53 protein-coding genes (1 of these 53 running past the window's edge) are annotated in these 57,671 nt (G+C 39.4%); 23 read left to right on the forward strand and 30 right to left on the reverse strand.

What is annotated here, in order from left to right:
• Positions 1–256: 256 nt before the first annotated feature.
• Positions 257–1,054 carry a substrate-binding periplasmic protein gene (locus tag MTBPR1_RS05600; RefSeq protein WP_069186588.1) on the forward strand — a complete coding sequence of 266 codons (798 nt, stop codon included), beginning with the start codon at positions 257–259 and terminating at the stop codon, positions 1,052–1,054.
• 291 nt (positions 1,055–1,345) lie between these two features.
• Positions 1,346–2,056 carry a substrate-binding periplasmic protein gene (locus MTBPR1_RS05605; protein WP_069186589.1) on the forward strand — a complete coding sequence of 237 codons (711 nt, stop codon included), beginning with the start codon at positions 1,346–1,348 and terminating at the stop codon, positions 2,054–2,056.
• 38 nt (positions 2,057–2,094) lie between these two features.
• On the opposite strand, the gene MTBPR1_RS05610 is transcribed toward MTBPR1_RS05605, so the two are convergent.
• The gene (locus MTBPR1_RS05610) at positions 2,095–4,506 is read right to left on the reverse strand and encodes a transporter substrate-binding domain-containing protein (protein WP_069186590.1); all 2,412 of its coding nucleotides are present in this window, start codon (positions 4,504–4,506) and stop codon (positions 2,095–2,097) included.
• A complete protein-coding gene (locus MTBPR1_RS05615; protein WP_069186591.1) occupies positions 4,507–5,277 on the reverse strand; it encodes a substrate-binding periplasmic protein in 771 nt (256 codons plus the stop codon). It abuts the gene before it with no gap.
• A gap of 245 nt (positions 5,278–5,522) precedes the next feature.
• On the opposite strand from MTBPR1_RS05615, the gene MTBPR1_RS05620 reads away from it, so the two are divergent.
• On the forward strand, positions 5,523–6,308 hold the full coding sequence (locus MTBPR1_RS05620) for a substrate-binding periplasmic protein (protein WP_165602618.1): 786 nt from the start codon (positions 5,523–5,525) through the stop codon (positions 6,306–6,308).
• A gap of 137 nt (positions 6,309–6,445) precedes the next feature.
• On the opposite strand, the gene MTBPR1_RS05625 is transcribed toward MTBPR1_RS05620, so the two are convergent.
• On the reverse strand, positions 6,446–6,718 hold the full coding sequence (locus MTBPR1_RS05625) for a hypothetical protein (RefSeq protein WP_069186593.1): 273 nt from the start codon (positions 6,716–6,718) through the stop codon (positions 6,446–6,448).
• Positions 6,719–7,243: 525 nt separating this feature from the next.
• On the opposite strand from MTBPR1_RS05625, the gene MTBPR1_RS05630 reads away from it, so the two are divergent.
• From MTBPR1_RS05630 to MTBPR1_RS05640, 3 genes are read left to right on the forward strand one after another with little or no spacing between them, the layout of a single operon-like run.
• The gene (locus MTBPR1_RS05630) at positions 7,244–7,486 is read left to right on the forward strand and encodes a MerR family transcriptional regulator (protein ID WP_069186594.1); all 243 of its coding nucleotides are present in this window, start codon (positions 7,244–7,246) and stop codon (positions 7,484–7,486) included.
• A gap of 12 nt (positions 7,487–7,498) precedes the next feature.
• Complete coding sequence (locus tag MTBPR1_RS05635) at positions 7,499–9,604, forward strand: hypothetical protein (RefSeq protein WP_069186595.1); 2,106 nt, start codon at positions 7,499–7,501, stop codon at positions 9,602–9,604.
• A 3-nt stretch (positions 9,605–9,607) separates the two neighbouring features.
• Entirely contained in the window at positions 9,608–10,573 is a 966-nt protein-coding gene (locus MTBPR1_RS05640; RefSeq protein WP_069186596.1) for a hypothetical protein, read from the forward strand.
• A gap of 451 nt (positions 10,574–11,024) precedes the next feature.
• Here MTBPR1_RS05640 and MTBPR1_RS05645 read toward each other — a convergent pair whose 3' ends face one another.
• On the reverse strand, positions 11,025–11,216 hold the full coding sequence (locus MTBPR1_RS05645) for a hypothetical protein (RefSeq protein WP_069186597.1): 192 nt from the start codon (positions 11,214–11,216) through the stop codon (positions 11,025–11,027).
• 555 nt (positions 11,217–11,771) lie between these two features.
• On the opposite strand from MTBPR1_RS05645, the gene MTBPR1_RS18080 reads away from it, so the two are divergent.
• Together MTBPR1_RS18080 and MTBPR1_RS05655 are read left to right on the forward strand one after the other, a co-directional pair.
• Positions 11,772–13,382: a recombinase family protein gene (locus MTBPR1_RS18080; protein ID WP_165602619.1), complete on the forward strand. Its 1,611-nt coding sequence runs from the start codon at positions 11,772–11,774 to the stop codon at positions 13,380–13,382.
• Between the two features lie 157 nt (positions 13,383–13,539).
• Positions 13,540–14,820 carry a tyrosine-type recombinase/integrase gene (locus MTBPR1_RS05655; protein ID WP_069186598.1) on the forward strand — a complete coding sequence of 427 codons (1,281 nt, stop codon included), beginning with the start codon at positions 13,540–13,542 and terminating at the stop codon, positions 14,818–14,820.
• A 1-nt stretch (position 14,821) separates the two neighbouring features.
• On the opposite strand, the gene MTBPR1_RS05660 is transcribed toward MTBPR1_RS05655, so the two are convergent.
• From MTBPR1_RS05660 to MTBPR1_RS05680, 5 genes are read right to left on the reverse strand one after another with little or no spacing between them, the layout of a single operon-like run.
• Positions 14,822–16,108: an adenylate/guanylate cyclase domain-containing protein gene (locus MTBPR1_RS05660; RefSeq protein WP_069186599.1), complete on the reverse strand. Its 1,287-nt coding sequence runs from the start codon at positions 16,106–16,108 to the stop codon at positions 14,822–14,824.
• Positions 16,095–16,622 carry a helix-turn-helix transcriptional regulator gene (locus MTBPR1_RS05665; RefSeq protein ID WP_069186600.1) on the reverse strand — a complete coding sequence of 176 codons (528 nt, stop codon included), beginning with the start codon at positions 16,620–16,622 and terminating at the stop codon, positions 16,095–16,097. Before MTBPR1_RS05665 ends, MTBPR1_RS05660 begins: the two co-directional genes overlap by 14 nt.
• A 47-nt stretch (positions 16,623–16,669) precedes the next feature.
• Positions 16,670–17,143 (reverse strand): diheme cytochrome c, encoded by a 474-nt coding sequence (locus MTBPR1_RS05670; protein ID WP_069186601.1) that lies wholly within the window; start codon positions 17,141–17,143, stop codon positions 16,670–16,672.
• 16 nt (positions 17,144–17,159) lie between these two features.
• Positions 17,160–17,567 (reverse strand): DUF1924 domain-containing protein, encoded by a 408-nt coding sequence (locus MTBPR1_RS05675; RefSeq protein WP_069186602.1) that lies wholly within the window; start codon positions 17,565–17,567, stop codon positions 17,160–17,162.
• On the reverse strand, positions 17,564–18,682 hold the full coding sequence (locus MTBPR1_RS05680; RefSeq protein ID WP_165602620.1) for a cytochrome b/b6 domain-containing protein: 1,119 nt from the start codon (positions 18,680–18,682) through the stop codon (positions 17,564–17,566). Before MTBPR1_RS05680 ends, MTBPR1_RS05675 begins: the two co-directional genes overlap by 4 nt.
• A 486-nt stretch (positions 18,683–19,168) precedes the next feature.
• On the opposite strand from MTBPR1_RS05680, the gene MTBPR1_RS05685 reads away from it, so the two are divergent.
• Entirely contained in the window at positions 19,169–19,555 is a 387-nt protein-coding gene (locus MTBPR1_RS05685; RefSeq protein ID WP_069186604.1) for a hypothetical protein, read from the forward strand.
• Between the two features lie 167 nt (positions 19,556–19,722).
• On the opposite strand, the gene MTBPR1_RS05690 is transcribed toward MTBPR1_RS05685, so the two are convergent.
• A complete protein-coding gene (locus tag MTBPR1_RS05690; protein WP_069186605.1) occupies positions 19,723–19,950 on the reverse strand; it encodes a hypothetical protein in 228 nt (75 codons plus the stop codon).
• A gap of 716 nt (positions 19,951–20,666) precedes the next feature.
• Between MTBPR1_RS05690 and MTBPR1_RS05700 the strand changes: the two genes are divergently transcribed.
• The 4 genes from MTBPR1_RS05700 (at position 20,667) to MTBPR1_RS05715 (ending at position 23,409) form a co-directional block, all read left to right on the forward strand.
• Positions 20,667–20,891 (forward strand): helix-turn-helix transcriptional regulator, encoded by a 225-nt coding sequence (locus MTBPR1_RS05700; RefSeq protein ID WP_083222916.1) that lies wholly within the window; start codon positions 20,667–20,669, stop codon positions 20,889–20,891.
• A gap of 53 nt (positions 20,892–20,944) precedes the next feature.
• Positions 20,945–21,628: a hypothetical protein gene (locus MTBPR1_RS05705; protein ID WP_069186608.1), complete on the forward strand. Its 684-nt coding sequence runs from the start codon at positions 20,945–20,947 to the stop codon at positions 21,626–21,628.
• A 307-nt stretch (positions 21,629–21,935) separates the two neighbouring features.
• On the forward strand, positions 21,936–22,316 hold the full coding sequence (locus tag MTBPR1_RS05710; protein ID WP_069186609.1) for a hypothetical protein: 381 nt from the start codon (positions 21,936–21,938) through the stop codon (positions 22,314–22,316).
• A gap of 301 nt (positions 22,317–22,617) precedes the next feature.
• Positions 22,618–23,409, forward strand: a complete 792-nt coding sequence (locus tag MTBPR1_RS05715; RefSeq protein WP_069186610.1) for a hypothetical protein — start codon at positions 22,618–22,620, stop codon at positions 23,407–23,409.
• Positions 23,410–23,470: 61 nt separating this feature from the next.
• On the opposite strand, the gene MTBPR1_RS05720 is transcribed toward MTBPR1_RS05715, so the two are convergent.
• Together MTBPR1_RS05720 and MTBPR1_RS05725 are read right to left on the reverse strand one after the other, a co-directional pair.
• The gene (locus tag MTBPR1_RS05720; RefSeq protein ID WP_205631211.1) at positions 23,471–24,163 is read right to left on the reverse strand and encodes an endonuclease; all 693 of its coding nucleotides are present in this window, start codon (positions 24,161–24,163) and stop codon (positions 23,471–23,473) included.
• A gap of 639 nt (positions 24,164–24,802) precedes the next feature.
• Complete coding sequence (locus MTBPR1_RS05725) at positions 24,803–26,047, reverse strand: replication initiation protein (protein ID WP_069186612.1); 1,245 nt, start codon at positions 26,045–26,047, stop codon at positions 24,803–24,805.
• Positions 26,048–27,208: 1,161 nt separating this feature from the next.
• Here MTBPR1_RS05725 and MTBPR1_RS05730 point away from each other — a divergent pair.
• The 3 genes from MTBPR1_RS05730 to MTBPR1_RS05740 all read left to right on the forward strand — a co-directional run bounded on the left by MTBPR1_RS05730 (position 27,209) and on the right by MTBPR1_RS05740 (position 28,856).
• A complete protein-coding gene (locus tag MTBPR1_RS05730) occupies positions 27,209–27,664 on the forward strand; it encodes a helix-turn-helix domain-containing protein (RefSeq protein WP_069186613.1) in 456 nt (151 codons plus the stop codon).
• A gap of 145 nt (positions 27,665–27,809) precedes the next feature.
• Entirely contained in the window at positions 27,810–28,376 is a 567-nt protein-coding gene (locus MTBPR1_RS05735) for an HIRAN domain-containing protein (RefSeq protein ID WP_069186614.1), read from the forward strand.
• Between the two features lie 54 nt (positions 28,377–28,430).
• Positions 28,431–28,856: a hypothetical protein gene (locus tag MTBPR1_RS05740; RefSeq protein ID WP_069186615.1), complete on the forward strand. Its 426-nt coding sequence runs from the start codon at positions 28,431–28,433 to the stop codon at positions 28,854–28,856.
• Positions 28,857–28,919: 63 nt separating this feature from the next.
• Here MTBPR1_RS05740 and MTBPR1_RS05745 read toward each other — a convergent pair whose 3' ends face one another.
• The gene (locus tag MTBPR1_RS05745; protein ID WP_069186616.1) at positions 28,920–29,192 is read right to left on the reverse strand and encodes an HU family DNA-binding protein; all 273 of its coding nucleotides are present in this window, start codon (positions 29,190–29,192) and stop codon (positions 28,920–28,922) included.
• A gap of 160 nt (positions 29,193–29,352) precedes the next feature.
• Here MTBPR1_RS05745 and MTBPR1_RS05750 point away from each other — a divergent pair, with 160 nt between their 5' ends.
• Both MTBPR1_RS05750 and MTBPR1_RS05755 read left to right on the forward strand, forming a co-directional pair.
• The gene (locus MTBPR1_RS05750; protein WP_240492866.1) at positions 29,353–29,817 is read left to right on the forward strand and encodes a LexA family protein; all 465 of its coding nucleotides are present in this window, start codon (positions 29,353–29,355) and stop codon (positions 29,815–29,817) included.
• Positions 29,814–31,079 carry a Y-family DNA polymerase gene (locus tag MTBPR1_RS05755; protein ID WP_069186617.1) on the forward strand — a complete coding sequence of 422 codons (1,266 nt, stop codon included), beginning with the start codon at positions 29,814–29,816 and terminating at the stop codon, positions 31,077–31,079. Before MTBPR1_RS05750 ends, MTBPR1_RS05755 begins: the two co-directional genes overlap by 4 nt.
• Before the next feature lie 94 nt (positions 31,080–31,173).
• Here the strand turns inward: MTBPR1_RS05755 and MTBPR1_RS05760 are convergent, their stop codons facing one another.
• The 15 genes from MTBPR1_RS05760 to MTBPR1_RS05830 form a co-directional block, all read right to left on the reverse strand.
• Complete coding sequence (locus MTBPR1_RS05760; RefSeq protein ID WP_069186618.1) at positions 31,174–31,947, reverse strand: hypothetical protein; 774 nt, start codon at positions 31,945–31,947, stop codon at positions 31,174–31,176.
• A gap of 93 nt (positions 31,948–32,040) precedes the next feature.
• Complete coding sequence (locus MTBPR1_RS05765; RefSeq protein ID WP_069186619.1) at positions 32,041–32,481, reverse strand: hypothetical protein; 441 nt, start codon at positions 32,479–32,481, stop codon at positions 32,041–32,043.
• A gap of 248 nt (positions 32,482–32,729) precedes the next feature.
• On the reverse strand, positions 32,730–33,092 hold the full coding sequence (locus MTBPR1_RS05770; protein ID WP_069186620.1) for a hypothetical protein: 363 nt from the start codon (positions 33,090–33,092) through the stop codon (positions 32,730–32,732).
• A 54-nt stretch (positions 33,093–33,146) separates the two neighbouring features.
• Positions 33,147–34,634: a hypothetical protein gene (locus MTBPR1_RS05775; RefSeq protein ID WP_069186621.1), complete on the reverse strand. Its 1,488-nt coding sequence runs from the start codon at positions 34,632–34,634 to the stop codon at positions 33,147–33,149.
• A gap of 154 nt (positions 34,635–34,788) precedes the next feature.
• Complete coding sequence (locus MTBPR1_RS05780; RefSeq protein WP_205631212.1) at positions 34,789–35,697, reverse strand: DNA N-6-adenine-methyltransferase; 909 nt, start codon at positions 35,695–35,697, stop codon at positions 34,789–34,791.
• Between the two features lie 78 nt (positions 35,698–35,775).
• Positions 35,776–38,277: an ADP-ribosylglycohydrolase family protein gene (locus MTBPR1_RS05785; protein ID WP_069186623.1), complete on the reverse strand. Its 2,502-nt coding sequence runs from the start codon at positions 38,275–38,277 to the stop codon at positions 35,776–35,778.
• A 2-nt stretch (positions 38,278–38,279) separates the two neighbouring features.
• Entirely contained in the window at positions 38,280–38,741 is a 462-nt protein-coding gene (locus MTBPR1_RS05790) for a hypothetical protein (RefSeq protein WP_069186624.1), read from the reverse strand.
• On the reverse strand, positions 38,741–39,277 hold the full coding sequence (locus tag MTBPR1_RS05795; protein ID WP_069186625.1) for a hypothetical protein: 537 nt from the start codon (positions 39,275–39,277) through the stop codon (positions 38,741–38,743). The genes MTBPR1_RS05790 and MTBPR1_RS05795 overlap by 1 nt, the downstream gene beginning before the upstream one ends.
• 8 nt (positions 39,278–39,285) lie before the next feature.
• Positions 39,286–39,591, reverse strand: a complete 306-nt coding sequence (locus MTBPR1_RS17940; protein ID WP_126465039.1) for a hypothetical protein — start codon at positions 39,589–39,591, stop codon at positions 39,286–39,288.
• A gap of 135 nt (positions 39,592–39,726) precedes the next feature.
• Positions 39,727–40,149: a hypothetical protein gene (locus MTBPR1_RS05805; RefSeq protein WP_069186627.1), complete on the reverse strand. Its 423-nt coding sequence runs from the start codon at positions 40,147–40,149 to the stop codon at positions 39,727–39,729.
• A 68-nt stretch (positions 40,150–40,217) separates the two neighbouring features.
• Positions 40,218–40,703: a hypothetical protein gene (locus MTBPR1_RS05810; RefSeq protein ID WP_069186628.1), complete on the reverse strand. Its 486-nt coding sequence runs from the start codon at positions 40,701–40,703 to the stop codon at positions 40,218–40,220.
• A complete protein-coding gene (locus MTBPR1_RS17945; protein WP_126465041.1) occupies positions 40,704–41,111 on the reverse strand; it encodes a hypothetical protein in 408 nt (135 codons plus the stop codon).
• Between the two features lie 12 nt (positions 41,112–41,123).
• Entirely contained in the window at positions 41,124–42,008 is an 885-nt protein-coding gene (locus MTBPR1_RS05820; protein ID WP_069186630.1) for a 3'-5' exonuclease, read from the reverse strand.
• Positions 42,005–45,421, reverse strand: a complete 3,417-nt coding sequence (locus tag MTBPR1_RS05825) for a TM0106 family RecB-like putative nuclease (protein WP_069186631.1) — start codon at positions 45,419–45,421, stop codon at positions 42,005–42,007. Before MTBPR1_RS05825 ends, MTBPR1_RS05820 begins: the two co-directional genes overlap by 4 nt.
• Positions 45,422–45,444: 23 nt before the next feature.
• A complete protein-coding gene (locus MTBPR1_RS05830; RefSeq protein ID WP_205631213.1) occupies positions 45,445–46,119 on the reverse strand; it encodes a HEPN domain-containing protein in 675 nt (224 codons plus the stop codon).
• A gap of 216 nt (positions 46,120–46,335) precedes the next feature.
• Here MTBPR1_RS05830 and MTBPR1_RS05835 point away from each other — a divergent pair, with 216 nt between their 5' ends.
• Positions 46,336–46,827: a macro domain-containing protein gene (locus tag MTBPR1_RS05835; protein ID WP_069186632.1), complete on the forward strand. Its 492-nt coding sequence runs from the start codon at positions 46,336–46,338 to the stop codon at positions 46,825–46,827.
• Here the strand turns inward: MTBPR1_RS05835 and MTBPR1_RS05840 are convergent.
• The gene (locus MTBPR1_RS05840) at positions 46,824–47,810 is read right to left on the reverse strand and encodes a helix-turn-helix transcriptional regulator (protein ID WP_069186648.1); all 987 of its coding nucleotides are present in this window, start codon (positions 47,808–47,810) and stop codon (positions 46,824–46,826) included. The genes MTBPR1_RS05835 and MTBPR1_RS05840 overlap by 4 nt on opposite strands.
• A 132-nt stretch (positions 47,811–47,942) precedes the next feature.
• Here MTBPR1_RS05840 and MTBPR1_RS05845 point away from each other — a divergent pair, with 132 nt between their 5' ends.
• Entirely contained in the window at positions 47,943–48,608 is a 666-nt protein-coding gene (locus MTBPR1_RS05845; protein WP_126465043.1) for a hypothetical protein, read from the forward strand.
• A 1-nt stretch (position 48,609) separates the two neighbouring features.
• Here MTBPR1_RS05845 and MTBPR1_RS05850 read toward each other — a convergent pair whose 3' ends face one another.
• Positions 48,610–48,831 (reverse strand): hypothetical protein, encoded by a 222-nt coding sequence (locus MTBPR1_RS05850; protein ID WP_069186634.1) that lies wholly within the window; start codon positions 48,829–48,831, stop codon positions 48,610–48,612.
• A 162-nt stretch (positions 48,832–48,993) separates the two neighbouring features.
• On the opposite strand from MTBPR1_RS05850, the gene MTBPR1_RS05855 reads away from it, so the two are divergent.
• The 3 genes in view from MTBPR1_RS05855 to MTBPR1_RS05865 are tightly spaced (at most 41 nt apart) and all read left to right on the forward strand, a layout consistent with a single transcriptional unit that may run on beyond the window.
• Positions 48,994–54,486: a DUF4011 domain-containing protein gene (locus tag MTBPR1_RS05855; protein WP_069186635.1), complete on the forward strand. Its 5,493-nt coding sequence runs from the start codon at positions 48,994–48,996 to the stop codon at positions 54,484–54,486.
• A 9-nt stretch (positions 54,487–54,495) separates the two neighbouring features.
• Positions 54,496–56,865, forward strand: a complete 2,370-nt coding sequence (gene hsdR / locus MTBPR1_RS05860) for an EcoAI/FtnUII family type I restriction enzme subunit R (protein WP_240492867.1) — start codon at positions 54,496–54,498, stop codon at positions 56,863–56,865.
• A 41-nt stretch (positions 56,866–56,906) separates the two neighbouring features.
• Positions 56,907–57,671, forward strand: partial view of a type I restriction-modification system subunit M gene (locus tag MTBPR1_RS05865; protein WP_069186637.1) — the 5' portion only. It continues 687 nt past the right edge of the window; only the first 765 of its 1,452 coding nucleotides appear in the window; the start codon lies at positions 56,907–56,909; its stop codon lies beyond the right edge, outside the window.

The raw sequence follows: 57,671 nt of genomic DNA on the forward strand, positions 1-57,671 counted from the left end.
ACCGATGGAGTTCCTTCATGCGCCATAAACATCAACCCATAAACAAACACATACAATCGTCCTGGCATACGCCACAGACGGAACCTTAAAAGTCATGTAGAATTAAGTATTGGACGTGAAAAAGCTTCAATATACGAGTTTTTCAACAGCCTCAGCCTCAGCCAGAAACGGAAATATCTATCATTTTTCTCTCGAACTACTAAAATACTACAAACTGTGTGATGAATGAATGTAGAGCAGCAAAAAAGATTGAGGCATGAGTATATTAATGAAAAATAAAAAGTTGCTTAGCTTAGTAATATATCTAGCGTGTATTTTGCCTCTTTGCGTCACACATGCGATTGCCGCAAATAAACCTTCCATCGTGATTTGTGGCACGACATGGGGAAAGTTATCAGGGCCAAGCCTTCCAAATAAGGGATTTGTTGCAGATTTGGTTTTACGTGTTTTTCAACATGCCGGATATGAAGCTAAATACGAAATTGTCCCTTGGGCAAGATGTATAGCAGGGGTTAAAGAACTGAAGTATGACCTTGTTGCTTCAGCTTGGCATGGGGACGAAATAGATGAGGAGTACAATTATTTAAATGATATATTAATTGATTCCATTAACTTCATTGTTCCCGAAGGTTCTACAATAAAAAGTGGAAATATTGAAAGTTTTTATGGCCTACATGTGGGTATGGTTAGAGAAACCACTGGAATTGTAGAAGCGTTTTCTAAAGAAGATAGAAATAACCTCAATATAAGCTATACTGCGAACCTTAGCAGTCTTCCTAAAATGCTAATTGGTAAAAGGTTTGATGCTATTGTTGGAGACCCTGTTAATCTTAACGAAGTTATGAAAGAACAAGGGCTTAATGTTCATCACAAGCTTATTACACTGCAACCACCATTGAAGACCAATATTCAAGCTCCTATTATTTCAAAGAAGCATCCAAATAAAGATCAGATTATTTCAGATTTTAATAATTCTTTTCGTATATTGGTGTCTGAGGGAATGTATGATGATTTGATCACATTGCATGATTATCAAGCCAATTATCCTAAATAGCATTACGTTTGAAAAACCTTTTCAGGAATTTATTTCCGTTATGGCTAGGCTGTATCAAATATCTTCTGATATGACGATTAATAAGAATAAGTAGCTAATATCCGATAGCTTACCAATTATTGGCGGTTTTACGATTGTTGCGAAATTATGCGTCGATTTTAAACAATAAAACTTGGAGAGTTTTCAACACGAACTCATGTAGTGGGAGCATTGTCTATTACGCAATCATACTACTGGTATCAACCTACTGACACGAGTAGTATTTATAAAAACAGGTGGACAAGCTACATTATGATTAGAATATCTCTGACATTTCTTTTTATTCTTCTTTCATGCAGCGTTGCACGAGCAAATGAGACAATTACGCTTTCAACTCACCTTGCACCAAATAGTCTCGTTTACAAAACAACCAAAGCCATCTTGACTGAAGCTTTTCGTCGTGTTGGCAAAGATTTGATATTGCGTGCAACACCAGGTGAAAGACCTATTATTGAAGCTGAGAATGGAAAAACAGACGGTGACGCTCACCGTATCTTTGATATCATAAAAATTAAAAAGTTGAAAAATTTGGTTCGCGTACCTGAGGTTCAACAAGTTATTAGCGACTATGCATGGTCAAAAACTGTTAATAATTTGGATGACGGGTGGGAAGGGTTAGATAAATATAGAGTTGGAGTTCATTCAGGCTCAATTCTGATTTCAGAAAAGGCAACACAATATGCTAAATCTGTTACAAAAGTCGGAAAGCATGACCTCTTATTCGAAATGCTGAAATTAGATCGATTTGACATTTTAATTACGACACCTTCAGCTGCTGAAGTTCTTAAAACAAACCAATTTAAAAATAGTGGAATTCGTAAAATCGGAAAACCGCTTACGTCGCTTCCGATTTATACTTATCTACATAAAAGACATAAAGACTTAGTCTCAAAACTGGCCCAAGCACTTCGATCAATGAAAGCCGATGGAAGTTACGATAAAATTCTAAGCAAATTTGACTAATTGCTCGATTTCATATCAAAAAACAATTGCCTAATAAATCACTGTTGAACTTTCAAACGCAGGCCTAACATTGAAACGTCATCTCGGCGGATTTCATTACCTTGATATTCTTTTAAAGCAGCAAGAATGTGTTGTTTTTGCTCCTCCATCGAAATATCACAATGTTTTGAAATTTCTTGCTTTAATCTCTTTTTACCAAGCATACGACGTTTTTCACCACCTACTTGATCTACAATTCCATCAGAGACTAAATAGAAACAATCGTGTTCCGAGACAGGAATAGAGATATTTGCAAATTCTTGGTCATGAGGAATTTCCTTATATCCAATTCCTTTTTTATCGCCTTTAATTTCTTCAATATTATTTCCATTGAATTTAAACAATGAGAACCTGGCACCAGAGAATATCAGGTCTGTTTTATCTTGGATGAAACAAGCACCAAGCTCTAGTCCATCATCCGATTTAGCGCTACCTGTATCTTGCCCAAGCGACATTTGGACAATTTGGTGCATTCTTTGGATAAGACCTCCCACATCACCGGATGCTACATCTTCCTGTGCGCGATCTAATGCTCCGGTTGCAATCAAAGACATAAAAGCACCGGGTACACCGTGTCCTGTACAATCTGCCAATATTATGAGGAAACCTTTTCCCCAACTTCTGGCCCAATAGACATCTCCACCAACACGGTCACGTGGTTCCCAGATAATAAAATAGTCATCCAAATGAGTTTTGAAGAATTCTTCTTGAGGCAATATTGAACGTTGGATATTGGCTGCATAATCGATACTGCTTGATATTACGCCATAGGCATCTGAAAGTTCCTTAGTGCGGTCTTCCACCATTTGTTCAAGGTTTTCCTGATAGCGCTGTAACCCTTCCGCACTTTCTTTCTCTTTCGCCTGCATTTCGTTATAGGCTTTTACGACTTGGCCAAGTTCGTCCTTGCTTTCCCATTGAACGGGATCTTTTGAGCTGTCTTTTTTCGTTTTTTCAATGGCATGGCGTAAATGCCATAAGGGGCGACCAATTACCACTTGAACAGCAAACATCGTTGTTGCGATTAGCCCTGAAATTAATACTAAAATAATAATGCTATTGGTTTGAATGTGTTCCCAAACATTCTCCCAAATCTGCTCATCATGTACTGAAACAATAAGCATACCAATCTTTTCACTCTTTCCATTCGTAGAGAAAGTCAGGTCACGTTCCATTTTAAAATCAGCAGAAGTCACTTGTTTTGTGGTCTCGCCAACCTCACCCAACAACTTTCCTGTAATGTCATAAACTGCAGCACTTTGAAATTCAGGTATCAGTAGCAATTCTCCAAGTAAACGCTGAACTTCGTCAATGTTATATTCCCAAATAGGTGTTTTAAATGCTGAACTTTGGATATTAGAGATACTCTTAAGCGAGTTGATAAGTAACTCTCGTTCTTTTTTATAATAAATTACTTCCATCACAGTAAAAATCGCGACCACAGCAAAACTGACCATTGGGATATAAATAGTCAGTAATTTGGAGGTTATGGTTTTAAAAGCTTTCGTTTTATCCGCATCGTGTATTTCTTTTTCACTGATTTGTTGCACTTTCAATCGGCTCATATAGAGAGCTGCAAAGCCAACAATAATAATTAACAGTGCTGTCCCCCAAATTAAGTAATTGTATTTTTCGGTCTGTTTATGTGCTGAAAACCATTTGGCATATATCTTATGAAACTCTGATGTCTTGGCAAAGTCAGAAGACGTTTTCTCTAATCTGGATAATAAGTCGGGCAGCCCCTTTCTTACAGCTATCCCCCTGTGAATTGTTTTCATAGGTGGCTCAAGGGCTCTGATTTTAGTATTTAACCCAAGCTGAGTAGCGAGCTTCCAAGTAACTGGCGCAGGATAAGCAACAGCATCTACGCGTCCACTTAGTAGCCCAAGTATAGCATCTTGCAGAGTGGGGAAAATTTTAGTGTCTAAATCATCTTGAACGGAAATTAGTCGAGCCCCAATATTTGTATGAACGCCACCCACAATATGACCTGAAAGATCAGTCGGATTAACAAAGGTCGAACCTTTTTTTACGAAGAGCTTTATTTCAAATTTTTCAATCGGCGATGTGAATCGAGAATATTCTTTTCTTTTAGAAGAGATCCCTAGATTGGGAATAAGGTCAGCACTACCATCCTTAAGAGCTTCATGAACTTCAGGCCACGAAGAATATACTTTGTAGGTTATCTTGATTTTTTCTTTCTTAGCAATTGCATTAAGCACATCAATTGCAAACCCAGTTGGTTGACCTGAAGAGGTTAAGGAATAGTGAGGAGGGAAATTTGCTGGCATTGCAGCAATATACTCATCCTTTGCAAAGGATGAGTTAGAAGCAACTATTGTAATTAAGAAAACAAATAAAGAGTATATGTGGAAGTATAAGAGACTCTTTATGCTAATGAGAACATGCATTTACTGTGTCCCATCATATTTTTTGAGTATTTTTTGAACAACTCCATTTGATTTAATTCTATCAAATGCATCTGTAATATGTTGATATGGGATTTCTGACTGCTTTGAGACAACACATTGTATTGGGACAGAGTTTTTACTGGTGAAAACCGTCGTGATTTTATCTTCATAGCCAAAGGCTTTTACTAGGTAGTTCAATTTCATCCGGCCATCGACAACGGCATCAATAGTACCACTATTCAACTTCTCTAAATTTGCAATAAGATTTGAAGCATCTCTTCTCTTTGCTAACCCATTTTTTATAATAGGGTCGATTGAATGCGGATAATTGAAGCCACTAATAGTTCCAATTTTAAGGCCCTTTAAGCTATTGATGCTTGATACATGTACAGCATCTGCCTTTCGCATTATGATGATTTCGTGATCATCATATAATGGAACGGTCCATTTTACTCCTTCTAATTCCCCTAACCATTTGGGTGATGTTAAACAAAGAACATCAACAGTACCCTTGGTGATCGCATCAACAGAACGCTTTCTTGGGATATGACTGAAGTGGCTCTTTGCATTTAGTTCTTTTGCTACAGAAGTTGCAATATCTTTAAGGAGTCCTGTTACCAGGTAATCTTCAAAATGAAATACAAATGGCGGCGGCATATGTTTGCCAGAGCCAAATGTAAGGATTGGTTTTTCATCTGCCAATGTAATGTTTGGGGCGAGTGCAAACACTATAAGGATAAGGGATATGACCATTGATTTTAACAGTTTCATTTAAACCTCCCTTAAATCACCAGTGTCAGGAATTATGCTAATCTTCCAACTGTCCCAAGTCTACAATTACCTATAGTAATTATAAGTCTCTCTCTAAAAGGCCTATAAATATATGATGGCAGTCACAATGGAACACCGTGTCACTCTTTGACTCTCTTTTGATGATGACCTACTCTAAGGAGACTTATAATATAGGCCTCTTTCAATCTCCTTTTTCCTCGGACCTTAAAAGGATAGCCGTCAATATGATGAGAACTTTCGCAACACTCATTGTTTTCATGACTTGCTTTCTTTCACACACAAACTCTGCCTTCAGTGAAGACAAACTATTTATAATGACGGAGGAGTTTCCGCCATTTAACTACACTGTTGATGGGAAACTTGAGGGTATCGCAGTTGAGATCGTTTCCGCGATTCAGGCTCGATTAGGCTTGCCGAAGACCATAAAGGTCTACCCTTGGGCAAGAGGCTACAATTATCTGCAAAAAAAGAAGAACGCAGTGTTGTTTACTACGGCGAGAAACAAACGTAGAGAAAGTGAATTTAAGTGGGTCGGGCCTATAGCAGAATCGAGAATTGGGCTCCACAGCCTCACTAGAAAGGACTTTAATATCCCGTCGATGGAAGATGCACGACGCTATTCAATCAGCGTGGAACGTAATTCCAATCCTATGGATATTTTGGTCGGGATGAATTTTACGAATTTAAATCCCTCGTCTGATCCAATAAAGAACTTGAAAAAGTTGTTAGGCGAAAGGAATGACTTATGGTTTACGAACACTGCTGTTGCTTCGAGAACTCTAAAACAAGTTGGTAAAAAAGAATCTGAAATCAGTCTGGTGTATGAGTTTAAAACCACGCATCAGTTTATCGCTTTCAACAAGAACGTGCCCGATTCCATGATTGCCCGTTGGCAAGATGTGTATGAAGAAATGGTTCGAGATGGCTTGGTGTGGCAGATGTTTAAGAAACACTCATTGACATCACTATATCCCAGAGCCTTGGAGAAACTTTATCCTAGGTCTCCTTGATTGCCGCATTGGGTCAGCAACAGCCCAAATGGTCTGTTTCCTGTGTTAGTCCGCTTTACCTTTAATAGCTGCTCCTGATATCTTGTTATCAGAATCTATCTCGAAAATGATGTAGTGTCAGATTTGCTCTATATTCGTTAACGCTTACGAATTCTTCTCAAGATAGAAATGTCTTTCATTTGTATCGCCAAAATACAAATACTTAGAAATGAAGCCCATTTCTTTTGCTTTGCCAGTAAGTCAATCTTACGAGCTAGGTCGTTTTCGGCTTGAATTTTCCCTTCCAGATCATCAACTCTTTTTCCAATCAACAAAACTTCCGCCCGAACTTGGGATAAAAAGCTCTCCGTTAGAGATTGCATGTCCTGATCAGTTCCATTTCTAGCGATAAATTCTTCAAACGTTTCCATATCCACTCCATAGGTTTATGCCTTTCTTTAGTTGTATTTATTCACTTGACACTTTGATAAAGGCGGTCCTATGGCGAAGATAATTTCTACCAAAGATCCTACAGCGCTCAGTCACCACTCTATTTAAAGATGAATGATATTAAATTATACATTTTAAAAATTGAATAATCGCATAAAGCAACATTTTGAAAAAATTCTCCAACCAGGAAGAATTTTAAATGCGGGCCGGGTATATTGAAGATCTATTGTAAGCATGGGCGCACATGCTCACATACTCGAATCATAGAAATAGCGGCAGTGTTTTTGCCGGCTTACTTATATATTAAGCTGCTGGGGTTTTCAGCGGGATGGTTAGTTGCGCCTTATTTTCATGGGTTCTTAACCACAACACTGAGCCAAAAATCCATATTCTGCAAAAATCACGTTTTTCGCGATTTTAGATGCAAAAAAGTGCATCAAAACGTCATTTCTACGATTTGGGGAATATAAATAACTTTATCAAATTCAAACAAAAAGGAGACTAAAATGTCAAATCTAGAAATCTTAGACGAAGCGGCTGCAGGAATTTACATCGGGGGTAAAGAATCACCGATCTCAGCACGCACAATGCAACGTTGGCGACTTGCCAATGTTGGCCCCAAATTTATTACAGTCGGCGAAGGTCGCCTTATTCGATATCGCCAATCCGACTTGGTTGAATATCTTAATAACTGTACTAGCACCTCGGGTGAAGAGAGCGATCCCGAGATGCTAGAAAAAGAAGTATGAGGTAGGTGATATATGAGTAAAAATTACGTAACCCTTCTTAAAACAGAGCAAAGGGCAAATAAGCTTATCAAAAAGACTGACTCCGGCGACGTATCTAAAGAAGCAGGGTCACCAATCACAACTGCTAGTGGGGTGACCATCAACGTACCTGACTGCGATTCAATGGCAAAGGTTTTAAAGCACGTCGCAAATGATCCAAATGCTGTGATCGTCCCTAGCGGCTATTTTCCCCAAACTGAACCAGATAGCGATGAACCATTAGCAGAAGGTCGCACGTTCAGAGTTTCTTCCAAAAAATATATTGCAAAACACACAGGCTTAGATCAAGACGATACCGACAGTTTGTTGGGCTGGCATGAGATCAATGGTGAGCCGCACATTGCACGTGTCAAAAACAACATGCAGCCTACCATTTGGATGCTGTTTGATCGCGATGAAGTTAAGGGCATGCCCAAACATCTGGCTTCCATGTCAGATCAAGAATGGCTTGATGCTATGTCGTCTATGATCCCTGAACTTGATGAAGTCTCAATGGTGAAAGTTCCAAGTTCAACAGGTCGCGTTTTAATTGATGGCGAACCTATGTCAGCCACTGGAAGGCACTACTACGTTCCTATTGATGACGGGAATGACCTTGAAAGGTTTGGAAAAACCTTGCTTCAACAATCTTTCTTAAACGATTTAGGCTTTATGCGACCTCTATATTCTAAAGAAAGACCTGAAGAGGTTGTTAACAAGCGCCCTTGGTCTATTTTCGATGTGTCAACATTCTCCCATGAAAGAGTTGTGTACGAGGGTGCTCCAACTATGGAAGGACATGGACTTTCTCTGAGTGAACCGAATATTGAAGTTATTTATAAACAATCCAAGAAACTTGACACTCATTCCCTTCCAAGCCTTAAAAAAGAAGAAATTGATAGAGTTAAGTCTCAGACCGGTTGTCAGATTAATGTTGGAAAACGTTCAGAAAAATTTTTGGATCAATACGGCAAAGTAACTTCCAGAACTATTCCAACTTTTACTGTCATCAATGACATCATGCTCAAACTTGGAACACTGATCAAAACAGAGCTTGGAGATATGACCCTTGAAGATTTTTGGAAAAGTTCGCACCAGAAAGTCCGTTGCCAAGCAACTTTTCGAGAATCATCATCCATGAATGGCTTCCTTTCTCTGCATGAAGATTTCACTCCATTTCTTTATGATAATGGTTCAAATGTGAAATACGTTCTAGACCCAAATGACCTTAAGGTACATATGCCTCAAGCTTGGATTTCACGCCTTTCAAATAAAACCACCAATGAAATCGATGCCAGTTGGACTGATAAGTTAAAATTCATGAACTATTATGGCCGCCAAGCAGTATTGGAATGGGTTCACCTCAGGACACCGCATGGTCTTTCACCTTTGAAAAAGAGACTTAAAGCCGAGGAACAAACTTGGGAAAATGAGAAAATTCAAGCTGCAAATGACAATATGAAGCTTGATGCAGAAGAAGATGGTCGGAGCGCCATTTACTTTAATCCGATCAGAATTCCCGAAATTATCAAACAAGCCGAAGACGTTATTTTTCAGGATACGGACCATGAAATGGTGTTTTCCCATTCACAAAGGCTCGTTACCATTAACGGGAAACGACCTACAACAATCGGAGAAAAGCACAAGGAAAACAATTCTCCGGATAGCGAGAACGCTTTAGGCTATAGGATCGTACCGTATGGACCGCATAAATTCGACTTACGTTTGAATAAGTCCTGCGCATTCTTTAAGCAAACCAAAGGCGGTTCGTTAGAAGAAATTCCGGTTCCAAATAAAGTTACTCAAACGATGCTTGAAGTAAGCCATGAGAGAGCACCTGCACTCACTGGCATCATTGATCATCCCGCCCTTAAAAATGATGGAAGCATCCTCAAAGGGAACGGTTATGACCCCGAGACTGGTCTGTACACAGCAATTCCCGATGATTTAGTGCCTTCTCTTCCTGAAAAAATCACTCAAGAAATGGCATCTAACTCATACAAATGGCTTTGCGAAACGGTATTTGACGAGTTTCCTTTTGCCACTGATTTGGATAAAGCCGGAGCAGTTGCGATGCTCTTGACTGCTGTTCAAAGGTGATTAATGATTGGAGCTGAAGGTGCTCCCATGTTTGCAACATCTTCGCCTGTTCAATCCTCTGGAAAAACCACATTAATTCAGTTGGTTTCTTACCTTGTACAAGGTTCTGGCTTAGCCGTAAATCAATGGCCCAAGAATGATGAGGAAATGGGTAAAAAATTGCTCAGTATTTTAACTGGCGGTGAAGCGATTGTTTTATTTGATAACCTCCCCGAAGCGGTGCGTATTGAAAGCAATAAACTAGCAAGTGCCTGTACAGCTCCGAAATACAGAGATCGTAAACTTGGAGAGAACATTGAAATTGAAGTTCCAACTAATGTTTTATGGTGTTTTTCAGGCAACAATATTCAACCTGTCGGGGACTTCAATACACGAATGATGAATATCTATTTAGACCCAAATTGTGAAGACCCTGACCGTCGATCGTTTTCAAGAAGTGATTTAGAAGGTTGGTGTTCTACAAACAGAGCAAAATTTTTCTATCATTCACTCATGATTTTAATGGGACACAAGCAACTAGATAACGAAATCTCATGCCAGACCACCCGCTTTAAGGAATGGGATAGCCAGATTAGAAAGCCTATGCTTTGGGCTGGTGCTCCTGATACTGCTGAACTGTTAGACCGAAATAAGGCTGAAGACCCTCTAAAAGCTGGTAGAGCAGAGCTTCTCGAAAAATGGTTTAACACATATGGGAAACAAGCCGTTCCGCTTAAGACTGTTCTAACTGATTGTAAACAGTATAATTCACAAGCTCAAACTGAAGGATTGCAAACCGCTATTTCTGATTTGGTGCCCCATGATCAATTAACTTCGCGTTCATTTGCATCTTTATTGCAGAAGTTCGTTAACCAATGGATCGGAGACTATCGACTTCAAATCGAGCGTAATACAACGAAGTCCAAAAGGTCTTTAAAATGGTCTGTTGAATGCAAGTCGTATGATCAAGGCTTAAACGACGATTTCTAGAACATCCGTTCATAATGTTTCCACCATCATCACCTAGTGATAACCTTATTGTGGGGGTCAAGGGGGTTGAGGGGTTATATTTAACCAGAAGAGATTTGAAAGTATATTTTTCACAAAAAATACATTCATCATGTCTCTTCTATTTTAATAGCACTATAGCCCCCTAACCCCTATAGGTGATGAATGGTGAAGATCGAAGCTGAAGATAGCCTTTGACGGAAAGCATAATTTTTTTTCAAAAAATTGATCAATTCTCGGAAAAATTAAAAATCGTTATAGTAGAATACAAATGCCATAATCATCAATTAGGAGTTCCAAAAAGGACTGTACTTTGGCTACTATCGTTACAAGCCATAGGAGATTTATCATATCTATTTTAAATCCTTCGCCTTGTACCTCAGTCAATGAGTCCTTTGAGCCTAGATGTTCTGTAATATTACCTTGGCAACATTCACTCTAAATACCCCTGACAAAGCTTGATAAATTGCCCATCAAGCCTCTTCTCAGCATCAATAGCGAATAAAATCGTCCCTTCTTTTAGCCCTCTTTGTCGCAATTGATATGCTTTGTTATCGACTAAAATGAGTACTTCTGCTTTGTCTGGACTGTTCTTCAAAAGATTTTTCAACTCACCAACCGTCATTTAATCAAAGACCCTGCTGGTAAAGCCGCTAAAAGCAGAGGAACTGCGAAGAAACGAAAAGCCTTATAAATAGATTTGTAAGTATCACCCATCATGATTACAATTATAGCGGGATAAACTATGCTGTAAATTATTTAATTGATGTGAGTGGTCAAATGTTCTGATATCTCAGCATTCCGAAAACCTAGAATTCATTGGGGAACAAAGCTGATTGTTCGAACAAATTTGTTCAAAAACTGGTGCCATGTTGTGCAAGAAAATCGATCATTTCAAAAAAATGCCCCGATTTCGAGAAAGTTAAATGGCCTTGTACTATAATGAGCAAATCACTACCAGATCCGGCTCTGGGGGCTCCCCAGTGTAACGGACTGGCATATTTATTTAACTTTTTAGGAGATATAATTTGACAATAAACACTCATCCCCACAAGCAAAAAACACAGTTTAATACTGTGGAATCTAAGGAAGGAATTTCACACTCTGAATATTTAACCAGCTTTGTAAAAGAACTCGCCCGTGCTCAAGCCCTTCATGATCATCAGAAGGAGGTCCTGCAATGAAACGTGCTGTAATCTATGCCCGCTATTCTTCTGATAAGCAAAATGCCAATTCCTGTGCTGATCAAATCAGACTGTGTACACAATGGGCAAATAAAAATAATATTTCTATAGTGGACAGTTACTATGATGAGGCTATGTCGGGTTCGACAACACATAACCGAACAGGTCTAAACACCTTACTTTACGATGCGAAATCAAAAGATTTTGATATTGTCCTCTGCGAACACCTAGACCGCTTAAGTCGTGACCAAGGTGATTTAGCTGATATCAGAAAAAAACTTAATTTTGAAGGAATTGACCTTTACACAGTCTCTAACGGAGAAGTTAGTACAATTGAGATTGGCGTCAATGGCTTACTCGGCGAAATGTACCTAAAAAATCTTTCTGAGAAAACACACCGAGGTATGGAAGCAGCATTACAAGCTGGTCGTATCCCTTGCGGAAAATCATATGGTTACACCCCTACTGAAGGACAAAAAGGTTGCTTTACGATTGATACCAATGAAGCAGATATAATCCGTCGTATTTTTTCAGAATATATTGATGGTGCAACACCTCACCAAATTGCCCTAGGCTTAAACAATGATAACATCCCAAGCCCAAGAGGTCAGAAATGGAATAAATCCACTATAGCAGGTTCAAAAAGTAGGCTTAGTGGTATTCTTCGTAACAGACTATATAACGGTGTCTTTGTTTGGAATCGACAACAATTCAAAAACAATCCTTACACGGGTAATAGAAATTCGGACCTAAACGATAAAAGTGAGTGGCAAAATTATGATTTCCCACAATACGAAATCATAGATGATATAACTTTTAATAAAGTTACTGAAATTCTTTCAGAGCGAAGCACCAATACCAGTCCAGTCTCCAAGCGTAAAGCGAAGCATTTACTGTCAGGCTTAACCAAATGTGGTTGTTGTGGCGCTTCATACACAGTACAGGGTAGTGATCGTCTTCGTTGCGCAGGATTGAGCGAAAGAGGCGATTGCGACAATACAAGGACCATAAAACGTGTTGAGGTCGAAGACCGTGTTCTGACTGCACTTCAAAGTCAATTAACATCACCGGAGCTTATCTCAACTTACATCAAAATCTATCATGAAGAGCGAAAACGTCTCAAAAGCCTTGAGCGTTCCGAAGCAGACAACAAACGTGCTCGTCTAATTGAACTAGAGAAAGAAATTCATAATATTCTTAAGATGATCGATGCTGGAGTAGCCTCATTAGAGATCGCAAATCGTTTAACAAACAAGGAACAAGAGCGAGAAACTCTCAATGCTGAGCTAGCATTAATTGAAGAAGATGATGTTGTGCAAATGCACCCTGGTACTGCAGATCACTACGGTAAGCTTGTAGCAAACCTTCAAGACACTTTATCTCAGTACGAAGAAGGTCTTGCACGTGATGCTGTGTTTGCAGAAGTACGTTCGCTTATCGAAAAAATCGTTATCACGCCTGAACAAATTGGTAAAAAAGGAAGCCCCGTGACTATAGAAGTACACGGGGTCCTAGCTTCTTTATTGTCCGTATCGAACAACTCCCCGTCATGTTGGGGAAAAGTGGTTGCGGGGGCCAGATTTGAACTGACGACCTTCAGGTTATGAGCCTGATTGGTACATTTTCTAAAAAGCTTGCTTTTCTGCAGTTTTCATTATATTACAATAACTTGACTGCGACAGATAGTGACACAAAACGACATCCAACGTCAAGAAACGTCACTCAGCACCCTCAAAATTGAAGACACAGTGAAGACACAGAAATATGCCAGGCAATCAAAAGATCACAGACAAGTTCGTTAAAAACCTGAAAGCACCAGCTACAGGAAACGTTGTCACATACGATACAGACATCTCAGGATTTGGTATTCGTATCACTCATACAGGCCATCGTGCATTTGTCCTTACCTATAGATTCAATGGCCCACAAAAAAGGCTAACCATCGGTCAATATCCTACTTGGTCGGTATCAGCAGCAAGAGAAGAAGCTAAATATCTCAAACGTGAGATCGCTAAAGGTTTTGACCCGCTTGCAGATAAAATTGAGAAACGTGAAGCACCTACGGTCAACGACCTTTGGGAAAAGTATCAGGAAGAGCATTTGCCGACTAAAGCTGAACGTGCAGCCAAGGATGACGCCTCTATGTGGAAGAACTATATCCTTCCTAAGTTTCGAAAAACAAAGCTGGCTTCGATAACGGCTGATCAGATTGATAAGTTTCATAGAGAGATTTCTATTGATAAACCTGTCAGAGCAAATCGAATTATTGAAGTATTTCGTAAAGCCTTCAATTTAGCCATTCGTTGGGAGTGGGTTTCCAATAACCCGTGCAGTGGCGTTAAGAAGAATAATGAAGAACCACGCCAAAGATATGCTACTGATTCTGAGATTACAGCTATCACGGATGTTATGCGAGTTCATAAGGAACAAACGTCTTGTGATGCCATTCGTATGCTTTTACTGACTGGGGCAAGAAAAACTGAGGTTCTTAAAGCCAGATGGCAGGATATAGATCTTGAACAAGGGGTTTGGATTAAACCTTCAGCCCATACAAAACAGCGAAAGTTCCATCGCGTTCCCCTAGCCTCTAGCACTGTTGAGTTGCTGAAGAAACGTAATGAGAACAATGACACCCATAGCCAATGGGTTTTTGAGGGTGTGATTGAAGGCAATCACCTGACTGACATTAAAAACACTTGGAAATCTATTCGTGAACGTTCAACTGTTATTCTATGGCGTGAAGATCCTCGCTTAAATAAGTTTATGATTAGCTTGGATGAGCAATACGGCCCCAAGTTGACATGTAAGAAATGCCTTGCAGAAGCTGAAACACTGAATATCAACATGCCTGTTGGCGTTATGGATTTACGAATGCACGATCTTAGACATACATTTGCGTCTATCCTTGCCTCTTCAGGTCAAGGCTTGCTTTCAATCGGTGCATTGCTGGGGCATACACAACAGCAAACAACACAGCGTTATTCCCATCTATTTGATGAACCACTTAGAGAAGCGGTTAATATTGTTGGCAGCAAGATTGCGTAAATTATAGCAACTTGTATCTAGAAATATTAAGAGGCTCTTCTCGCCCTTTTACTGTTATCTGTTCAACATTATGAGAATATTGCTTAGACATTATGTGCTCTTCATGTCCCTCAATCACAATCTCACCTTGTTCCGCAGCAGAGCAGAGTCGAGAAGCCACATTCACGGTATCTCCAATAACTGTAAAATCCATCCGGTTTGTAGCACCAACAGTTCCAACCACGACATCACCTGTGTAAATACCGATACCAATACCTCTTGGAAGGTTAGACATCTTAGTATCCTCTAGGGCTTTTTTAGCAGCTTTTAATGCACGTTCTTCTGCTTTCTCACCTTGGAAATGAGCAAGAACCGCATCACCAATCATTTTATCCACATCACCACCCTGCTCCCGCACAGCTTCAATAACAATGCCTAGTGATTGATTGAGGAATGCCACGACGTTTTCTGGTGTTTCACGTTCACAGAAGTCGGTAAAGTCCCGAACATCTGAAAACAATATTGAGGCTCTAACTCTTCGTGAAGCGACCTCACCTTTGCCTGTTGTGGAACGGATTGTTTCAACGGCTTCATTAGACACCAGTCTTTGCAAACGTAAGCGAAATTCATTCAGCAAATCTGTGCGGTAGTTAATATCTGCTTGTGCATGGCGAACCAATCGGTTCATCCCCAATGCCAGCAGTACCAAGATACTAACGGGAATAAGAGTTGCTGGAATAATAACTTTCAAAGTTATACCATCAAGGTAATCAACGGGTTCATATAATTCCATAACAATTGGGTGTGTAGTGTCAGGAACTTTTACGTAGAGTTCGTATAACTTATGCCCATCGGGGCGTTGTTTCTCTACCAGAGTACGGACACCATTTAGGGCATTCAGGTATCCCTTGCTGAGGTCTAATGTGCCGATCTGTGCTTCTTCACTTGAATAGAGCAAGAGACCATTCTGTCCATAAACTTTGAGATGGGATAAGCCAAGTTCCTTCACTTCATCACGCAACGTATGGAGAAGATGTTCACCTTTTGCAGTGTCATAAATTTCATTAGGTGTGTTTGATACCTGTAAATTCTCCCATGCCTGATGATCTTTTTCACTTAATGCCCGATGAATAACAGCAGCACGATTTTCAGATATTTCAAGATAGATTTTTTCAGTAAGCCACGTACTGCCGTTGCTCATGATAAAACCGATTAAGACTGTCAAGAACAAGAGGCTGGGCAGGATAATTCTGCGAAACCTGTTTTGAAGAGGGTATGGGGCTTCAAACGTGATGCTATCTTCCGCCATCGTTTTCACCGATCATTTTTTCACCTGCCAAAAGGTCTTCAACGAAATATGCAACCAGTTCATTTCGACCTTTCACCCCCGTTTTTTGATAGATGGAACTGGTTTGGCTTTTGACGGTTCCGACTTTTGTTTCCCTAATATTTGCAATTTCTTGTGTGGACATGCCTTTGATTAGAAGTAAGGCGACTTCCTGCTCAGAAGGTGAGAGTTTCCATTGATCAAAGTGACGCTGAATGACACTGAGCAACTCACCTGATGCAACTTCCACCGTATCTTCACTTTGACGGTGCTTTTTCAATAGCTGAATAATCTGCATACCGATGATGATCAGGGCAAACGTCAGGGTCAGGACCGCAAGAAGTTCAATCTTGTCATGTCCAATCCATGTCGTATCAATATCAATGCGAAAGAAATCCGCATAGACATCAATCAAGAAAAAGAGTTCGCAAATAGCAATCACAACAAAGGATAAGATCAATCCCTGCACTTCAAAACGATTGTTTTTATTCGCCATGAAAACTTCCCCCTTGATCATCACAACATAAGATACGACGAATGTATTCAGTCGTCATCATAATTACCCATATCTGCACGAGGATGGCAGGCAGCACAGTTGGCTTTGCTTTTTACTTTGGGATCAGACCATGCGTAATTGGGAACTTCTTCATTATGTTCACGAACCCAATATGGAATCTCTGTAATACGAAGTGGTACCCAGTCATCACGTACACCACGCATGAATTTACCACTCCACCATCCAGCATCAGAGGCATTCTCAACAAGATAGTTTTTGATACCCTCCGCTGTTGCCTTGTCCAAAGACGCGTCTTCACCAAAATGATCACCTAATGTATCCATGATTTTCACCCATGAACGTTGCGGTAACATCTGTGGCTGGAATGCCATATGGCAATCACCACATTCTTTTTTGACCGTTTCATCTTTGATTGATGGAAACCTTTCATCGGCGTGAGCAAATGAGTTTCCAACGATGATAAAGGTTGCTGCCAAAAGCAGAGTTTTCTTATTCAGCATTATGTTAATCCTTAAATTATTGTGTCAGCATAAAAGTGATGAAGTCGCCTTTTTCAGTTGCACTACAGACACGCCCTAAAACACTGTTGCAGTTTCGACGGAACCACTTTTCGACCTTGCGTTTATCGGTGTAGCGATCTGGTGAAAGAGATGTGGCGAGTGGGGCAATTGTTTTACCTGCTCGTGTTAAACCAGTCCCAGTAGGTCTATCGGTATGACAGGAAGTGCAGGCAGGTGTTTCTGCTTTTCCCGTTGCATGACGGGCAAGGTAGAATGCTTTACCTCGTTCGGCTGAGAACCCCATGAAGGAAGTGTCTTCCTGTTGGGCTTGTGCCTTATATTGATCCAGTAATGGTGAGGCAAATGCGGGTGTTGTCATGATTATAGCGGCAATAATCAGTGTGAATTGTAATGGTTTTCTCATGAGTGAATTCCTTTAGGAAGTTTAATCTGGTCATCATCAAAACGACCGCTCTCAGCATCTTGGTGACAGGCATTGCAGTTGACTTTTGACCCAATAGCAGCGTGTCTGAAGTCGCTATCTTTCAGTTCGTCATGCTTCTTCTGCCAATAGCGTGTGTCGGTCATACGTAGACTACGGGTGTCATATCGACCGATCTTATGGGCGACCTCAGTATCAAAGGAGAAAGCATCTTGTGCGTTTAGGTACGTAGCGATTTCACGACGGGTGATGTCATCCAGACTTGCATCTTCACCATAATGATCTGACAGATTGGTCAATATCGCCTGCCAGTCGTTTCGTGTACGAAGGCTTGGGTGATAGGCAGGATGGCAACCCCCGCATTCCTGCTGGTAGGTTGAATTCAAGGACATCGCCAGCGATGTTGGGGAGGCTGTATTCACCCAATAAGAAAATGCAAAGCCCACACCAATGATGATCATAAGACCCGCAAGAGAGTGCCACATTGAAACGGGTCTACCCGTTTCAATGCCATCTTTTCTGCCTGTAATCATGGCTTTGATCAAAGGATGATTGAAGATTACGGTTTCGACCAACACAGCCAGAATGTGAATGCCAATAACAGTCATGAGAATACCTGCCAGCACCTCATGAACATCTTCACTCCATTCACCAACTTGATAACCAACAACAGATGCCAATGGTCCGTTGTTTTCTTCTCCACCCCAGACAAGGAAGCCTGTGACAACGAGTAAGATCAGAGTTGTAAGTAACGCAACGATCATCCATGCCCCGACAGGGTTATGTCCGGCATGTTGGTCTGACTTCCCTTTGATAAGGTTCTTAATATGTTTGAAGACGCTTACCTGGGATAAGGGGAAAGTATGAAATCGACTGTAATAACTACCGACAAATCCCCAGATTAATCTGAACACCAATAAACAAGATAAGACATATCCAGCATAGACATGCACATCCAGCCACCAGTCTTCAAAGAAGTAACCTGTCACTGCTGCAATAGTGACCGTTATGACCATTGCCCAATGAAATAGTCGTAGAGGTAAGTCCCATATGATGGGTGATTTATTGTGCTGTGAAGAGGCTTGGGTCTCAGGCATTTCGTATCCTTCGCTTTTGTGCATTTCGATACGACTAACTTGCTGGGTTTATGCAGAGTTCACAATCAACCCCAAAGGTAATGCGGGGTTTTATAACTTTGGTTTATATAGCCCTAAATTGGGTGAGCATCATCAGGACAAGGTTTACTTTCAATCGGTGCATTGCTGGGGCATACCCAGCAACAAACAACACAGCGTTATTCCCATCTATTCGATGAACCACTTAGAGAAGCAGTCAATATTGTTGGCAGCAAGATAGCTTAAATTAAAGCAGATAGTTTTAGATTCAGAGGGCGGGATTTTTCCTGCCCTTTTCTTTTGCCCTAAAAACCGCTTGCACAATAATAACTATTTTACTGAAAAACCAACTAAGTTATTGTTATAAATGCATATTTACAAAACAAAACACAGTGTCCGGGTGAGAAAAAAATTCCAAGTTTAGTATCTTCCTTTCAGTTCAAACAAACAACCCGAAAGGAATACATTATGACTACTGAACTAACTGTAAAAGCTGTAATCAAAACTATTCAGAAAAACACAATTACGCAAACTTTCACTATCTCAGATGAAGAGTTCTTTAAAGGCTGGCAGAGCGGGGAAAAGACACGCATCAAAAATTTCGTTTCTTTGGAACTTGGCAAAGTCGCGGATTTGATCGCTGCAGGTAAGAATGATATCGCACGCAACATTGCTTTTGCGAAAGCCCTGTTTTTAATCGGAAAAGTAAGAAGCACTTGGACTAGACGCAAAGAACTCGATATTCATTTTACGGCAGACCTGTCAGATTTTTTCAATGACCAGTTCAGTTTGGAAATTGAAACGAAATCAAAATCTCGCAGATACACCCTCGGTCAATACTCAACGTTTGATTGACCCTCTAAACAAGCTGCGTAATCACCATACGGAGACAGGCAATGCCTATATCCTGGTCTTATTAAGAAGCACACATTTCGATGTGGGCTTCTTTTTTTGCCTTACAATACCTTCCTTTCAGTTCTAATAATTCATGATAGGGTTTCTAAAATTTAGGCACTTACAGATCAGAGAACACCACTCACAAACGCATTTACAAAAACCGTGATTCCGCAATTACCACACGCTACTGGCACTACAGGAAGAACCTGTCCATCATTGCCGCCATGGTATTCGTTCAGTTCATAAATGGTATCAGAAACATTCCATTTCTTAGAACCACACATTTGACAGGTGTTATCGCCCCATTTGTCTTGTAAGTGAGCAATCATCTGGTTGGCATCAAACTTTGACATATCATCAAACTCATTCTGTTGTTCTGTTTATTAAGACTACAGGACCCAATGAGTTAAAGCACGAAAAACTATCTGCACAATAATAGCTATTTTTAAATCAATATCACATACAAGTTGCTGTTTTGATTGCTTTTTAAGAAACAAATCACAGTATCCGGGTGAAATATTCAAAGCAGATTCAGTACCTTCCTAACAGTTCAAACAAGCATTCTGAAAGGAAATTATGATGCTTACAAAAACAAGGAAACACACATTGGTAGTAGTGAACCACCCGTTCAAAACAGTAATGGAATACGTAGCGATTTCCCTACCATTATCCACTCTGCATATTGCGAGACAAACGAGCCTTCTAAATAAACAAAGCTCAGAAGACTTGGTCAGAAAACTCCACGACCTCTTCACTAGAAAGCTGACCCCAGAAGACGACAGAGTTTTGTCAGCAGTTCTACCACTCTTGGAAGAGCATAACGCTTACAAGCAGCTTAACGAGAATGAAGCATATGACTTGGTAGTGCTTGAGTTATTAGAAAACAGCTGCGTTGTCAAAGTCGATACCCTGTAATTACCGACTGCACAATAACCAATACTTTTCAATCTAATTCAAGACTAAGTGATTGTTTATATATAATACATAGAAACCAATCACAGTGTCCGGGAGTTCAAATCCAATTTCATTTTATAAAATGTTTACATCATTAATTGCAAAGGAGATGCATATGGATACTGCCCTGAACAACACCCCTAACCTTCTTGAAGGCTTCCTTACACAGGAACAGCTTTCAGAGCTTCTAGGGCTGTCTGTTCGAACACTTCAAAGAAAACACGCTGAACGCATTGGCCCACCACGCATCAAGCTTGGTTCCAAGATCTTTTACAAGATTGAAAGCGTTCAAAAGTGGCTGTCTGACCTAGAACGTGAACCCGTTCTCCGCAGACGATAACTAATATTTTTTCCGGCAATCCTGCCATAACTTCCAAAACGAAAGGAATTCAAATGGAAGAATATATTATCAATACCCAGCAACTAATTGCTGCTAACGCCAAAGGCGATTTGCTTGAGCCTGAAAGCTACCAGACAATTGCGGGCCTAATCCCTACGATTAAAGCTGCAATCAATGACTACAATGATGAAGAGCAAGTTGCGGCGGTACAAAATTTACTTCAACCATTGGAGTCAATCTTCATTCAAAACCTTTGGACATATGAATATCTTGATAAAGCAGTAAGGCTTCCTGATGAGGTGTATTGGCATAAACTTCTATACTTTTATATCGAAGCTGAAAACCTTGGCACAGACAATAAAAGACGTGACCAACTACTTCGCAGCTTATTTGTTGAGCGACAAAAGATGAAAGCAAAAAAGAAACGAAAATTGATGATGTACACAACAGACCGTCAACATTTCTCACAGCTTCCGGAATCCTTCACTATTTATCGAGGACAGGATCTGTTTTTTGAACTTGGCTGGTCTTGGACACTAGCCCCTCAAGTCGCAAAGTTTTTTGCATCAAGGTTTAATCAATCTGAATATGAAGAACCCGTAATCTTGGAAGCTATGGTTTCAAAAAAGGATGTGATCGCTTTCAGCAACATCCGAGATGAATTTGAAGTCATCATTGACCCCTTAAGCATCACGAAATATACAGCCTCTGATTTGGAAGTATATAAAACAGCATAAGGATGAAAGCTATGCCTATAGCCGACATACCATGAAAGCCAGCCATTCACTTGAGCTGGCTTTTTTGTTCATTGGTAAAATTAATTGAAGTGGAATTTTAAATTCCGAACCAATGTTTTTTTCACATTACAAAAAATACGCGAAACAGCTTGCACAAAAACCCGTATTTTTAACTAAATATAACATTTAACTCATTGTTATAAAAAGAAAATACATAAACAATCACAGTGTCCGGATGAAATAATTCGATCAATTCAAATACTATATTCTCATTGTTAAATCTTTAGGATATAGAAAGGACATATCCATGAAACACACATTTACTCCAGCAACTGAAACTGTAGCAACATTTATTGAATGCGATAAAGTTGTTATCTCAGCTCGTATTTCTGAAAAGCACTTCAGCCATAAGCAAAAAAAATCCCTGGCAAGCCTCTTGGGTGGTTTTAATCAAGCTGAATTAAGAGCTAAGTTGGTGAATCTATTGACCGCCCCTGACATCACAACTAATTCCAAACTGATTGAAGATGCCAAGAGATTTGCGGTTGCTTATCTTGAAAACACATTCAAGGCAAAGCAGGCTTACTTGAACAAGGATACACATGACCTAGTTATTCAGATTAGCAAAAGAAACGGTAATCCAGAATGTCATACATTCATCCGAAAAAAGCTTGCTGAAGCAGCATAAGGTTCCAAACAATGTCTTCTGACATACCATGAAAAGCCAGCCATTAATTTGAGCTGGCTTTTTTTATGATCTGTAATTTCCCTGCAGAATCTTGACTTAAAATTTTAATGTAATTCAAACAATTCACAGACTACCTCCCTTAGCTAATAACCTCTGCACAATAACACATATTTTTCAAATCATTTTTGGCATAAGTAATTGTTTTACTTGAATAATACAAAACAAATCACAGTGTCCGGGTGAACAAATCGAGGCTCATTTAGTATTATATCTTCATTATTAATTATTAAGGAGATAACAAATGACTAAAGAAACAGAACAAGTTGCTTACTATGTATTTGATGCAAAAAAACAAGCTATGCGTCGCATCTGGGTTCCACTAGAAGCTGTTACTGAGACAATTAAAGCACAAAAGGCCTTGGGCCTCCTACCATACAATACTGAAGCTAATGCTATCGAAATGCTGCTGAAAAGCACAAAGGGTAAAGACCATCGTACCCACACTGAATTAGCTACTGATTGCTTAAACCTTCTTGCTCATCAAAACTTGCTTGATATTGCAGTTGAAAAGTTTGAAGACCACTTTGCTATATTTGAGGTTCTGAATCTTGGTCGTAGAAAAACAGCTAAAGTTCAATTTGTGCCTTACTCTCTATATTCCCCTTCTCACGATGTTGAAGGCTTGGACGATAGTCAGCAATTTAATCCTAACACCATCTTACTTTACAGAGGGGTACGCCACATCATCAACAATTTCATTGATGTTGGAAAGCCCACTTACCATGAAAGAAAGAAACACGTTCGTAAGTTTAAAAAGAGTTTTGGCATCAGTAAACAAAATGAGTTCGAAGCCAAAATGCTTCAAATTCTAAGAGCTTCAAATGGACCATTAAACCACAATGACCATTTATTTCTCACTCTGCTGACCAAACTGTACGTACAGATTATGGGTTTAGGTAAAGAGGCCTACGTCAATCGTTTTACGCATAACTGTGTTATTGAAATTGATGATACAGAGCCTGCAAACACATCCTTTGAAGTCAGGCTCGATTATAGAAGCCCAACTTATAAACATGCTCAGAAAGCTGCTTAAAGGCTAAGACAATGTCATATGGCATAACATTAAGAAGTCGGTAGGAAACTATCGACTTCTTTTACTTTATATAGGGGTTTGCATTCCCCTGAACTGCTTTAATACGGTTATTCCGCTCAACCTCATAAGCAGAAACAGGATCTGATTTATCCCAGGCCTTGAGCAATTTCTTCTGCTGCTTAGATAACTTCAGACCATACTGTTCTGCCATATAGAAATAGATACGTGCAATATCACCTCTGACCTCGGGAGCTGGTTCAGCTTTCTTGGCCTTGAAGTTCACTTCAAAATCACACTTACCGTATTTACGTGGTTCACCTTCAAGCATTGTGAAACGATAATTTGAACGGTCACCATTCAATTCCCCAATTGCGGGAACCAGATTATGCAAGTCTGCTTCCATCTTTGAAAACTCAGGATCTTTTTTACAGGCCTTACGACCTCCATCCTGCCAGCACTGGCGTTGATGCCCAAACCAGTAAGCAGGCATTACGTGTTCCCATTCAATCCTGGTTGCTCGGGAATTAGGCTTTCCTTTTTTAGTGACAGGCTTTCTGGGTTCATAACCACAAGATTCAGCTACAGGGATAAGCTTTTTGCCTTTGTAAGCATAATCACACCCGCAATAAAATGTGGTTTCCATACCTTTGTGAATTTTAACAGCCAGCTTCTTAGCCTTGGAAAATGACTTGGGATGCTCTGCCATGGCAAACGTTGGCAAGACAAGCATTGCTGCAAGGGCATATTTTAACATCTCAGGCATCCTTTTTTGTAATCTGATAGGAAGATAGCCGAAAGCCCATTTACCTGTCCATTGGGCAAAAAAAGGGGTGATGAAAAATCACCACCCAAGTCCGCCGAGAAACTACGTCGTACTCAGAACCCCAATATGGAGAACTGATATTGATAATATATGAAACTGAATTATGGTCTTCACCCATATGAGACAAAACCTAATTTAAATTGCTTTGCAGGTAAAATAAATTGAAACACTTTGCACGGAGTTAGTGCAGAACCCAACTTTTGCGTTGCAGATTACCCTACAGGTGTTTCAGTTCCTGAATTAATTGATGCACAGAAATGAAGGTCCACATCTTTTCGTAAACACCATCATGTCGTTTACAGTAATGTTTTAAGAAATGTAAACAGCCCAAAACCGTTTACATTCCTGTGCCTTCAGGTGTTGTCATCACTTTTGACAAAAACCGTAAACGTTTTCTCTTTGGAACTGTTTACAGCAAAAAACGTTTACATCAGCACTGACAGAACATTTGTCATCAAATTGGGCTTAAAACTGTAAACGTGCAATCTCAGATATTGTTTACAATTTTATTCGTAAACACTACCGGAATTTGTTCAAAGTTCGCTGTTTACGAATGTTTACCGTTCAATTTTACCCCTGAGTTGGAATTCCTGTATCCCCTTCTGGTTCTTCAAAACCATTCGCTTCCATCCATTTATCATATTCTTCAGCAGTCATATCATGAAGGGAATTAGGGTCTTTAAATTGAGCCCTGATATTCTCCTCAGTTCCAAGTTCCTTATATAATCGTGAAAGAAACGGAAAATCTGTATTCTTTGTCGAATATGTTTCAAATTCCTCTTCAAAGAAGCGAATACAGGCTGCTTCAGGATCTTTATCTAACAGTTTTGCAGCATTTGGGCTGAGATAGAACTCATCCTTTGCTTGCTTCCACAATCGCCTCAAAAGTGGAAGAGTGACACCATCAAGGTTAATCCTTAACAGTCGACTTAGGTATTTCATTGTCTGAAAGCTAATCGGGTCTTTAGCAAATGACTGCCTGCCTTCAATTCGCTTTTCTCGAAAATCCTTATTCTTTAGATTTTGCGTTACCTTAAACTTCACGCGAACAGTCTTGTTTCCTGTTTTCTCGTAATCAATGTCATTTTCAGCCACATAGATATTGCTATTATTACTAATATCTTTGACCGCATCTTTGATCTTTTTCTTAAAATTATTCGTCTGGCCCCACGACGAAACAGGCCAATTTATTAGCTGCTTCAATACATCAATGTCATATGTCGATTTGCCCTTGAAGTCTGTCAGGTCAGAAACAAGGTTGGGATATAGCAACATTGCGTATTTCGTCTTAAACTTTGGAATGGCATTAAACGATAGATATGCGTAATAGCCATTGGACAAAATAATATCGCCAATTGTTGATGGGATTTCCACTCTGAGAGTCTTAGTATCCCTTAGATGTTCCCAATTTCCAATCAACGGATGTTGACCAGGAACCTCCTCATATTTTCGCTTGTTCAGAATTTTATATTCAACCTGAACTTCAGCCAGCTCATCAAGAGAACTCTCCAATTCTTCGAGCCTGTCAAAATTGCAATGCTCCATCACCTTGGGAACTGGGATCAGATTGCTATCAAGCTTTGCAGTTTCATCACCGTTTTGCTCATAGAGATCTATCAAGATTGAATAAATCGTATCATAGAGCCTTAGGCTTCTTTTCGTGAGATTGCCTTCAACCACAACTTTTCGCATTAAACGCATCTGATGTTTCACTGAAGGTTTTGATTTAGCATTCCAAAGTTCACCACGTATTTTCTTTGCAGCAGATCTGTTAAAAGGTTTTGGGACTTCATTCGTTCCCACAGTATCATTCATTTTTACAATCTCTTGAATCTGCTATAATTGATGATGAATATATAGCACAAAGATTCAATCTGGAAAACATATCATTTGATCTGGAAAACATATCATTTCTCAATTTCTGAAAGAGAGTTAAGTATCTATTTTATTTAGATAATCTCATTTTTTACCGGAACATCATAAAAACCTATACTGAGAACTATACTATTATTTCTGCTGACATATGTATATTTGTAGGCAATCCACTCAATTCCATATTTTCAGTAACTTAATATTTAAGTTAACCAAGCAATTGCTTTCAGCAAATCCACATTTGTTGGATTAAGTTAAACCGTGTGGGTTTTAACCGTAACAAGAATGGGATTTATTCTTTGGATTTTCAAAAGCCAAATAAATCGTTTCTCAGTAGGAAAGCTGGCTTACATATACCAATACCCTATAATCAACAAAACTATGCTCTATAGTAGGTTTCTGATAAGCCTGATTGTATTTCAAAGGACTAAGGCGTTAGCCACTAATCAAACAAATAGTTAGCTCTTATTGAGCAATGGCGTTAGCCCTAAATGTTGGCAAACATAAATTTGAGCTTTAGCTCAAATCAATAGGCGATGAGCCCAGCATTACGCGAAGATGCAAAACTCAAGATGCAAACTTCATTTCTGTAAACGACATACAGGTTACCAGAACAACCATACACACAGTTTTACCGGATCTATTTTCCGGAAATTACCGGAACATACTTAATCTGAATTAGGTAAATGATGGCTACGCCGTTACAATGTATTATTATCATACACCTTTGATTTTATTAACTTTTTTGCATTTTACCTATTGACAACAGAGACTAATTATGAGAATATACAATCAACAACGCGAGTTCACTAAGTGCATAGCTTAGTAAAACAATTTCAGAAACCTATAAGGTATTAAAAGAGTTAATCTTTTGAGTTATTTTAGAAATCTATAAGATATTAAAAGACAAAATATCTCGCGTTGAAAGAAAGACCCGAAAGGGTCTTTTTTTATGCTTTCAGTTTATTCACAAAAAACTATTTACAATGTTCTATTGAAATTTATCTGAACATTGTCACTCGGCTTATGTAAACAATGATTGCATAGCCAAAACATATTCGCTTAAATGAAAAAAAATCAGATCATAAATTGAAGAGACACAAATTGGCTAAGAAAGATAAACCGCTTCCAGGAACCCGAGGTAGTGACACTCCCCACCCTGTTGACGTTCACGTCGGACAACGTATTAAGCTTCGTAGAACCCTTGTTGGAATGACACAAGGTCAACTGGGCGAAAGCATTGGATTGACATTCCAACAGGTGCAGAAATATGAACGAGGCTTCAACCGTGTTTCTGCAAGCAAGTTATGGTTACTTTCAAACATCCTTGATGTACAAATTTCCTATTTCTTTGATGAAATGCCTGAGGCCACAAAACAAACCTTCCCTGGATACGAAACTGATAACTCTGAATCTGATGTACCTGAAGAAGAATTGACCTTGCACAGACGGCAAACCCTTGAGTTAGTTCGTGCCTTTTCTCAAGTAACAGACCAGAATGTCAGAACACAGCTAAACAAAATGGTTAAGGCAATGGCTGGCATTACTGACGAAGAATAACACCAAGTTTATTTACAAAGCGAGAACACAATAGATTAACAACTCTTTGATTTAGTTGAGTTTTTACTTGACTTTAAAAGCAATTTAAGATAATATATTCAGATTATTAACAATCATAAGGAGATGATTAAGAGGAGTATAAAAGATGTTATGTTTAACAGTGAAGGAGATTTCTGAAGATCTAAAAATATCAAAACCGACAGTCAAAAACAGATTAAAAGACTGTTCTAAACATTACGTTCAACGTGAATTTGAAACAAATTATTATAATTATGACCGAACCTGCACAGCTTACGATTTCAAAGATATCGTAACCAAGGTCTTTAAAGATTCAGCTCAAAACAAGTTCTTTGAAAAGTACCTTGGCAAATACCTTGAGCAACAAACAGCAGGAATAAGACTTTCAAACGAATTGAAAATTGCAGGAACTCACGTAATCCCAACCGAAATCAGTTTGGGTACGCATATTTATCTTGTTCCAGAACCTGATAATCCACACGACAGTAAAGCCCTTAAGGTCTTCAACGCCATTGATAATAACCACCTTGGCTATGTCTACAGGGAAGACCAGGAAATTATTTTCAACAGCCCAACGTTCAAGAAACAGCAGAAGTTATTTGGTGTCATCACTGACACAGAAAGCTATGGCTTTGCCTCAAGGGAAGACGGCTGGATTGGAGGTCAGAAGAAATATTGCAAATGGTTCATTTAAGAACCTATACAATCAACAAATTGTTTTTAATTAATTATTTTAGGAGATTTTATTATGAATACAGACACTCAAACCCAAATTAAGAAACACGCAGACAACATTTTGTATGAATTTTCAGGCAAAGTTCATCTCAACGAAAAATATGGCGATACTGCACAAGGTTGGGCTGACTTTGTCACAGAAGACCTATTTGAACATCAATCTCTTTCAGATCTTGATTATGATGCTCAAGATTTTGAAGAGGAGGTTTTCAAATTCCTTACAGAATACTTTAAGGCTTTACCTCATTTTGAGATTGTCAGCCTGACTCAATTTGCAAAAGGTTGTTCTGACTTCAGCAGGGCTGCCATTGAAAAGCTTTTGGACAATAAAGATATCCCTGAAGAATATTATATTTATCAAGGGAAGCGAACTTATATCAATCCACGTTTAAGTTTGTGGCTAGACCAGGTATATCCTTTGAAACAGCTTGCTTCCTGACAAAGAAAAACACCCACCATGGTAAAACGGTGGGTGTTATTTTATGTAAACGATATCGAGGGCTTATGCGTTTACAGCATCTTTCAAACCTTTACCCGCTTTAAACTTAGGTTGTTTTGAAGCAGGGATTTGGATCTCTTCACCTGTGCGTGGGTTACGACCTGTAGAAGCTTTACGATCTGCCACTGAGAATGTACCAAAACCTACAAGGCGAACATCATCACCAGATTTCATAGCATATGTAATAGCCTCAAAAACACCTTCTACAGCTTTTGTAGCATCAGCTTTAGTTAGGCCAGATTCAGCAACAGCATTCACCAGTTCAGTTTTATTCATAATTTCATTCCTATTTGAAAATTCATAAACGATTTTGCTATTTCACCGAAATTGACCACAAAGTCAAACAATACAAGCTATTTTAAAGCCCATAGAAGGTATGTTTTGTATTTTCTAAGGATAAAGCATAGGTCTAAATTGGCTACAAAAGCCTCATTTGATGTTTCATTTCACATTGACATATCAACCTATGTTCTTCATATGTTCCTTTATGGAGATATATAAACCTGACATCACATCACAATGCCCACTGCCCATTTTTCTGTTTGCTGTAAGTGCTGGTTTCCCAAGCCCCGCAGAGGACTTCACAGAAAAAACTTTGGATTTAAATGATTTCATAGAACACCCAGCCAGTACTTTTTTTGTACGAGCAGAAGGTGATTCAATGATTGGTGCTGGGATATTCGATGGTGATTTGCTGATTGTTGATAAAAGCATCACCCCAAAGCATAATTCAATTGTCATAGCTTCCATCCACGGTGACCTGACAATGAAACGGCTCATCAAAAAAGGCGATAAATGGTTATTAAAACCAGAAAACCCTGATTACCCAATTTTAGAACTTGAAGAACAATCTCAAATTTGGGGTGTTGTTAAGAACTGTATGCGAGACCTTGAGAAATGACTATCTTCGCTATAGTTGACTGCAATAACTTCTATGCTTCTTGTGAACGAGTTTTTGAACCTCATCTCGAAGGTAAGCCCGTAGTTGTGCTTTCTAACAATGATGGTTGTGTTATTGCCAGGAGCAATGAAGCAAAAGCATTGGGAATTGGAATGGGCGAAGCCTATTTCAAAATCAAACCCCAGATCCAAAAACTAGGGCTGGAGGTTCGTTCATCAAACTATGCTCTATATGGTGATATGTCTAATCGGGTGGCGTCTGTCCTATCTACATTCTCGCCAAACATTGAAGTTTATTCAATCGATGAATGTTTCCTGGACCTAACAGGCTTTGAGCATCTTGACCTCACTACATATGCTCAGGAAATACGACATACGGTCAAACAATATACTGGTATCCCTGTTGCTCTTGGAATTGCACCAACAAAGACATTAGCAAAAATAGCTAACAGACTTGCCAAAAAATCGACTAAAGCCAATGGTGTACTTGATTTAACCAACCACCCTGACTGGATACCATTAGCTCTTCAAAAAACTGAAGTGGGAGATGTCTGGGGCATAGGCAGACGTTATTCCAAGTGGCTTATTGCAAACAATGTGCATACCGCATTTGATTTGGCTCATTCTGAAGATGACTGGATACGAAAGAAGATGGGTGTTGTAGGTTTAAAGACTGTTCACGAGCTTCGTGGCATCAGTTGTGTGGAATTAGAACATCACGCACCTGACAAGCAAACAACCGCTGTTACACGCTCTTTTGGGAAGATGCTTGATTCCTTAGATGACCTTGAAGAAGCCATCAAATCTTTTGCTTCCAGAGCTGCTGAAAAGATCAGAACATCAGACCTTGTTACTAATCAGGTTTCCGTCTTTGTTCGAACAAACCCATTTCGTGAAGACCTTGAGCAATATACCAACTCCATTACAGTTGGCCTCACCACATACACCAATGACACCCGAGAGATATTACAAGCCTGCTTATCTGGCTTGAGAAGAATTTTCAAAGATGGTCTTCAATATAAGAAAGCTGGCATTATCCTTCTTGATTTAATGAAATCAGACTCAGCACCTAAAACCCTATTTGATATAAATCAAGCTGTTGATGACCAGTTAATGAAATCCCTAGACAAGATTAATGCTCGCTTTGGGTCTGGAACAATTGCCTTGGGGCAGTTAAAGAAATCCAGATCCTGGTATATGACCCAAAACCATAAATCTCCCAGCTACACAACAAAATGGGATGAGCTTGTCAGAGTCAGATAATCTCTAAATCAGAACCAACCAGACAAAAAAGAAGCCGACAGAATTAACTATCAGCTTCTCTACGGTATGTCAGACAGGGACATTTTCCAGATCCTTATGCAGCTTCCGTAAGGTATGCAGGCACTCTATCCAGAACACTTACCTTAACACCATCCCTCTTACCGAGGTCAGTATTTAGGTCAATAACCAGTCTCTTAGTCCAGGGGTTTTTTGCCGCCTTTTGAGTGACCTTACTGCTTTCAACTAAAGCAAGAACGCACATAAGCAAACGATTAGCCTGCTCCTTATCACTGTTGTTACAGTTCAATTCCCACAATCGTAGAATTTCAGCTTTCAACTGCTCTTTTGACAAGTTACCCAAACGGTCAGATGCCTTATCATTAGATTTTTTACTAAAGAAGACATCACTGTCCACAGTAGCTTCAAACTCAGGGAAACCTCGACCATCAAAAGTCAGATTAACTTGAAGGTAGCCATTTGGAACATCAGAAATCAGCTTTTGGCCTGGAGCACTGACGTACAAATCTAATGGAACACTTTTACATACAGCTTTCCAATTATCACCAACACGATTTAGCTCAACAGCGATAAAGTTCTCATCCGCTTTATCTACAGCAGGAACAAGAAGTCTTTTACTTTCCAGCAGCTTGATGCAACATACTTTCAAAGTATTCGCTACCGCTTCAGCTGGCATAAACTGAGCTGAAAACAAAGCTGATACAATATGGTCAGCTAGGCGTTCAGCATTCAAAAACGCGGGTAAAAGTTCTTCAGACGCACTTAGGTTAGCAATCTGGACTGTAGGGACTGCAATCATAGCAGTTCCACCAGTATCTTTATTATTTAACGCAAAAGTCAAATATTGCATATTTAATCTCCTTTTCTATGCACATAGCCCCATAAAGCAGGAATGGACTGGGGCATTTAAAAAAAATGTCCATCCCTGTTTGAAACAGTCTGGTTAAGCTGCTTCTTCGATACGCACTCCTTTCTTGAATTGGTTTGAACCTTCCTTGAAGCTCACCACTGGCAACACTTCAACAGCCTCATCCTCATTGTCTTCATCGAAGAATGAGAAAGTGAAATCGTACTGCAATGGTGCAGCTTGATATCCAGCTTCAACCTTGACCGTGAACTGTTCAGCTTTAGCCATTACAGTTTCATAAAGGTCACAGGCTTCCAAAACAGCCACAAGACATTCAAAGAACTCATCTTGGTTCTCGAAGAACACTGAAGTACGAGAACTGACCAGGCTGAATGTATTATGAAGAGCATCACCTGCTGTTTCACAGTTACGAGGCAACTTGCCTTTGAGCTGTTTCACCTCTTCCAGGGATTTCTTTGAAAAGTGTGTGCCTCCGTTGTTTCCGCTGGTTGCAATGGCCTTAAATAATTTAGTCATAGTGTCAAACTCCATCTTTGTTTTCGATGAGTTCAGTTATACTCGACCAAACGAAAAACCTGCACCCGGACACTGTGATCAGTTTTGCAAAAACATTATATATCAATAACTTAATTGCATAATCAGTGAAAAAATAGCTATTATTGTGCAGCCCATTTCTGGAGCGTTTTAAAATGAAATTGAGACGAAGAAAAACCCGCAGCTTTCACTACGGGTTTAATCTTTGAAAAATAATCCAGAAATCATTTTTAATTCACTCTGAGTAATTTTCTCTCATTCTTACAAACCATCTCAGTACTGAACTGATTGTCCTTCCATTGGATCAGAACATATTCATCAGACTTCAATTTTCGTGCCTCATCCAACGCACCATAGCTCGCAATCAGCTCAGCAATTGAATGGCACAGCAACTGATAAAACAAACAATCAACTTGTACATTGGCTTTCGACAGGTGATCAAAAATCATCCCGTATATACTTTTAAGTTCAACAATGTCGGCTTTGGGAACTGTTTCGTAATCACTCAGCAGTGATTCATACATACGGACATCCTCGTCACCATCAACGAGAACACCATTTTCAATGCGTTTCACTTTTACTCTAAAATCCATATTAGCTCCTTTTATAAAATTTATGACAGGAGCTAATGGTCTCAGAATTGGCTATTAATCTTCAGGGGCAGATTGTGATTTTCTTTCCGACCACTTCTCAACCTTTTGATTTAAAAAACTTCTTACATCTTCCGGGTATGATTCATTGGCCTTTATGTATTCTTCACGGGCTTTTTCTAGGTGTTTACGTTGCTTGTTTGAAAACTTGGTTTCGAAATGCACATTCAACCGAATTTGTTTTGAGTAGCTATCTTCAATCCGTGTCTCTTCAGCTACCTCACTTTCTGGTTTTATCTTTTTCAGCATTTCAGGTTTTTCCAGAGGTCGAGAACCGTTCCAAAGTTTGCTTAACTGCCAAAATTCAGGGTCGGATTGAAAATTATCGTCAAGCAAAGCTGATATGACTTTATCTTCACAGTCACCGCTCAGGTGTTTCTTGAAGCTTTCATCATTTAATTGATGAACATCTGCTAAAGGCACTATTTTATATGGACTTGCGGGAACCTCCGATTGATGCATTGCATCAAAAGCACCTCTTTCTTCAGACATTTTTCGGATCTCTTCAGCTCTTGCCAAGAACTTAAATAAATCTTTCCCTGAAACTTTTTTACCTTTTCGGTTACCGTATACATCAAATATAGGTTTTCCATTTCGGTCGAAATAAGCTGCCCATAAGTGAGCAACATTCTGATATTTCCCCCGCAATTGCCTGAACGCCTTAACTGTTCTAGGAGGAGTATTTGTCAAAACCTTCCTAAGAGGCGACACCTCTTCTTCATCCAGTTTTTCGTCTTTGCTAAGCGTGACATTTCCTAAAACCTTTGAGAGTTCATTCTCACTGAGTTTGCGACCCTTTTTCCGCTCGGCATTTTCAGCAGCCTTTTTCTTTTTAGCATGTAAAAGCCCTTTATTCTTTTGCTTATTGGTTTTTGTTATCTCTTTTTCCATCTCATACAAAGGGTTGTAAATTTCTAATGGCAAATAATACGGCAGCAGTCCAGGGCTTATTCGCCCTTCATACCTATACTCATCATCATTCTTGGCTTCCAACAAACAGTACATAAACTCCAAAGACCGTGCTGCTAAATAACCATACCTGAAATAAGTTTCATTTTTGCTCATTACCTGAACATCTTCAGGTCTTTGGTCAAACGCTAACAGCTCGATATCTTCGCGGTTCAGTTTCATTGGCCATTTATTTTTAATGTTATGACCTAGATGGTCAGACCATTCATCAGCAAGCAGGTTTTCGCATAATGCTTTACGTTCAAATGACCGCAAAAATGCTTCTCTCTCAGCCTTGTCCTCGTCCTTTCTTGGAAAAAGCATATAAGCAAGAATCACGTTTGTTTTGCTGTAACCATATGATGAGACATCAGGTAAAAGAAAAATTGTATTTGTATCTCTAAGCTCGATTGGTTCCAAAGAAGTTTCATATTCAGATAGGCTCTCTTCTAGCTGTTCCTCAACAGTAATCTTACTTGCCCCTTTGAGTGCTTTGAATTTTTTGCCCCTTGATTTCTTTTTCTTTTCTTTAGCCATTATATCCCCCTTAAAAAAATTACTAGAAAGATTAACGCTTCAAAAACATAGGTCAACTCGAGAATTGCATCATTTTCATACAGTTAGGAACAAAGTGTTCCACTATAAACGTGTGTTTATTATGGAACACCCTGTGTTTCTACCCTCTTGTCCACTATTCAGCTGAAATTGCCATTTTAGGCATATGAAATGATGGAATTGCCTTCTGGGTTTCTTGGATCTGAACCAAATCTGCATTCCAGAAAATAAGTGCTGATGGGAATGGGGCAGAATTAGTCTGAGAACCAAATTTTAAACGACCGTGCAAAAACAGAATATCTGCTTTGCCTGCACAATTATTGTTCCACCATTTCGTATCTGTGCGAGCTGGCACCAAGCCGACCACTGTTTTAGCATCCCCCCTCTCAACACTATCAGCAGCTTTTTTCGTCCAGGAGGCAACATCTGAATAAGGAGGATTCATAAAGACAACACCGCACCATGGTAAAGACAGACCATCATTCTTCTGGGTGAAATATTTCTTGGCTTTAACAGGTGCTTTACCCTCGTCCCTTGTTGGTGAACACGGGTCTAGGTCAAAGACACTATAAACAGAATATAAAACATCCAAGACATGTGGTGGTGTATACCACTCATCAGATGTGGATGTGTTGGCAGCGTTTTCAGTAAATCGTTTCTTTTTATCCTTTGGTTCAATCTTTGCCTTTACACCAAGCACATCAAATACCCTGGATAATGTGTCGACCCGACCAGTCGATTGACTTTCAAGTCTAATAATTGTCTGCCTTGCCACATCAACAGAACGTGCTAGTTCACTTTTGCTTAGTTGCTTCCGTTTTCTTAAATGTTCAATGCGTTGGCCAATGTTATTACCAGCAGGTAAACCTCGCCCAACAATTTCCAACCCCATTACGTCAAGAACTCGAACCAAACTTATCAAGTTTCCTTTACCTTGATGCAGACTTCTCAATGTATTTCTTGTCAAAGATGTATGCTGCCCTAACTCACTTATGTTGATTTTTCGTTCAGCAGCAAAATGAAGGAAACTTGTATCTAATGGCATCTGTTACTATTTTTAACCAAACTTGATAATATTTGCAGGTCTATTGGTTAAAAAGTTATACAGTTAAAGCTACTAAAATCAATCAGCTTGATATCTTTTTGAATATAGTTGGTTTGCCAGTTCTAATATTCTCCGGCTATTGTGCAATTCAGAGACCCAAGAACTTGGGATACCGTCCATTCCATAAATAGCACCTGCTATTTGTCCAGTAACAGCACCAACCGTATCAGCATCATCACCTAGATTCACAGCAAGTAACAAAGCATCTTTGAAATTCTCGGTCTGCCAAACCGCCCACATTGCCGCTTCTAATGTTGAAACGACATATCCATCTGATTTGATTTCATCTCTGCTCTTATTCTTATAGTCCCCATTGATGAGATGAAAAAGCTCTTCAGGACACCCCTCCACGTCAACAGCTTGCAGAGCTTTCTGCTTATTGCCAGTTTTTATCCCTTCGATAATAATTGCATTCAACATCCTGCAGGCAAAATTTGGAACAAAATGGTTATGGGTAAATTGCCCTTGTTCAACCGAAATGATGTCAGCCATATCAGCATTATTTTGTCCAAAAATTGAAACTGGAGATAAACGCATAATACTTCCATTTCCCCCAGCCCATTTCCCTGTAATCCCGCAATCAAGATTTTTGGTGCGGTTATAATTTGAAATTGCTCGAAGCGTTGTATCCCCAATATCAAAACACCTTGGTAATGAGGAGTTATATCCATCATCAACCCAACGAATTAACTTTTCTCCAAACGAAAAAGCATCATATCCATTTTTCTCAATAAGCGTTTCAGCCAAACATAAAGCCATAGATGTATCATCTGTCCAAAACCCTGGCTCTAAACTATATGTCCCGCCAGCTGTATATCCTGAAACATGTTGATATGTATCCCGTCTCATAAATTGAATTGGAGCACCCAGTGCATCTCCAATTGCCAAGCCAACAAGAGCAGCAACTGAACGCTGTTCACCTCCTGAAATTTCCTCTGATAATTTACTTTTTGACTTATTTAGTTGCTTGCAGACATCTACATATTGCGACAAAACACATTTAATTTCGTCGTTTAGATATTCCATAGTGATAAATGCAATATCGTCAGGCACACCGAATAATGCTTCTGCAATGCTTCCTGCAATACATGCTATTGTATCGCTATCCCCACCAATTGAGATGGCATTTCGTATTGCATCCTCAAAGTCAGTTGCTTCCAATGCACAAATAATTGCTTGTGGGACACTACCAGCACAAGAGACATCAAACCTATAATCTGGTCTAATTTCATCTACAGTTTTAGAAAGGTCATATTGGAACCGTGAACTTATTTCAGAACGAATATCTTCAGACTTAGCATCGTGCAAGGCCATCCAAATAGCAACAGCAACCGCTTGAGCCCCTTTAATACCCTCAGGGTGATTGTGTGTCGCAGAACTAACATATTCAGCCAAATACAAGACATCATCAAAATCTTTCGCAAAATATGGAACTGGGCTAACCCTCATAGCTGAACCATTCCCCCAGCTATCATATGGTCCCATACTTGGGTCGTTCGCCCACTTTTTGAACATCCCACCGTATCCAGAATGAGGATACTTCTTCACGTATTTTCGTAAGTAATCCGCTACATCGCCACCATTCATAAGACAATCCGCTATGGCAACTGTACATATAGTATCGTCAGTGAACCTGCACCCGTGACCAAACAAAGGAAAGTCTTTGCGTTTAGTTCCATAACCTTCATAGATTGAACCTACAACATCACCTGTTATTGCCCCAATAAGCCACGGACTAGTTTTTGTGCTTCCTTTATATTCATTATGAATTTTGGAATTCCCTACGGTTCTAACTTTGTCAGGTTTCAAACCGCCCCATAATGCACCCGCAAATGCACCACTAAGAACAGGTGAATAATTAGCGGAACCTGCAAAAGCTATAGAACGCTCTAATGCTTCATCGAAACTTTCAGATGTTCCGACAAAATGCAGAGCACTATGTAAAACTGACAGAGAAAATGCTGATTTATCAGCAGGTGGTCTATGCCAATTCACAATGGATTGCACAACATCTTCAGGCAAATCAGTGATGCAATTTTCAATTACATTTTCCCATTTAACTCCTGTAGCCAGTAAACGAGCGATACGAACTGAAGCTACAGCAGAATAAGCTGCAATGTCACTTAGATGAGTAAGCTTTGCTTCCTGATAGGCAGCTTTCTCAAGTTGGTCAATATCGAGAAATGAAACGCCTGCAAGAACCACACTTCTATGGAGTGGGCCGCAGCCAGCTGTCATACCCTTTAAGCTTTCATCAATTTCAAAAACAGCCTGCGTTACAGGAGTTCCTTCAGAAATTTTGCAAAAAACACCCTCAGCAACTGGCCCTGTATCAAAACCCTTTTTATCCCACCAACTGACATAGCGATTAACTACATCATAAGCATCAAATCCTTGATGTTCATAGACACTGTCTAAAAGGATATTAGCTAAGCTGGAAGGCCCCCCAATCTTGTCACCAATTGATTGCCCTACAACAATGCTTTCATATTTATCTGATGAGGAATAAGCATCTGTCATTTTTATTGTCTTTCTGATTTCCAAAAAGTTGGAATTGAAAACGCAATTTCATCATCATTCCCAATAAAACCTGATGGATTTTCAGACCGTCTTTGGTCATTTATTGGCAAAGATTTTGAGCAAGCATCATCCAAAGCTTCAGACTCTTCTGCAAATGGCCCAATATAACCAAACCCGCAGCCTGCAGGCTCATAATAAGTAAGCCAGTACCATCCAACTTCATTTGGAAAGCCCGCACTAGAGGTCATATCCTCACGGACATACATAACTTGAAAGAAATCATAAAAATTATCTAAACCGTCAATCTCCACACGCTCACTTAGCGTGGGCAAACCATCCCTGGAAGAAGAGTAGTCGAGAGGCAAAGTTTTTGCCATTTCACGGATTGTTATCGGATTACCATCTTCATCAGAAAACAGGATTTCAAAATCATCTGATGTTTCCACAATGTCATCTCGATTCATTATTCTTTCTCCATCTTTAAGCTAAATGCTCGCCTAACAAAATTAGCGATACTTGATGTTCTTTTTATTTCTGGTGGACCCTTTCTCAATTCCTCCATTTCCTTAGAACGGTCGATTACATCGTGAATGCGACCATTTTCAATATTCACGTCGAATACAGTTTGATAAGAAGAAGGAGCTTGGAAGCCCATATGAACATAAAGTTCATCAATAAAATCTTTTGCTAATCTGATTTGACCAGAAAAAGGAATGGTGACATCAAGGTTTTCATAACTAGCCTGATATTCATCTTTCATTGGCTCAACATCACCAATTTTTACATAATTGCTATTTTTGTCTCTTAGAGTTAAACCCCGAAGTTTTAATGCGTCTTCAGTCAATTCGAAGGTACAATAGAACCCAGCATAACAAGCTGTATGTAGCATTTCAGGTATCATCCCATATTCACTTGGGTGAAATAACTCAGGACCTTCAATGCCTATTAGGTCATAGAACTCACCATCATAAATTATTGTATTTGAAAACTGTGCAGTCATAATCTCATCTATTGCCCATTAACAGTCCCATAGACTGAATCATATCCAGGAATTTCATAATCAAATCGATGCTGCCTAACTCTTCCAGGTGTCTCGACCCCAGAAGGAGTTTCTCTACCCAAATATTCTCTTTGGGAACCGAAAGGTACATAGAAGCTATTTGCTTGAAGATTTCTCTGATGGTCATCATACCGCTCAGAACTAAGCCGTTGGCGATACTGCTCTGTTGTCTCAAGCAAACGTGACTGCGACATTGCTTTCAACGATTGAAGCACAACAAAAAATGTAAATAAGAAAATCAATGCCCTGTTCATTTGCCTCTCCTGTGTTTCCTGTTTTTAGGTTTAACACTGGAAGGTGACAAAATAGGTCACTCAAAAATATTATGATGTCGCAACATGGTTTTTATGCACTAACCCTACAACAATATTAAATCTGCTGGGATAATACTATGCATGACCTTTCATCATTATCACTGATAAAGGTATTTTAGAGGGGATAGATTTAAGGTCAGTATTCCATATTTCCATCAAATCCGCACATGTTTCATCAATCTCGCAATTCTTGGAAAGAGTAGAAAACAAAATATCACTCATGAAAATTGTAAGTGGTGCGTTATGAGAAAGTGCCGCCAAACAAACATTTGCCGCATACTTAACAACCGTAGTGCATGATTTCCTATTAGCAACGGAAAGTGCCATAAACATGAAACCTGCAATATCATCCTCGGATAAATCACCATGAAGTGCATCTTCGATGGCATGATGTAAAATCATTAATCTTCGATCCATGCGGTCTGAAACACTCAGAAATGACAACGTATTTAGAGCTACTTTGTATGAATAATTTTGAAGTTCGATTGATGCTACCATTTCAACAACTCACAGCTAATATTTTAGTAACTGTGTAGCATCGAAATATGACAAATAAGGTCACATTCCTATTTATCTTCTGGCATAGGAATTCTAGCACTGAATAACCACGTTTGCCGTTGATCGGTTTTGTGCCTCAAAGGTTCATCAATTCCTTCTGGCATTCCCTTATGGTTAGGGTCAGGCTTTAAAACTTCTCTTTTGATGGGTTTGACACCATTCAACCCAGTTGAAGGAACCATGACCTTGGACTTTCCATTAGAAACCTGAAGACCCACTGCCATATATGTCAGGCGAATGACAGTATCTAGAGGCCATGTGGTGACGATTTTTGCCAATTTTACTCCATCGACCTGACATCGCCATGTTTCCTTTCCTATTGCTTCAATCAAATGGTCAAACTTACTAAATTTTGATTCAGAAACTGATAATTGGCTGGAACCACGATAAAACTCTAAATCGACATACAAAGGCTTCTTTCTTCGCTTATAGTTTGTATTTTTCAAAGCTTCGCTCAATAAGCCAGCTTTTACATCACAATATTGATCCGACATTTAATTCACCTTCTCATCACTGTCATCCATATAAGGGGATACATGTTCCAGCCCCCAGCCACAGAGTTCGGTTTCAAAGCTTGAAAATCCGAAATGAGCTGTATCCGACACGTTATCGACTTGGAATTCCGTTAAATTAGAAAAGCTTGAAGAATGCTTTGCTCCAATGTCCTCAGGCTCCCCAAATTTTTGAATTTCATCAGTATTTAGCTCAGCATCAAAATCATCTTCATCACCAGACAAACCGATCACTTGATTAAAGTAATTACTTCTATATTGGAAGTTCCCATCAAAGATGACATATAAAAGGTGTTTACAACCTGGAAAATCTCGTGAGTGAGACGCTTTTCCACAAAACGGACAGTGTATAGGCTGTGCATACCACTGATTAAGTTCAACTACATTCATTTAATACTCCAATTACACGCGTACAGAATATCTATCGTAAGCCGTAATCTTGGTTGAAAAAACATCAACATCTCGCTGATAAATTTCTTCCTTTAGATAATTCTCTTCAGCATCCAATTCATCTTCTAAAACATCAATATACCAAGCTTTTGGTCGACCATCATTTCCAGGGTTCCATCTATAACCTCGACCTTTCAATATATCTTTGAAGTCAAAAGGAGCATTCTCAGCCCAAATTCGATAAGTGGTTTTACGGGCATTTTCTAGTAATTTGAAGAAAGCCAGGCATCCTGTAGCAGGTAGTTTTTTAGACAGGATTTCAATAGATGCCAAACAATCATCTGTTGCCCTGTGTGCATCAAAAAAGAACCCCATAGAGTTGGCAAGATATCCTAATTTGGCTCCATCATAGCCTTCTTCAGTCCAAGGCACTTCTTTAACCGAACACCCCCAAGCCTTCGTTTCAAAAACACCTGCAAAATTTTCAAGAAACTTGCGGTCAAATGAAGCATTGTGAGCAATTACCAAATTAACTGTAGAAGCAAATGCATTCACCTCATCGACATCTATACTCTGACCTTTAAGCATATCATTTGTAATGCCTGTGATAGCCGTAATCTCTTCAGAGATTGGCTCAGACGGTTCTCTCAAACCTTGAAACGCCTCTTTTACTTCAAAGATACGACCATCAACAGAATAGGTGAAAGGCACCATAGCGATTTCAATGATTTCATCTTTTAGATAGTCTAGGCCAGTTGTTTCAACATCAACAAACAGACCATTCCTAGTCTCCGTGCCATCATATGGATTTATAAACTGCTTAGGTGTTAGCTTGCGAAGAACTTTATATTGTCCCGTTTCTTCTAATGCTTTTGCCATTCCTTCATAGTCATTCATTCAGCAGCCTCCAATATTGGCTGTTCTTGGGCAATCGCTGAGAAGAAGTTTACTAGTTTCATCTGTTCAATGCTGTTTGCTTGTGTAAACGCCAGTTCAGGGGAGCCAACAACAATAGCCAATGCCTGTGCTCTAGAAAGTGCAACATTCAGTCTATTCTTAGAAAATAAGAAGTCTAATCCTCTTGGGCTTTCATCAGCTTTAGAAGCACACATACAGACAATCACAATGGGGGCTTCTTGACCTTGGAATTTGTCCACGCTGCCTATTTTTGCTTCATCACCCAAAGCAGAACGCAATAAGTTCACTTGATAATTATATGGAGCAACAAACAAGATATCATCCAAGGAAACTTGTTGTCCCGAATGACCTCCATTTGCCCAAAGGGTCGCAGTTTTCAGTTTTTCGACAATATGAAGAACAGCTTCAACTTCTTCTTCACTGCCTTGTGTATTTCCTTCGTGCTGAACAGCCTTAAAACATATTCCAGATGCAGGAACCCCCACATCACTTGGGAAATTAAGCTGATACTGCTCTGCAACTGACGCTGAGGTCAACCTGCTTTCATAAATGTGCTCAGATATAAAATTACCAATCACAGGATTCATTCGATATGTCTTAGGCAGGAAAACACCTAAGTTTTCTGGTATCGTTTGGTGTTCCTGTAGAAGATAATCCAAAACAGAAAGCCCACTGTCTTCAGGGTGGCTCCCTTGCAAGGGTTGTCCCAATTGCATTTGGTCACCCATTAAAACAATATTCTCACAGCAATGACTCATTGCTATCAAATTAGCTAAAGAAACCTGCCCAGCTTCATCGATAAAGAGATAATCAATTGGCTTATCTTCATCTTCTGTCGTGACGAATACATTATTTGAAAAAGCCCAAGCAGTTCCACCGAAGCAAACTGCGGGTTGTCCAAAGTACTTTTCACATTCCTTCGATTGAATGGGGACCATTGAATAATCTTTAATTTCAGGATCTTTTAGGTTTCCCCCAACCTTAAGTAAGGTAGACGTAATTCCCTGTTCACTTGTGTAAGAGCTAACACCTTTCATCAAATTCATAATGGCTTTATGGCTATTAGATGAAATACCAACACTGTGACCATTCTTTAAAAGCTCAGCGATAATGTGCTTAGCCGTATATGTTTTGCCTGCTCCAGGAGGCCCCTGAATGCTTAAACAACTACTATCTAGGTTCACTACAGCATCAATTACTTGAGACAAGAAGTCATTGGCATTTAGATCAGCTGGAACGATTGGATTTCGTTCACCTGTGACAAAACGAGGAGGCCTTCTCAATAAGAAGTCCGTTATTGCTGATGGGGTGAAATCATTATTGGCAATTTCTTCAATCACTTCCCTCAGGCGAACAGGAATGTCACGAGGATGAACATATTCATCAGGAATAACAGTTAATCTATCGGGGAGCTCTTCACGGTCTTTGAAAATCGCAATGCCATTTTCAGTATCCATTAAATCCGTATCGACCTTTTTGTTCTCTTCTCCAACCACATAAAATGTTTTGTTATGTCCTTTAAATGGCTGGTCGAGGTCAAACCTATATTCGAAGGATGCTTTTTGAACCCTGTTTGATGACTTAAATGGAGGTCTATCTGTTCTCGTTAATCCAGCTAAACAATCCATATCGTCATAGAGTTCAAGCTCAGAAAGCCCCATCCTATCAAACAAACGCCACCAAATTGGTTTAGCTTCTCTGCTATGGAATTCAGACATCCAACCAAGGTTTCTTAGAAGAACCTGCTTATCTTCATCCTGTTCTGCCTCAGCCTTTGACAAAAGTTTATCTCGAAGAATTGTTGCTTCAGTTTCCTCTTCCTTGAGAACCTTTTCTTCCTCTACTTTAGGGCCTGTATATGCAATTTGTTCCTGCTCTTTTAATTCACGCAACCAAGCAGTCAGTTCCTGAGTAGAGTCACAATCATCAATATTGTAAATACGGATAGAATTCAAAACTTCCGAGGTTTGCCAAGTCATTCCATCTGGATTGTTTTGCCATTCTTCATAGACAATTACAGACTCACCACCACTGGCAACATCTGTATCTCGTTTTCCACGATAGATATGCTCAACATTTTTAATGGAATAACTTGGTTCACCTATAAGCAAACCGTGCTTAACAACCTTATACAGGTCAACAAATACGTTATTTCTTAGCAGCGTATCAACTTCATATTCACATACGCCATAACGTCCCATAAGCTTTCTAATCGCCGATATTTCATATGAAGCATAATGGTAGATGTGCATATCTGGATACTTGAGCCACCTATCATAGGCCCAACGAATAAAGTCAGAAAAAGCGACTTTCTCTTGCTCGTGGTCGTGAGCCCAGAAATCCCTAAAATCTCTTTCGCCATTTTCTTTAAAATACGTAACGCCCCAGAGGTATTCGAGACCACCCTCCATTAACGGGAAACCTTCAATGTCGAAGAAAAGGTCGCCTTTTGAATGGTCAGGAAGTAATGACAGACCTTTGGCTTGCTCAGGGCTATGGGGCAACACCTTATAATCAGGAACTTCATTTCCAGCTGAAGCCAACTGAATTGCAGCTTGGGCCTTTAACCTTTCGAAGACATCAACATTCAGCTTCTTGATACGCTTAACATCTGTTTGAGCAAGTTCAGTAAATGTCTTTATCCCTGCTTTCTCAAGGCGTTTAATTTGTGTCCCTGTTATTCCTGCCACAAAACACAAATGGTCCATTTCCTTTAAAAGTTTTTCCCCATAAGAAGACCATCTTCCATTATCCATAGAGATATTTGGCAATGGTTGCTGCAGGTTTTCATCTGAGTGAAACGCCAAGAAAGATGATTTCAAAGCCTGATAATAAGCGTAAACCTCGTGGGTTAAGATATTAACCCGTTCTTTTGTACCCAATACAACCGCAACCTTTCTAGGGCGAACACCCTGTATTGCTTCGAGCATCTCAGCATAACAACAGAGTTGGACAGCAAAATATGGTTTAACTTTCTTTGAAAGCTTCGTATCCCAAACCTCATAATGATAATCACCAAATTTTGATTTCCCTGGCACTTTTACAAGAAAGTCTGAAAGACCTGCAAATTGCCCATAGGTTAAATATCCCTGTGCAATTACATCGGCACCAGATGCCATAGCTTCTAGAGTTTTAGCTTTTTGTTCTTCTTTACTTTTACCTTCAATTTTGACAACCCTATCCTGCTCTTTCTCTAAGTCTTCCAAGAAATCATCTTCGTGCTGATACCCTTTTTCCTGAAGGTTCTTAAGAACACGGTCTTCTTCATCAACTAAAGACCATAGAGATTTATCATCAAGTACCTGTCTTTCCATATATGAAGCAAAAGGTGACCCCATAAATGTAATTAGGTCAGATGGAGAAAATAATAGCTGTCCGTTTTGAAACTGCATTTAACTGAAAATCTTTCTTCTTTTTATGAGGAGACAACTGGGTAAATTGGCTTACCCCAATCTTCTTCAGGATGATTGATTATGATTTCAATAAACTTTGGGAGCATAAACTCAAGGATCTTATGACCATCTTGGATTTGCTGACGGTTTACTCTTGAGTTCCAAGTCGCCCCACCGTGCATTATCTGGTTTCTAAGGACATAGAGCCTGTCAAAAACCAAAGACAACATCGTTTTGGTGTCTTTACTGACAAGACACCGATTAGCCATCTCTATGCTTTTTTGAAACCTGTTTTCCCAATCTTCATATCCTTCAACCCCATTCTGGAAATGCCAGAAAGGCTGGTAGACATACTGGTTATTCATTAACAAGCGTATAGATTGTGAGAATTTTTCCCAAATCGCCATATAAAGGATATTGGCATCATCGTGACCAACTACCTTTTCAAAGAAATCCCCGAAAGAAGCTTTTTCATTGGAAATATCACTATAGTCTTTCTCTTGGGCATAAATTGAATTGAATGCTATCCAACAAAAAATAAAGGCAGCATCTTCATCATCAGAAGCACCTTCTGCTCGTCCAAACCAACTCAAAGTCCTGTGAATTCTTAGTTTATCATTTTCTTTAAGAACCTCTTTTTTCTCATCAAAGAGTGCCTTGAGTTGACTATGATTCATTACCGCTCCCAGTTTTTTCATACTACTATCCCAAGAGTATATAGGTAACTATACACAGACAAATAAAATTGATGATTGATATTAACTTTCTCATCCACAGCCCACCTCGCACCTAAATTGAATACCTCATCAATGTGACAAAAACGGTCTTACATAAGATGAGGTTGGACTGTTTGCTGTTTTATTATTCTGAGAAAAGGTTACGATGCTCCATCTATTTAATGAGGCTAAAAACAAATGATACGTGTCATTCGTGGAAACATCGTAGAGCTTGATGTTGATGTAATTGTAAACTCAGCACACCCCACTTTAATGGCGGGAAGTGGCGTTTGCGGTGCAATCCATGCAGCAGCAGGCCCAATGCTAGAACCAGTTGTAAAGAAGCTTGGTCCTTTAGAACCTGGCAATGCAGTAACAACTGAAAGCTATAACCTCAATGCCTCACATATCATTCACGCTGTAGCACCACGGTATTTAAGAAAAACTACCGAAGAAGAACTTCAACTTCAAGAAACCTATAAGGCTTCTATGAAAGAGTTCCAAAAATTAGATAATGCAAAAACAATTGCATTCCCATCAATGGGAACTGGAATATATGGTTGGCCTTTGGATTTAGCTGCTAAAATTGCTGCAGAAACATTATCCAGTTATCCAAACGCTGAGATAATAATTTGTGCTTTTGATGCAAATACAAAGGCTGCATACTTATCAGCCATAGAAAACCATTAGATAACCCCTTGCCAACTTTTTTGGGTATCTGACACTAGTTTTTTCAATCCTTCAGGCTTTACGACCTCAACATTTGTACCCCAACAGTACAGATGCCAAGCCATTTCTAGTTCACCACCAGCTATAAACTCTACAGTCAATGAACCATCAGAGTTTCTTGTTGATTTTTGACTGGGGTGAAATTCAAACTCCTCTGCAACATCAGCAATTTCAGCATTGAACAGCCATTCAACTTCAAAAGGTTCTTCTTGGTAGACACCGAATGATTGTTCCGCGAATGCTTGAAGAGAAAACTTAGGGTCCCTCTCATAAAAATCCGTTTGAATCTCTACATCTTCAATATTGGGAAGGCTAAATAATACATAGCTATTTGCTTTTGGGTGAACGTGGTAACCAACCAAATAGTTTCTATGACCATGCAGGAAACCATATGGGTGAACGGTCCTTTCGTTTACCTTGCCATTCTTCCTGTTCTTATAGTGTAACATTACAACAGCATTTGCTTTAATTGCTTGGCGTAACTGTGAGACCACCGATGTTCGAATTTTCGGCCTTGGCCCTGGACGCATTGCTAATCCTTCAGCTTCCAATAAAGCTTCTAGGTCAGGTTCAACACGTCTTGCCACATTAGGATCCATAATTGCCTGAAGTTTGGCTGTGATGCCTTCTAAAGATGCCACCTGCTCATCCATATTTTCTCTTTTCAGGACTTGTACAGCTGTTTCGAGGTCAGCTAATTCATCAGCTTCAAAATTGATGATACGGTCTAATGTACCATTTGGTATTCTCCAACGCTTCTTACGATCATCACATAAAAGCTCATCTGTTTGGGGGAACACGCGAACAATAGCATCCCTTAGCCTCATCGCTGTTCTTCGGCCGACTTCAAACCGTTCTTGAATGTCACCAAGAGAAAGACCTTGCCTTGATGCCTGCATATCAAGAGCTAATTTCAGCAATGTATCTGCTTTTTCGTATCTCATAGAATCCCCCGCAATTTTCTTCATCATATCTGAAGGCAAGAGAAAAAGTATCACCTATTTGGGCGAAGTGACCGTAACTGTCACATTGGAATGATACAAAACGAGAACATTTTAGAAGCAAAAGGTTTGGTAATGCATACTCAAAATAATAAGTTCTCTTGGGATTATCACTTCAATCAAGGAGTGTTGACCGAGAAAATCTGTTCAAAAGAAAGGTTTTATGGATGCTGGGACGGTTTCTTTGGATACTGGGAGGGCATAGAAGGAAATCCATCGTCTGTTTCAATGTCAGTACCCTTTAGACGTTTACTTGAGAATAATGGAGTATGGCAAAAACCGTCAAAAACACTTTCCTCAACAGATATTTCAATCCCTGAAAATGAACTCTCAAACTGGAAATATGAAGCAGATGCAGCTTATGCAGCGTTCTTTGGCAAAATTCCTTCTTGGGTTCGACGCATTGCTGCACCATTTGATAAATTCCAATGGTTAGTGATGGAAATGATTTGGCACAACCCTAAAACCGTCAAAACATTCGAGAGGATCACACTAGAAAATCAAACCCAACTTTTCTTTGCCCTTGCATCTATCCAGCAATGGCATTTGCAGACAAGGACTATGAGAACAGTATTAAGCAGTGAAATCTCAACATTAGACCTTCGAACAGAGCTATCCAGAAATTGCAACCGAGAGATAAAGCTGGCAGAGGCAATAACCCTTGCCTCACTCGGCGATGAAGCAAAAAGCCTTGAACTCTATTGGTCTCTTTTGACACAAGAAGGAAACAAAGTGCATTAGCTCATTTTAAAGGGGTATCAGCCATAGCAGCTAGAACCAATGCAGCTGTAGCTCCTACAGTGACTAAAAAACCTGCAATATTCAGTTCTTCTTTTTCTTCATCAACAACTGTAACGCTGCCGTCAAATTCATCTTGATGATATGAATAGTAACGTTCCTTATTCGTTAAGCAGCCTGTTAACATTAAAGTTAAAACGGAAATCATCATTAATTTACGGGCCATTATCGCCTCCACATTACAATTAACTGAGATTATAGAAACATATTGATGTGACAAAACAGGGCACCTCACCAAAATGGGGGTTAGCAACCTTCACGAGTTCGTGCTAACCTCCGTGCAAGTCATTAAGAGCGAGTAAAACGTTTGGCAAAGTGGGGGAATAAAATGCCTGATGGCGATCAAAATAAAAAAGAAGAACTTTCAGCTCTAATCCGTTCAAAGATAGAAAACCTAAGACCTAAATTACTAGATTTGAGTCGACGTAACCCACTGCTGTCGACTAGGTTTTCAACAAGGTCTAACGCTATTGTACGTGTTGTTGATGAGCTACCTGGTTATCTTTTTGACGACCTGTCTTTAGGAAAAAGTATGCGTCTCGCTCCTCTTCCTCCTTTGGAAGATGACCCAAAAGATGAACAAACAAGAGAATTCCAAAATGCACTATCTGATGCAAGACTTACAGATGAAGTTTACATCGCGTTCCTAGAAAATATTGACCAAAACAGTGACACCTATATCGAAGATAATTTCCGCTCTGAACGTGAACTAAAAGATAGAGTTCGAGAAACTCTAAATATGCCCGCAAGGCAGACATCATCTGACTTATCCTTAAGCCAACACGCTTTAAACAATGGCATCTCACCATCTTACGAATTACCTAAACCGACATACGAACACGAAGATGGTCGTCATACAGATTCAGATATCCAAACACTATTATTACCTGACATTCTTGAACGAAGAATGAATGCATTAATGACCAAGTGTCGAACTTGGGTGCAAGAGACTGGTATTAATGTGTTGCATATTGCATTTGGGTTCTTGGAATGGAGCGAAGCCAATGCTGGTAAAACATCGTATTCACCACTAGTGCTTTTACCTGTAGAGCTTAAACGAAACAAAACAAAGGAAGGTTTGGAGTTTTGGATCAATAGCCTTGGTGATGCTGCTGAGATCAATACTGTTTTAGCCGAGAAGTTGCGGCTTGATTTTGGTGTAGAATTACCAGAATTGGACGGTAAAACGATTGAAGACTACCTTAAAGAAATAGCAGAATTGTCTCCTAAAAACTTAGGCTGGAGAGTTCGCCGACAAGTTGCAGTAGGTGTATTCCCATCTGCAAGAATGGCAATGTATAATGACCTAGATACCGGTACTGGTCGCTTTGATAACCACAATGTAATAGCCGAATTATTTGGAGGCACTCCTGTACAAGCAGGTGAATCCCCCTTTGGTGAAGAATACGAGGTAGATGCCCCTCACATAGAGAAGAAAGTCCCATATTTAGTTAGAGACGCTGATTCATCACAATTTAGTGCAATTGTTGATGTAGTAGATGGTAAAAACCTTGCCGTAGAAGGTCCTCCAGGATCGGGAAAATCGCAAACTATTGTTAACACCATTGCTGCAGCATTAGCAGACGGAAAGAAAGTTCTTTTTGTGGCAGAGAAAATGGCTGCGTTAGATGTAGTTAAGTCACGATTGGAAGCTGTTGGACTAGGTGAGTTCTTGCTCTCATTACAGGCCAATCGTTCTACGAAAGAGCAAGTCATTAGCTCGTTACGAGACAGGGTCGAAATGGAAGTTGGTGACACTCCAAACAACTATGATTCTAAAATTGCAGAGTTCCGTAAAATTCGATCAGAGATCTCATCATATATTGATGTCATAGCTACAGAATATGAAGATACAGAGTTAACAGTTCATGACATCTTAGGGAAATGTATTTTTACGAACGAAACACTACGTTCTTTACCAAAACAACTACAATCTATTTCATTTAAAAATGTAGAAAAGTTCACTCCTGAAAAACTCGAAGAAATATATGAAATCTGTAAACAAATTGAAGACGCATGGAAAACCACTTCGAAGGTTGCGGACTATTGGCAAGGCACAACCATAAAAGATATCGACCCTTTCAAAACAGAAGAATTGCTTGAACATTCAAAAACGGCTGCACAGCATTTTGAAGCCCTATCTAAAGCACGTGAAGGGTTGTCACAATTTGGTGTTTCATCAACTGTAGGCACTCAACAAGCAAATGAAATTAAAGATATCATTTCAGGAATTTCAGATGAGATCGCTGAAATAGATTTTCACCTTCTTAGCAAAATTGCTAATGAACAGATTCTAACTAGCCTAAATAATTTCATAGAAAAATGTCAAAATATTCAATCTCAATTAGAGACCCTGAATACACAAATAGATGAACCTCTTTTCTCCTCGCGGTTAGAAAACTTGAAGACACTGGCAGCCCTCGCAGATAAAATCTCAGCACCAGGCTTGTCTACAGAACAAATTCAGAAAGTCCGTGAAGAAAATGAAGCTCAAAAAAATGCTTATGTAACTCTTTGTAACTTTCTTGAGCCAATATCAAAATTAATACCTGAGAGTAAAGACTGGATTCTGAACTCAATTATCAAAGCTTGCGATATTGTATCCTCAACTGAGAAAGAAACTCTATCATTAAGAAACAAAACTTTTGCGGATCCTTCAGTTGCGTCAGTTTTTGAAAAAGGCTTTGAACGTACAAATGAATTGCGTGTGCAAGCAAAACGATTAGAACAAAATATTTCAATAAATACCCTTCCTAGTTATTCAGAGATTTCTGACCACGCGGCAGTAATTAGTTCAGGAGGCTTTTTTTCATTTTTATCGTCCGACTATAGACGTTCAAAACGGTTTTTCTTATCGCACGCAAAAGAAAAGAGTTTTGATAGAAAGAAAGCAGGCAGGACATTAACTGAATTAGCTGAATGGGTAAGTAAAAAGGACAAGCTTGAAAAAGACCATCAACTTATTGGTCTTTTTGGAGTTCGATATGCAGGTTTAGAAACAGACTTCGAAAGTATTGCTAAAGTCTTTGATTTTTATAAACGTGTTGAAGAAAGCCTTGTTGGTGCTGAACACATTAACTTACGTAAGTTTCTAAAAGAAGGTGACCTCGATATATTGCTTTCATTACCAAAGGTCGAAGCAAGCAATCCTATTCGAGACAATATTGATACTACTTATTTTGACGCAGAAGCTAAGCTAAAAAACCTTGATATAAAGCTGTCTGATTTTGATGAAACCTCAAATGAAATTAGTGAGCTGTCTAATTTCATCAAAAATAAACACATTGCTAATGCTGAATGGTTACGCCAAGCAGCTCAAAACCTTGAAGAGATACGAAATGGCATAGATGAGGTAAATGACAATGAGGAAATACCTGCTCTGTTAGGAAAACTCTTTAATGGTTATGAATTTAACCCTTTAGTTATTCATGCTGAATTACAAGTCGCAAGTTCACTAGTCAGAAGCCTTCCAGAAAACCAAAGCATTATTCAAGAAGCTATTAAAAAGAACAATTATATAGAACTTCGAGAGCAGCTAGAACAGTTAGTGGATCTTGATGCAAAGTCATATGGTGCTCTTTTAAAGGTATCTGAGCTTTCAGGAATCAAAATAGATGATTTCTTTAAAGGTGCCCATCACGAAACGGCACAATTCTTAAACCTTGCTTCAAATGATAGAGAAGGATTAATCACACATTCTAACCTTCATTCGAACATTGAAAAATTAAGAGAAAGAAAATACGGCATTGTTATTGATCAGCTTCTTGATAATGAAAAAGGTTTAGAAAACTTAGCAAAAACAGTGGAAGCAATCGTTGTACGCTCTATGGCAAAAAGCGTTTATTCTTCTTATGGAGATGTTCTGTCGCAGTTTAATGGATCTAAGCTGGATACTTTACGATCACGAATTGCAAAAATTGATAGAGAAATCATTCAGTTATCCAAACAACACCTTAGAAATAAGATTTTCAAGTCTTCCTATCCTCCTATGGGTAATGGGACAGGTAGAAAATCAACTTGGACGGAATATTCCTTAATCCATAACGAAATCAATAAAACTAGAAGATACGTTCCTGTAAGAGACTTAACAAGAAGGGCTGGAAAGTCTCTTCTTGAACTTAAACCTTGTTGGATGATGTCACCTCTAGCTGTTGCTCAGTACATTCAACAGGGAGCCATTGATTTTGATCTTGTTATTATTGACGAAGCGTCCCAAATGACACCTGAAGATGCTGTAGGGGCGATCCTTCGAGGTAAAAAAGCAATGGTGGTAGGCGATACAAATCAATTACCTCCAACAAGTTTTTTCCATAAAATATTTGAAGATGAAGATGCTGATGAAGATGAAAGCGTCACTGAAGAATCAATTCTTGAAATGGCAAATTCTGCATTCCGACCCGCTCGTCGATTACGTTGGCACTACCGTTCAAGACACTCTGGCCTTATCGCTTTTTCTAACCATCACATATATAACGACGATCTAGTCGTCTTTCCTTCAGCATCAGAAGATGCCGTCAATATGGGAGTGAAACTCGTATCAATTGAAGGCAGATATTCTGCTGGTACAAACGCAGACGAAGCCAAAACAATGGTCGATCATATCATCAACTTTATGAGGCATTCCCAGGAACGCTCACTAGGTGTGGTAACACTTAACCAAAAGCAAAGAGATTTAATCCAAGAAGAGCTCGAATATGCTTTGAAGGATGATGTTAAAGCCTCACGATATATTGATAAATGGGAAGAGAAGAACGACGGCTTAGAATCTTTCTTCATTAAAAACCTTGAAAATGTTCAAGGTGATGAAAGAGATGTAATTTTCATTGGAACAGTATATGGACCTGAAAAAGTTGGTGGCCCTGTTATGCAGCGTTTTGGCCCTATCAACGGTGTTGCAGGTAAAAGACGGTTGAACGTACTATTTTCTCGAGCCAAAGAACAGATAGTTACGTTCTCTTCGATGAAGAGCACAGACATAAAAGCTGAAGAGGACGGTAATCAAGGCGTTTATATGCTTAAACGTTGGCTTGAATACTCCGCTACAGGGATACTACACGCAGGTAGTCAAACCAATAAAGAACCTGATTCAGACTTTGAAGTTCACGTCATTGAACAATTAAAATCTATAGGTTGCGAACCTAGCCCACAAGTTGGTGTCGCTGGTTACTTTATTGATATTGGAGTAAAACATCCAGAGTGGCCACACGGTTTCATTATGGGCGTTGAGTGTGATGGAGCTACTTATCACTCGTCAAAATCTGCTCGCGATCGAGACCGCCTAAGACAGGAGGTGCTTGAAGGACTGGGTTGGCACTTCCACAGAATTTGGTCAACGGACTGGTTTAGTGACCCCCAATCTGAAGTAAACAAACTTAGAGAAGCCGTCGAACGACGTCTAAAAGAACTAAAAGCCAGTGAGGAAAACTTTCAAAGTTCCCCATCATCAATGGCTAATGAAATTCGGGTTCCCCAGCAAAAGACCCCAAGCTTCAAAAAAGTCACATCCCACAAAAGTAGTCCTATAGTTTCTCAAATTGAGAACCGTCAGGTCCCACAGAAACCCACTACTCCTAATCCGGTCAAAGATGATGGAAGTGTGAAGGTCGGGGATAGAGTCTTAGTTAAATACCTTGAGGGAACCCAAAGTGAACTTGAAATTACTTTAAGTGATAAAGAAAACATTCCTTCTAAAAGGATCGTTCACATCGACGAACCACTAGGCGAAGCAGTTCTCGGTGCAATAGAAGGAGAAGAAATTGAAGTCTGGATTGGTGGGCAAGAAAGAAAAGCCCGTGTTGAAAAAATTACAAACCGGAGCTAAATAAGCGAAATGAAACTATCCGAAACAGATGTGAAGACAAAGTTCATCACACCTGCGATCAAAAAAGCTGGATGGGATATCCATTCCCAAATGAGGGAAGAAGTCACCTTTACAGCAGGCCGTATCATTGTTCGTGGAAAAATGACAGCTCGTGGGAAAACCAAAAGAGCTGATTACATTCTCTATTACAAACCCAATATTCCCCTGGCAATTGTAGAAGCCAAAGACAACAAGCACACCATTGGTTCTGGTATGCAGCAGGCTTTGGAATATTCAGAAATGTTGGATATCCCATTTATCTTTTCGTCAAATGGTGATGGTTTCCTGTTTCATGATAAATCAGGAACATCAGATAAAGTTGAAACTGAAATCCCGATGGATGAATTTCCATCCCCAGATCAATTGTGGGCTAAATACAAACAATACAAAGGATTGAGTGAAGACTCTTCTGAAATAGTTGCCCAGGATTATTATGATGATGGTTCTGGGAAAGCTCCCAGGTATTATCAATACATTGCAATTAACAGAACTATTGAAGCTATTGCAAAAGGCCAGGACCGTATTCTGCTTGTTATGGCGACTGGTACTGGCAAAACATATACAGCATTTCAGATAATCTGGAGATTATGGAAAGCCCGTAAAAAGAAACGTATCCTGTTTCTTGCTGATAGAAACATCTTGGTAGACCAAACAAAACAACAGGACTTTGCACCATTTGGTGACAAGATGACAAAGATTCAGAACCGCACAGCAGATAAATCATATGAAATTTACCTTTCACTTTATCAAGCTGTTACAGGAACTGAAGAAAGCCAAAATATTTACAAGCAGTTCTCACCAGACTTCTTTGATTTAATTGTAATTGATGAGTGTCACAGAGGAAGTGCATCAGAAGCATCTGCCTGGAAGAAGATTCTAGATTATTTCTCCAGTGCAACTCATATCGGCTTAACAGCTACGCCAAAGGAAACGAATGATGTCTCAAATATCGCTTACTTTGGAGACCCAGTTTATTCCTATTCTCTGAAGCAAGGTATTAATGATGGTTTCCTTGCTCCATATAAGGTTGTCAGAATTGATTTTGATAAAGATCTTGAAGGCTACAGGCCAGAGAAAGGAAAGACTGATAAATACGGACAATTAATTGATGACCGTATTTACAATCAACGTGACTTTGATAGAAATCTGGTAATTGAGCAAAGAACCGAATTAGTAGCTCAAAAAGTTGCTGAATTTCTCAAGCAAACAAATCCATATGATAAAACCATCATCTTCTGTGAAGATATCGATCATGCAGAACGAATGAGACAGGCTATTACAAACTGTCTTCCTGAACTGGTTAATGAAAATCATCGTTATGTAATGAGAATTACTGGGGATAATGAAGAAGGTAAGGCTGAGCTGGATAATTTTATTAATCCAGAGTCTCGTTATCCTGTAATTGCAACCACTTCAAAGTTGATGACTACTGGTGTTGATGCAAAGACATGTAAGTTAATTGTCCTAGACCAACGTATCCAATCAATGACTGAGTTTAAGCAAATCATTGGTCGAGGAACCCGTGTAAATGAAGAGTATGGGAAGAAATATTTCACCATTCTCGATTTTAAAAAAGCCACAGAATTATTTGCAGACCCTGATTTCGATGGTGAACCAGTACAAGTATTTGAGCCAGGAACTGGGCCTGATGACAATGTAATACCTGAAGATGAAGGCACTGAGGAAGGCACCGTTATTGATAATGGTGAGGAAGTTCCTGTAACAGATATCACCTGGGATGATGATGAAGACGATGAAAAAGGCAGGACTAAATTTTACATTAATGATGTAGAAGTCGATATCCTTTCAAAACGTGTTCAATATTTAGATGCAGATGGAAAACTAATTACTGAGTCACTTCAGGATTACGCAAAAAATAATGTGCAAAAAACTTATGCTTCCCTTGATGATTTCCTAAGACGTTGGAATGAAGCAGATAAGAAGTCAGCTATTGTTGATGAGCTTGCAGAACAAGGTATTCCCCTGGAAGCACTGCGAGAAGAAGTTAAGAATGGTGATGCATACGGGGTTTTCGACTTAATTTGCCACGTAGCCTATGGTCAACCTCCATTAACCAGGAAAGAACGTGCTGAAAACGTCAAAAAGCGTAATTATTTTGCTAAATATGAGGACAAAGCAAAGGCAGTTCTAGAAGGATTGCTGGATAAATATGCTGATGAAGGTTTAACCACCCTGGAAGACAAGAAAGTTCTTAAACTTGCTCCATTGAATTCTTATGGAACACCAATTGAGATTGTGAAAAATGTATTTGGTGGTAAAAAACCATATGAAGAAGCCATTCTCGAATTAGAGAACGAAATTTTCAAGCAAGCTAATTAAAACCTGACATACATGTCATCTAATTAAATAAGGAATAAATAATGAGCAACGTCTCAGGAATCATTAAATCCATTCAAGATATCATGCGTAAAGATGTTGGTGTTGATGGGGATGCTCAGCGTATTTCCCAGCTTGTATGGATGTTTTTCCTCAAGATTGTAGATGACAGGGAAGAAGAGCAAGAACTACTTGATGATGATTTTGTTTCTCCAATTCCTGAAGAACTTCGTTGGTGCAACTGGGCCAAAGATGAAGAAGGCATTACAGGGGACGGTTTACTGAATTTTGTAAACAATGATTTATTCCCACAATTAAAAGAACTTCCTGCATCTTCAGGAAAACAGGCGACTGTTATCAGAAATGTATTTGAAGATGCCTATAACTATATGAAGTCAGGTACGTTGATGAGACAGGTCATCAACAAAATTAATGAAATTGATTTCAACAGCTCTGATGATAAGCACACTTTTGGTGATATTTACGAACAAATCCTTAAAGACCTTCAAAGTGCTGGTAATGCAGGTGAGTTCTATACACCCCGTGCTGTAACACAGTTTATGGTGGATATATTAGACCCAAAACTGGAAGAGAAGGTTCTCGACCCTGCTTGTGGTACAGGTGGTTTTCTTGCTTGCACAATTGAGCATAAACGAAGCAAATACGAGAAGAGTGCAGAAGATAGAACAACCCTCCAGGACTCTATTTTTGGTGTTGAAAAGAAATCTCTTCCACACCTACTTGCCACAACAAATATGATTTTGCATGGCATTGATGTTCCAACCAATGTTCGCCATACAAATACACTT

Source organism: Candidatus Terasakiella magnetica (genome assembly GCF_900093605.1).
Taxonomy (GTDB): domain Bacteria; phylum Pseudomonadota; class Alphaproteobacteria; order Rhodospirillales; family Terasakiellaceae; genus Terasakiella; species Terasakiella magnetica.

What these genes read in the sequence shown, in the direction of transcription:
- MTBPR1_RS05600 (WP_069186588.1), top strand. Translation starts at nt 257, where the DNA reads ATGAGTATATTAATGAAAAATAAAAAGTTGCTTAGCTTAGTAATATAT.
- MTBPR1_RS05605 (WP_069186589.1), top strand. Translation starts at nt 1,346, where the DNA reads ATGATTAGAATATCTCTGACATTTCTTTTTATTCTTCTTTCATGCAGC.
- MTBPR1_RS05610 (WP_069186590.1), bottom strand. Translation starts at nt 4,506, where the DNA reads ATGCATGTTCTCATTAGCATAAAGAGTCTCTTATACTTCCACATATAC.
- MTBPR1_RS05615 (WP_069186591.1), bottom strand. Translation starts at nt 5,277, where the DNA reads ATGAAACTGTTAAAATCAATGGTCATATCCCTTATCCTTATAGTGTTT.
- MTBPR1_RS05620 (WP_165602618.1), top strand. Translation starts at nt 5,523, where the DNA reads ATGATGAGAACTTTCGCAACACTCATTGTTTTCATGACTTGCTTTCTT.
- MTBPR1_RS05625 (WP_069186593.1), bottom strand. Translation starts at nt 6,718, where the DNA reads ATGGAAACGTTTGAAGAATTTATCGCTAGAAATGGAACTGATCAGGAC.
- MTBPR1_RS05630 (WP_069186594.1), top strand. Translation starts at nt 7,244, where the DNA reads ATGTCAAATCTAGAAATCTTAGACGAAGCGGCTGCAGGAATTTACATC.
- MTBPR1_RS05635 (WP_069186595.1), top strand. Translation starts at nt 7,499, where the DNA reads ATGAGTAAAAATTACGTAACCCTTCTTAAAACAGAGCAAAGGGCAAAT.
- MTBPR1_RS05640 (WP_069186596.1), top strand. Translation starts at nt 9,608, where the DNA reads ATGATTGGAGCTGAAGGTGCTCCCATGTTTGCAACATCTTCGCCTGTT.
- MTBPR1_RS05645 (WP_069186597.1), bottom strand. Translation starts at nt 11,216, where the DNA reads ATGACGGTTGGTGAGTTGAAAAATCTTTTGAAGAACAGTCCAGACAAA.
- MTBPR1_RS18080 (WP_165602619.1), top strand. Translation starts at nt 11,772, where the DNA reads ATGAAACGTGCTGTAATCTATGCCCGCTATTCTTCTGATAAGCAAAAT.
- MTBPR1_RS05655 (WP_069186598.1), top strand. Translation starts at nt 13,540, where the DNA reads ATGCCAGGCAATCAAAAGATCACAGACAAGTTCGTTAAAAACCTGAAA.
- MTBPR1_RS05660 (WP_069186599.1), bottom strand. Translation starts at nt 16,108, where the DNA reads ATGGCGGAAGATAGCATCACGTTTGAAGCCCCATACCCTCTTCAAAAC.
- MTBPR1_RS05665 (WP_069186600.1), bottom strand. Translation starts at nt 16,622, where the DNA reads ATGGCGAATAAAAACAATCGTTTTGAAGTGCAGGGATTGATCTTATCC.
- MTBPR1_RS05670 (WP_069186601.1), bottom strand. Translation starts at nt 17,143, where the DNA reads ATGCTGAATAAGAAAACTCTGCTTTTGGCAGCAACCTTTATCATCGTT.
- MTBPR1_RS05675 (WP_069186602.1), bottom strand. Translation starts at nt 17,567, where the DNA reads ATGAGAAAACCATTACAATTCACACTGATTATTGCCGCTATAATCATG.
- MTBPR1_RS05680 (WP_165602620.1), bottom strand. Translation starts at nt 18,682, where the DNA reads ATGCCTGAGACCCAAGCCTCTTCACAGCACAATAAATCACCCATCATA.
- MTBPR1_RS05685 (WP_069186604.1), top strand. Translation starts at nt 19,169, where the DNA reads ATGACTACTGAACTAACTGTAAAAGCTGTAATCAAAACTATTCAGAAA.
- MTBPR1_RS05690 (WP_069186605.1), bottom strand. Translation starts at nt 19,950, where the DNA reads ATGTCAAAGTTTGATGCCAACCAGATGATTGCTCACTTACAAGACAAA.
- MTBPR1_RS05700 (WP_083222916.1), top strand. Translation starts at nt 20,667, where the DNA reads ATGGATACTGCCCTGAACAACACCCCTAACCTTCTTGAAGGCTTCCTT.
- MTBPR1_RS05705 (WP_069186608.1), top strand. Translation starts at nt 20,945, where the DNA reads ATGGAAGAATATATTATCAATACCCAGCAACTAATTGCTGCTAACGCC.
- MTBPR1_RS05710 (WP_069186609.1), top strand. Translation starts at nt 21,936, where the DNA reads ATGAAACACACATTTACTCCAGCAACTGAAACTGTAGCAACATTTATT.
- MTBPR1_RS05715 (WP_069186610.1), top strand. Translation starts at nt 22,618, where the DNA reads ATGACTAAAGAAACAGAACAAGTTGCTTACTATGTATTTGATGCAAAA.
- MTBPR1_RS05720 (WP_205631211.1), bottom strand. Translation starts at nt 24,163, where the DNA reads ATGTTAAAATATGCCCTTGCAGCAATGCTTGTCTTGCCAACGTTTGCC.
- MTBPR1_RS05725 (WP_069186612.1), bottom strand. Translation starts at nt 26,047, where the DNA reads ATGAATGATACTGTGGGAACGAATGAAGTCCCAAAACCTTTTAACAGA.
- MTBPR1_RS05735 (WP_069186614.1), top strand. Translation starts at nt 27,810, where the DNA reads ATGTTATGTTTAACAGTGAAGGAGATTTCTGAAGATCTAAAAATATCA.
- MTBPR1_RS05740 (WP_069186615.1), top strand. Translation starts at nt 28,431, where the DNA reads ATGAATACAGACACTCAAACCCAAATTAAGAAACACGCAGACAACATT.
- MTBPR1_RS05745 (WP_069186616.1), bottom strand. Translation starts at nt 29,192, where the DNA reads ATGAATAAAACTGAACTGGTGAATGCTGTTGCTGAATCTGGCCTAACT.
- MTBPR1_RS05750 (WP_240492866.1), top strand. Translation starts at nt 29,353, where the DNA reads ATGTTTCATTTCACATTGACATATCAACCTATGTTCTTCATATGTTCC.
- MTBPR1_RS05755 (WP_069186617.1), top strand. Translation starts at nt 29,814, where the DNA reads ATGACTATCTTCGCTATAGTTGACTGCAATAACTTCTATGCTTCTTGT.
- MTBPR1_RS05760 (WP_069186618.1), bottom strand. Translation starts at nt 31,947, where the DNA reads ATGCAATATTTGACTTTTGCGTTAAATAATAAAGATACTGGTGGAACT.
- MTBPR1_RS05765 (WP_069186619.1), bottom strand. Translation starts at nt 32,481, where the DNA reads ATGACTAAATTATTTAAGGCCATTGCAACCAGCGGAAACAACGGAGGC.
- MTBPR1_RS05770 (WP_069186620.1), bottom strand. Translation starts at nt 33,092, where the DNA reads ATGGATTTTAGAGTAAAAGTGAAACGCATTGAAAATGGTGTTCTCGTT.
- MTBPR1_RS05775 (WP_069186621.1), bottom strand. Translation starts at nt 34,634, where the DNA reads ATGGCTAAAGAAAAGAAAAAGAAATCAAGGGGCAAAAAATTCAAAGCA.
- MTBPR1_RS05780 (WP_205631212.1), bottom strand. Translation starts at nt 35,697, where the DNA reads ATGCCATTAGATACAAGTTTCCTTCATTTTGCTGCTGAACGAAAAATC.
- MTBPR1_RS05785 (WP_069186623.1), bottom strand. Translation starts at nt 38,277, where the DNA reads ATGACAGATGCTTATTCCTCATCAGATAAATATGAAAGCATTGTTGTA.
- MTBPR1_RS05790 (WP_069186624.1), bottom strand. Translation starts at nt 38,741, where the DNA reads ATGAATCGAGATGACATTGTGGAAACATCAGATGATTTTGAAATCCTG.
- MTBPR1_RS05795 (WP_069186625.1), bottom strand. Translation starts at nt 39,277, where the DNA reads ATGACTGCACAGTTTTCAAATACAATAATTTATGATGGTGAGTTCTAT.
- MTBPR1_RS17940 (WP_126465039.1), bottom strand. Translation starts at nt 39,591, where the DNA reads ATGAACAGGGCATTGATTTTCTTATTTACATTTTTTGTTGTGCTTCAA.
- MTBPR1_RS05805 (WP_069186627.1), bottom strand. Translation starts at nt 40,149, where the DNA reads ATGGTAGCATCAATCGAACTTCAAAATTATTCATACAAAGTAGCTCTA.
- MTBPR1_RS05810 (WP_069186628.1), bottom strand. Translation starts at nt 40,703, where the DNA reads ATGTCGGATCAATATTGTGATGTAAAAGCTGGCTTATTGAGCGAAGCT.
- MTBPR1_RS17945 (WP_126465041.1), bottom strand. Translation starts at nt 41,111, where the DNA reads ATGAATGTAGTTGAACTTAATCAGTGGTATGCACAGCCTATACACTGT.
- MTBPR1_RS05820 (WP_069186630.1), bottom strand. Translation starts at nt 42,008, where the DNA reads ATGAATGACTATGAAGGAATGGCAAAAGCATTAGAAGAAACGGGACAA.
- MTBPR1_RS05825 (WP_069186631.1), bottom strand. Translation starts at nt 45,421, where the DNA reads ATGCAGTTTCAAAACGGACAGCTATTATTTTCTCCATCTGACCTAATT.
- MTBPR1_RS05830 (WP_205631213.1), bottom strand. Translation starts at nt 46,119, where the DNA reads ATGAAAAAACTGGGAGCGGTAATGAATCATAGTCAACTCAAGGCACTC.
- MTBPR1_RS05835 (WP_069186632.1), top strand. Translation starts at nt 46,336, where the DNA reads ATGATACGTGTCATTCGTGGAAACATCGTAGAGCTTGATGTTGATGTA.
- MTBPR1_RS05840 (WP_069186648.1), bottom strand. Translation starts at nt 47,810, where the DNA reads ATGAGATACGAAAAAGCAGATACATTGCTGAAATTAGCTCTTGATATG.
- MTBPR1_RS05845 (WP_126465043.1), top strand. Translation starts at nt 47,943, where the DNA reads ATGCATACTCAAAATAATAAGTTCTCTTGGGATTATCACTTCAATCAA.
- MTBPR1_RS05850 (WP_069186634.1), bottom strand. Translation starts at nt 48,831, where the DNA reads ATGGCCCGTAAATTAATGATGATTTCCGTTTTAACTTTAATGTTAACA.
- MTBPR1_RS05855 (WP_069186635.1), top strand. Translation starts at nt 48,994, where the DNA reads ATGCCTGATGGCGATCAAAATAAAAAAGAAGAACTTTCAGCTCTAATC.
- hsdR (WP_240492867.1), top strand. Translation starts at nt 54,496, where the DNA reads ATGAAACTATCCGAAACAGATGTGAAGACAAAGTTCATCACACCTGCG.